The organism is Microcoleus sp. BROC3 (genome assembly GCF_036702515.1).
GTDB lineage: Bacteria > Cyanobacteriota > Cyanobacteriia > Cyanobacteriales > Microcoleaceae > Microcoleus.
Genome location: NZ_JAUBTQ010000042.1, coordinates 1 through 57,671 on the forward strand (window position 1 = coordinate 1; position 57,671 = coordinate 57,671).

At 46.2% G+C, this 57,671-nt stretch carries 47 protein-coding genes (1 of these 47 running past the window's edge); 22 read left to right on the forward strand and 25 right to left on the reverse strand.

All coding sequences use genetic code 11. From position 1 onward, the window contains the following. Positions 1-376: 376 nt before the first annotated feature. The 3 genes from QUB30_RS23570 to QUB30_RS23580 all read right to left on the reverse strand — a co-directional run bounded on the left by QUB30_RS23570 (position 377) and on the right by QUB30_RS23580 (position 1,551). The gene (locus QUB30_RS23570) at positions 377-520 is read right to left on the reverse strand and encodes a hypothetical protein (protein ID WP_333338268.1); all 144 of its coding nucleotides are present in this window, start codon (positions 518-520) and stop codon (positions 377-379) included. A 537-nt stretch (positions 521-1,057) separates the two neighbouring features. Further along, the gene (locus QUB30_RS23575; RefSeq protein ID WP_445300536.1) at positions 1,058-1,270 is read right to left on the reverse strand and encodes a hypothetical protein; all 213 of its coding nucleotides are present in this window, start codon (positions 1,268-1,270) and stop codon (positions 1,058-1,060) included. 50 nt (positions 1,271-1,320) lie between these two features. After that, the gene (locus QUB30_RS23580) at positions 1,321-1,551 is read right to left on the reverse strand and encodes a hypothetical protein (protein WP_333338271.1); all 231 of its coding nucleotides are present in this window, start codon (positions 1,549-1,551) and stop codon (positions 1,321-1,323) included. 354 nt (positions 1,552-1,905) lie between these two features. On the opposite strand from QUB30_RS23580, the gene QUB30_RS23585 reads away from it, so the two are divergent. Continuing rightward, positions 1,906-3,654, forward strand: a complete 1,749-nt coding sequence (locus QUB30_RS23585; RefSeq protein WP_333338274.1) for a hypothetical protein — start codon at positions 1,906-1,908, stop codon at positions 3,652-3,654. 342 nt (positions 3,655-3,996) lie between these two features. On the opposite strand, the gene QUB30_RS23590 is transcribed toward QUB30_RS23585, so the two are convergent. Next, positions 3,997-4,281, reverse strand: a complete 285-nt coding sequence (locus QUB30_RS23590) for a hypothetical protein (protein ID WP_333338278.1) — start codon at positions 4,279-4,281, stop codon at positions 3,997-3,999. A gap of 170 nt (positions 4,282-4,451) precedes the next feature. Beyond that, complete coding sequence (gene cobS / locus QUB30_RS23595; protein ID WP_333338281.1) at positions 4,452-5,249, reverse strand: adenosylcobinamide-GDP ribazoletransferase; 798 nt, start codon at positions 5,247-5,249, stop codon at positions 4,452-4,454. A gap of 259 nt (positions 5,250-5,508) precedes the next feature. On the opposite strand from cobS, the gene QUB30_RS23600 reads away from it, so the two are divergent. The 3 genes from QUB30_RS23600 (at position 5,509) to QUB30_RS23610 (ending at position 7,513) form a co-directional block, all read left to right on the forward strand. Further along, complete coding sequence (locus tag QUB30_RS23600; RefSeq protein ID WP_333338284.1) at positions 5,509-5,958, forward strand: hypothetical protein; 450 nt, start codon at positions 5,509-5,511, stop codon at positions 5,956-5,958. Between the two features lie 226 nt (positions 5,959-6,184). Next, positions 6,185-7,309, forward strand: coding sequence for a tRNA guanosine(34) transglycosylase Tgt (gene tgt, locus QUB30_RS23605; protein ID WP_333338287.1), 1,125 nt, complete (start codon positions 6,185-6,187; stop codon positions 7,307-7,309). 66 nt (positions 7,310-7,375) lie between these two features. Continuing rightward, a complete protein-coding gene (locus QUB30_RS23610; protein WP_096830115.1) occupies positions 7,376-7,513 on the forward strand; it encodes a photosystem II reaction center protein K in 138 nt (45 codons plus the stop codon). An 84-nt stretch (positions 7,514-7,597) separates the two neighbouring features. On the opposite strand, the gene QUB30_RS23615 is transcribed toward QUB30_RS23610, so the two are convergent. From QUB30_RS23615 to QUB30_RS23640, 6 genes are all read right to left on the reverse strand, one after another. Then, complete coding sequence (locus QUB30_RS23615) at positions 7,598-8,152, reverse strand: glutathione S-transferase family protein (RefSeq protein ID WP_333338292.1); 555 nt, start codon at positions 8,150-8,152, stop codon at positions 7,598-7,600. A gap of 140 nt (positions 8,153-8,292) precedes the next feature. Then, positions 8,293-8,877 (reverse strand): manganese efflux pump MntP family protein, encoded by a 585-nt coding sequence (locus tag QUB30_RS23620; protein WP_333338296.1) that lies wholly within the window; start codon positions 8,875-8,877, stop codon positions 8,293-8,295. Between the two features lie 430 nt (positions 8,878-9,307). Further along, complete coding sequence (locus tag QUB30_RS23625) at positions 9,308-11,728, reverse strand: cache domain-containing protein (protein WP_333338299.1); 2,421 nt, start codon at positions 11,726-11,728, stop codon at positions 9,308-9,310. Positions 11,729-12,123: 395 nt separating this feature from the next. Further along, positions 12,124-12,588, reverse strand: a complete 465-nt coding sequence (locus QUB30_RS23630; RefSeq protein WP_333338302.1) for a hypothetical protein — start codon at positions 12,586-12,588, stop codon at positions 12,124-12,126. A gap of 185 nt (positions 12,589-12,773) precedes the next feature. Next, positions 12,774-13,334 (reverse strand): sugar O-acetyltransferase, encoded by a 561-nt coding sequence (locus QUB30_RS23635; RefSeq protein WP_333338306.1) that lies wholly within the window; start codon positions 13,332-13,334, stop codon positions 12,774-12,776. A 157-nt stretch (positions 13,335-13,491) separates the two neighbouring features. After that, on the reverse strand, positions 13,492-14,166 hold the full coding sequence (locus tag QUB30_RS23640; protein WP_333338308.1) for an MBL fold metallo-hydrolase: 675 nt from the start codon (positions 14,164-14,166) through the stop codon (positions 13,492-13,494). A 31-nt stretch (positions 14,167-14,197) separates the two neighbouring features. On the opposite strand from QUB30_RS23640, the gene QUB30_RS23645 reads away from it, so the two are divergent. The 4 genes from QUB30_RS23645 (at position 14,198) to QUB30_RS23660 (ending at position 21,150) form a co-directional block, all read left to right on the forward strand. Beyond that, positions 14,198-15,679: a site-2 protease family protein gene (locus QUB30_RS23645; RefSeq protein ID WP_333338311.1), complete on the forward strand. Its 1,482-nt coding sequence runs from the start codon at positions 14,198-14,200 to the stop codon at positions 15,677-15,679. Positions 15,680-16,078: 399 nt separating this feature from the next. Further along, positions 16,079-17,170 (forward strand): DUF6745 domain-containing protein, encoded by a 1,092-nt coding sequence (locus QUB30_RS23650; protein WP_333338314.1) that lies wholly within the window; start codon positions 16,079-16,081, stop codon positions 17,168-17,170. Positions 17,171-17,477: 307 nt separating this feature from the next. Further along, a complete protein-coding gene (sat, locus tag QUB30_RS23655; RefSeq protein WP_333338317.1) occupies positions 17,478-18,659 on the forward strand; it encodes a sulfate adenylyltransferase in 1,182 nt (393 codons plus the stop codon). Positions 18,660-18,978: 319 nt separating this feature from the next. Further along, positions 18,979-21,150: a caspase family protein gene (locus QUB30_RS23660; RefSeq protein ID WP_333338319.1), complete on the forward strand. Its 2,172-nt coding sequence runs from the start codon at positions 18,979-18,981 to the stop codon at positions 21,148-21,150. Between the two features lie 48 nt (positions 21,151-21,198). On the opposite strand, the gene QUB30_RS23665 is transcribed toward QUB30_RS23660, so the two are convergent. The 3 genes from QUB30_RS23665 to QUB30_RS23675 all read right to left on the reverse strand — a co-directional run bounded on the left by QUB30_RS23665 (position 21,199) and on the right by QUB30_RS23675 (position 23,473). Continuing rightward, the gene (locus QUB30_RS23665) at positions 21,199-21,759 is read right to left on the reverse strand and encodes a Uma2 family endonuclease (RefSeq protein WP_333338322.1); all 561 of its coding nucleotides are present in this window, start codon (positions 21,757-21,759) and stop codon (positions 21,199-21,201) included. 102 nt (positions 21,760-21,861) lie between these two features. After that, positions 21,862-23,211 carry a valine--pyruvate transaminase gene (locus QUB30_RS23670; RefSeq protein ID WP_333338325.1) on the reverse strand — a complete coding sequence of 450 codons (1,350 nt, stop codon included), beginning with the start codon at positions 23,209-23,211 and terminating at the stop codon, positions 21,862-21,864. Between the two features lie 112 nt (positions 23,212-23,323). Then, positions 23,324-23,473, reverse strand: a complete 150-nt coding sequence (locus QUB30_RS23675) for a hypothetical protein (protein WP_333338328.1) — start codon at positions 23,471-23,473, stop codon at positions 23,324-23,326. Positions 23,474-23,798: 325 nt separating this feature from the next. Between QUB30_RS23675 and QUB30_RS23680 the strand changes: the two genes are divergently transcribed. The 3 genes from QUB30_RS23680 (at position 23,799) to QUB30_RS23690 (ending at position 26,699) form a co-directional block, all read left to right on the forward strand. Further along, positions 23,799-24,341, forward strand: a complete 543-nt coding sequence (locus QUB30_RS23680) for a peroxidase-related enzyme (protein WP_333338331.1) — start codon at positions 23,799-23,801, stop codon at positions 24,339-24,341. Positions 24,342-24,362: 21 nt separating this feature from the next. Then, positions 24,363-25,568 carry an adenylate/guanylate cyclase domain-containing protein gene (locus QUB30_RS23685; protein WP_333338334.1) on the forward strand — a complete coding sequence of 402 codons (1,206 nt, stop codon included), beginning with the start codon at positions 24,363-24,365 and terminating at the stop codon, positions 25,566-25,568. 291 nt (positions 25,569-25,859) lie between these two features. Continuing rightward, positions 25,860-26,699, forward strand: coding sequence for a Tab2/Atab2 family RNA-binding protein (locus QUB30_RS23690; protein ID WP_333338339.1), 840 nt, complete (start codon positions 25,860-25,862; stop codon positions 26,697-26,699). A 144-nt stretch (positions 26,700-26,843) separates the two neighbouring features. Here the strand turns inward: QUB30_RS23690 and QUB30_RS23695 are convergent, their stop codons facing one another. Continuing rightward, on the reverse strand, positions 26,844-27,050 hold the full coding sequence (locus QUB30_RS23695; RefSeq protein WP_333334810.1) for a hypothetical protein: 207 nt from the start codon (positions 27,048-27,050) through the stop codon (positions 26,844-26,846). A 209-nt stretch (positions 27,051-27,259) separates the two neighbouring features. Here QUB30_RS23695 and QUB30_RS23700 point away from each other — a divergent pair, with 209 nt between their 5' ends. Further along, the gene (locus QUB30_RS23700; RefSeq protein ID WP_333338342.1) at positions 27,260-28,132 is read left to right on the forward strand and encodes an S-methyl-5'-thioadenosine phosphorylase; all 873 of its coding nucleotides are present in this window, start codon (positions 27,260-27,262) and stop codon (positions 28,130-28,132) included. 140 nt (positions 28,133-28,272) lie between these two features. Here QUB30_RS23700 and QUB30_RS23705 read toward each other — a convergent pair whose 3' ends face one another. After that, entirely contained in the window at positions 28,273-29,478 is a 1,206-nt protein-coding gene (locus tag QUB30_RS23705) for a tetratricopeptide repeat protein (protein WP_333338345.1), read from the reverse strand. 94 nt (positions 29,479-29,572) lie between these two features. Here QUB30_RS23705 and QUB30_RS23710 point away from each other — a divergent pair, with 94 nt between their 5' ends. Then, positions 29,573-30,064: a WbuC family cupin fold metalloprotein gene (locus tag QUB30_RS23710; RefSeq protein WP_333338348.1), complete on the forward strand. Its 492-nt coding sequence runs from the start codon at positions 29,573-29,575 to the stop codon at positions 30,062-30,064. A gap of 67 nt (positions 30,065-30,131) precedes the next feature. Here the strand turns inward: QUB30_RS23710 and QUB30_RS23715 are convergent, their stop codons facing one another. The 4 genes from QUB30_RS23715 to QUB30_RS23730 all read right to left on the reverse strand — a co-directional run bounded on the left by QUB30_RS23715 (position 30,132) and on the right by QUB30_RS23730 (position 37,639). After that, positions 30,132-30,617, reverse strand: coding sequence for a hypothetical protein (locus tag QUB30_RS23715; RefSeq protein ID WP_333338351.1), 486 nt, complete (start codon positions 30,615-30,617; stop codon positions 30,132-30,134). 218 nt (positions 30,618-30,835) lie between these two features. Continuing rightward, positions 30,836-32,692, reverse strand: a complete 1,857-nt coding sequence (locus QUB30_RS23720; RefSeq protein WP_333338352.1) for a PAS domain-containing sensor histidine kinase — start codon at positions 32,690-32,692, stop codon at positions 30,836-30,838. Positions 32,693-32,733: 41 nt separating this feature from the next. Further along, positions 32,734-35,799, reverse strand: coding sequence for an MASE1 domain-containing protein (locus QUB30_RS23725; protein WP_333338353.1), 3,066 nt, complete (start codon positions 35,797-35,799; stop codon positions 32,734-32,736). Positions 35,800-36,007: 208 nt separating this feature from the next. Then, the gene (locus QUB30_RS23730; RefSeq protein WP_333338355.1) at positions 36,008-37,639 is read right to left on the reverse strand and encodes a serine/threonine-protein kinase; all 1,632 of its coding nucleotides are present in this window, start codon (positions 37,637-37,639) and stop codon (positions 36,008-36,010) included. Positions 37,640-38,172: 533 nt separating this feature from the next. On the opposite strand from QUB30_RS23730, the gene pheT reads away from it, so the two are divergent. Beyond that, positions 38,173-40,617, forward strand: coding sequence for a phenylalanine--tRNA ligase subunit beta (gene pheT / locus QUB30_RS23735; RefSeq protein ID WP_333338358.1), 2,445 nt, complete (start codon positions 38,173-38,175; stop codon positions 40,615-40,617). A 156-nt stretch (positions 40,618-40,773) separates the two neighbouring features. On the opposite strand, the gene QUB30_RS23740 is transcribed toward pheT, so the two are convergent. Then, positions 40,774-41,343, reverse strand: a complete 570-nt coding sequence (locus QUB30_RS23740) for a Uma2 family endonuclease (RefSeq protein ID WP_333338362.1) — start codon at positions 41,341-41,343, stop codon at positions 40,774-40,776. Between the two features lie 159 nt (positions 41,344-41,502). Here QUB30_RS23740 and QUB30_RS23745 point away from each other — a divergent pair, with 159 nt between their 5' ends. Genes QUB30_RS23745 through QUB30_RS23755 form a run of 3 tightly spaced genes read left to right on the forward strand, consistent with a single transcriptional unit; the run spans position 41,503 to position 48,471 of the window. Continuing rightward, positions 41,503-41,772, forward strand: coding sequence for a YciI family protein (locus QUB30_RS23745; RefSeq protein ID WP_190741349.1), 270 nt, complete (start codon positions 41,503-41,505; stop codon positions 41,770-41,772). A 13-nt stretch (positions 41,773-41,785) separates the two neighbouring features. Beyond that, positions 41,786-44,815 (forward strand): hypothetical protein, encoded by a 3,030-nt coding sequence (locus QUB30_RS23750; RefSeq protein ID WP_333338365.1) that lies wholly within the window; start codon positions 41,786-41,788, stop codon positions 44,813-44,815. Beyond that, a complete protein-coding gene (locus QUB30_RS23755; RefSeq protein ID WP_333338368.1) occupies positions 44,812-48,471 on the forward strand; it encodes a helicase-related protein in 3,660 nt (1,219 codons plus the stop codon). The genes QUB30_RS23750 and QUB30_RS23755 overlap by 4 nt, the downstream gene beginning before the upstream one ends. A 191-nt stretch (positions 48,472-48,662) precedes the next feature. Here QUB30_RS23755 and QUB30_RS23760 read toward each other — a convergent pair whose 3' ends face one another. Beyond that, on the reverse strand, positions 48,663-49,898 hold the full coding sequence (locus tag QUB30_RS23760) for a metal ABC transporter substrate-binding protein (protein ID WP_445300537.1): 1,236 nt from the start codon (positions 49,896-49,898) through the stop codon (positions 48,663-48,665). Between the two features lie 102 nt (positions 49,899-50,000). On the opposite strand from QUB30_RS23760, the gene QUB30_RS23765 reads away from it, so the two are divergent. From QUB30_RS23765 to QUB30_RS23775, 3 genes are all read left to right on the forward strand, one after another. Further along, the gene (locus tag QUB30_RS23765) at positions 50,001-50,810 is read left to right on the forward strand and encodes a metal ABC transporter ATP-binding protein (RefSeq protein ID WP_333036284.1); all 810 of its coding nucleotides are present in this window, start codon (positions 50,001-50,003) and stop codon (positions 50,808-50,810) included. 410 nt (positions 50,811-51,220) lie between these two features. Continuing rightward, on the forward strand, positions 51,221-52,117 hold the full coding sequence (locus QUB30_RS23770; protein ID WP_333338371.1) for a metal ABC transporter permease: 897 nt from the start codon (positions 51,221-51,223) through the stop codon (positions 52,115-52,117). Between the two features lie 417 nt (positions 52,118-52,534). Continuing rightward, positions 52,535-52,993, forward strand: a complete 459-nt coding sequence (locus tag QUB30_RS23775) for a peroxiredoxin (RefSeq protein ID WP_333338373.1) — start codon at positions 52,535-52,537, stop codon at positions 52,991-52,993. A 301-nt stretch (positions 52,994-53,294) separates the two neighbouring features. Here QUB30_RS23775 and hpf read toward each other — a convergent pair whose 3' ends face one another. Next, positions 53,295-53,948 (reverse strand): ribosome hibernation-promoting factor, HPF/YfiA family, encoded by a 654-nt coding sequence (hpf, locus tag QUB30_RS23780; RefSeq protein ID WP_333338376.1) that lies wholly within the window; start codon positions 53,946-53,948, stop codon positions 53,295-53,297. 151 nt (positions 53,949-54,099) lie between these two features. Between hpf and lipB the strand changes: the two genes are divergently transcribed. Next, positions 54,100-54,780 (forward strand): lipoyl(octanoyl) transferase LipB, encoded by a 681-nt coding sequence (gene lipB, locus QUB30_RS23785; protein ID WP_333338379.1) that lies wholly within the window; start codon positions 54,100-54,102, stop codon positions 54,778-54,780. A gap of 364 nt (positions 54,781-55,144) precedes the next feature. Next, a complete protein-coding gene (locus QUB30_RS23790; RefSeq protein ID WP_333338382.1) occupies positions 55,145-55,489 on the forward strand; it encodes a hypothetical protein in 345 nt (114 codons plus the stop codon). A 150-nt stretch (positions 55,490-55,639) separates the two neighbouring features. Here the strand turns inward: QUB30_RS23790 and QUB30_RS23795 are convergent, their stop codons facing one another. Both QUB30_RS23795 and QUB30_RS23800 read right to left on the reverse strand, forming a co-directional pair. Beyond that, positions 55,640-56,197 (reverse strand): single-stranded DNA-binding protein, encoded by a 558-nt coding sequence (locus QUB30_RS23795; RefSeq protein ID WP_333338385.1) that lies wholly within the window; start codon positions 56,195-56,197, stop codon positions 55,640-55,642. A gap of 192 nt (positions 56,198-56,389) precedes the next feature. After that, positions 56,390-57,671, reverse strand: the 3' portion of a protein-coding gene (locus QUB30_RS23800) for a mannose-1-phosphate guanyltransferase (protein WP_333338387.1). Its footprint extends 1,262 nt past the window's final position; only the last 1,282 of its 2,544 coding nucleotides appear in the window; its start codon lies off the right edge, out of view; its stop codon occupies positions 56,390-56,392.

Sequence of the window (57,671 nt, forward strand, 5' to 3'; positions counted from 1 at the left end):
TCAAATTGTCTCTATCAATCTACAAGTGGGTCCAATAATCTGTATTTTTAAATACAAAATTAGATGCGCTTACCCTGGTACAGTGAGTAAAGAAGGGAAAGCCAAGTATATCGACAGCTAGATGTCTTTTGATGCCAAAGCGTGCATTTGTAGAAACAAAACCCTTTAGACTCCTCACTAGCATTGCAAGTGTTTTTCACTGCTTGTGAGTCAATCATGATTAGGGTTGTCCACTGCGGTTTTTTTTTTACTTGTTCGCGCACCTTACTATGTAACTCCGTCATGATCCGATCAAGTACACCGTCCTCACACCAATTTTGGTAATGCCAGAAGACAGTAGAATATGGTGGTAGATCTCGCTAGCAAGTCGGACCAATTACAACCGTTCTTGAGTTGATAAAATATTCCCGAAAAGGATTTGCCGTTTTGTCCACACTGGAGGTCTGGTTTTCTTCTTCTGGGGCAGTAATGGCTCAATAATTTCCCACTCCTTGTCCGTGACATCGCTGGAATAACCCATTTTCAACCCCAATCTAATTAAATTTACCTCTTTTTGTCAATTTTACTCGCTCCCCCAAAAGATCTCAAATGGGTTCTATAGCAGTTCTCAATAAAGTGAGGTATACCCTATGCCCTATGCCCGCTTATCAAGCGTGCACCTCATGTTACTGAGAAAGGCTATATATCGGTAAGGTGTTCTTCTGCGGTTTACCCTACAGATAGAAGTTCTGCACCCCAGATTTTTATAGCAATCGCGCCCGACAGTGAGGACGTTCTTAATTGCTGAAACATCAGCGGTCGATTGCTTCTTTCTTCTTCCTTCAACATTTGCTAGAGCGTAAAATTGTTGGCACTCATCCAAGTTTTGCTTTTGAATACTCAAGTCCTTACTACAAATTTAACGATATTTTTTTTATCGGGTTTGATCTAAAATAATATAGATATATCGCAATTCGCAATGACTTTATCACTCCCAAAATTAGGTAATTAAATTATTAGAATTTGTTCTGTAGAAAATCAAAGAACTTAATGATTTTTATTTAATTTATAAAAATCATTAAGTTCTTTCTGAAAATGTTGGAAAATTTATCGATTCCCAAGACTCTTGCCTCACACGACCGGCCATCGCAGCTAACTGCAAGCTCATAAAAGCATTCAAATCTTCCAAATCACACTTGGCTGAGGCAAAAATCTGCTGCATTTGATTTTCGGCTTCCAAACTCAGATATCCAGCGACAAGAGCTTGTTGTACAACTTCACGAATCCGCATAATCGAAAGGTTCCTTACTAAATTTTAATGTGGTAAAAGCCAACTAATTACTAACAGGAAGTTTTGGAGGCAGTCTCGCAAAAGACTTCCACTTCTTTTAGCTCGCGAGACTCTTGTTTCACCAAACCGGACATAACTGCTAGTTGCAAAGCCATAAAAGCATTTAAGTCTTCCAAGTCATACTTGGTGGTAGTTAACATCCGGCGCAGTTGATTTTCGGCTTCAATAGTTAGAAAACCGATGAGCAGAGCTTGTTGGGCGAGGTCGCGAATCAGTACCATAACACTTCTGGATTTTATTGGTTGAAGTTTCAGTATCAACCGTTTTAACAGAATCCGCAGTGACGGCTATTGCTCGATGGGTGTGACATTTTTAGGGGTCGGTCGTGACAGCCGGAGTCGCAGAGTGTGATTAAGTATTTGCACGGCTGTGACGGCGATCACGCGGGGGATGGGAGAGGAGAGGCCGGGGAGGGGGAGTGGGGGAGTCGCGGAATGCGATCGCGATAGAGTGGGAAAATCTTTCTTAAACATCTGACTGATGATTAATGATTAATCGCTGATGACTACTGGTTTCTACCTTCAGAAGACGCTCAACGTCTATAATCAGCAAGTTAAATATTTACGGCAAGACATATGGAAGCAGCACATAACGATTTGCTACAACAAATAGCCCGACTATCGGAAACTTATGCTAATTTGGCCGATCGCCTTGGACAAGCAGCCAAACAACTGCAAGACTCGGGCCTTCCTCCCTCTGACAGCTTGCTGCAAGAAGTAGCCACCTACAGCCGCAACTTTGCCACAGTCCAAAAACAAGCTCTCGAACTCAACAAATCCGCGATCGCGCCGGGGGAAATTGCTTCCCTCAAAGACATTCAAAACTTAGTCCAGACTGCCGCAGCTTCCGAAGGTAAAGCAGAAATTCGCGATGCGGCTTTGAAAGTGATCGATCGAGTATTGGCGATCGCCCACCGCGAACAAAGCGACTTCGCACCCTTACAATCAGTTCATGCCAAAGCCCGCGAACTGCAACGCGCGATTTCAGAATCAACCCCGACTCAACTGCATTCCGACGCAGAATCCTTAGTCAGCGGCAAACACCCAGTTGCAGCAGTGCTCGCCCTGGTGGAACAGCAAGACAAATTAGACGACGAACAGTGGGTCTTTCTTGAAGAAACAGTCAGCGCCGCTTTTGGCAAACAAATAGCCGTCGCCATTTCCAGAGGCAAATTAACCATTGCTGAGATGGTAAAAGCAGCACCTGCAAAAGTCGAACCCGCATTTAAACCAGCGCCAGAACCAAAAATCAGCGCCGAACCTTTGCCAGAAGTGATTATCATCCCGTCGGGAAATGTGGCACCGAAACAAGTTGCAGTTGCGCCACAGATCCAGATTTTGGAATCCCCCGCACCTTCCGTCCCCATGCACGAGGTAATTATTGTTCCCAGCGTGGAAGTACCTCAGTCCCTCCAGACAACCGGTTCGGGGAACATTGTCTTTGGGGCACCTCGGGAGATTCAACAAGTGCCAGTAGAGGGCGCTTTGGGAATCAAAGTTTTGGTGCACATTCAGGGAATTGGCGATCGAACTTTCGGTGCTCAAGAATACGCGGGTAGTAAGGGTCGGGGGCTGCGCGTCGAAGGATTTCAAATTAATATCGATCCACCAATTCCCGGCTTAAATGTCGAGTACATGGCTCACGTCGAAGGTGTTGGCGATACTCCTTGGATCGGCGAAGGAGAATTGGCAGGTTTTCGGGGTCAAGCGAAACGAATTGAGGGATTTGCGGTGCGGTTGAGCGGGCAGCAAGCTGATAAGTACGACGTATTTTATAGCGCTCACATTCAGAATATTGGCGACACCGACGTGTCCTCCAACGGCGAATATTGCGGCACTCGCGGCAAAGCTTTGAGAATCGAGGGCATCAAAGTTTGGATCGCGCCGTCTGCGAGTTCCCAAACAGCGACACCTGTGGGTTTAAAAGTGTTGGCGCACATTCAAGGAATTGGCGATCGAACTTTTAGCGATCGAGAATACGCGGGCACTAAAGCTCAAGGCCGCCGCGTGGAAGGATTTCAAATTAAAATAGAGCCTCCCGTTGCCGGTTTAAATTTGCAGTATATGGCTCACGTTGAAGGAGTTGGCGATACTGCTTGGATCTCGGAAGGGGAGTTAGCTGGATTCCGGGGCAAAGCCAAGCGCATTGAGGGATTTGCCGCGCGGCTGACTGGACCGCAAGCTGATAAGTATGACGTATTTTATACGGCTCACATTCAGAATGTGGGCGATACTCCTGTTACTGCTAACGGTCAATATTGCGGCACTCGCGGCAAAGGTTTGAGAGTTGAAGGGATAAGCGTTTGGGTTGAGCCGAAAGCGTAAAAAGTGAGAATGAATGGAAAATTTGCAGTGGCATTTTCCATTCATTTTGTGTTGTTATATCATGTCCGCTTGGTTGGTTTTTGTATAATGTGCGCTCTCCTAGGGGCGGGTTTTATCAACCATCTACGCCAAAAACTAATAATCCCATAAACCCGCCCCCTCTCTCTAAACGGTAAACGTCAATGTACATTTTTTCCCTTCGCTCAAAGTCAAGGTTGATATAGGTTATTAGTTGTGTGGGGGCGGGTTTATGAGATTGTTTGTGTGCGTCAAAAATTATTCGTAAAACCAGCCCCTACAGCATCAAAAACACTTGCACAACTTACGCTAGCAGACACGATATTAATGGTGTAGCACGTGCAACAAGCCTTCTACCACATGACAGATCGCACTTGGAGCAGATTCGGCGGCGCAGTGGCCGGCGTGGAGTGCGTTTCCGACAGCCTGACTCCCTCCCTCCACCGCATCGGCACCAAATTGACCGCGATATGTTTCTTGGACCATTTCAGCTTGAATTTTGCTGGTAGTTTCTTCGGGATTCGTTTCCCAATTGCGGATTGTTTGGACAATCTCGAACCCAGCCCAAATTAACATTCCGAGGACGATCGCAGCAATAAAGTATCCCATAGCTTTCTTTATAGTTTGAGGTTTGCTGTATCTAATCTAGGGTGGCATTTGAAGGCAGACAGGATGAAAACCATTGCCCGATGAGTGCGGATTTCCACCTGCTAGAACCGTCGTTATTTGCTAAATTGAGGACTAAAGTCTTCACTCAAACAATGGCAACATGGCATAACTTACCCTTCCAAAGCCGCCAAAAGACACAGCAATAAAGCCTCCGTCCACTCGACTACGGCACCGTAAGTATCGCCCGTGTGGCCGCCCAAACGGTGGTTAAACCAGGCTCCGGCAAAAATTCCGATCGCACTTCCCCCCAAAGCCATCCCCACCGCCAACAGCCACCGATCGCCCTCCAAGACAACTTGCACCACGCTCAAACTCAGCAGCAACAGCACTCCCGGTATAAAATCAAAAGGAGAATAAATAGATTCTTTGTGAAAAGCTCCCTTACCCTCGGCCCGGAGATAGGGATAGCGGGCGATCGCCACCAGTTGGGCCCATCTGCCCCAACCGGCGACCCCCATCAAAGCCAGCCACCGATAGTTATTCAAGTCCGAGAGAGCGGCAGTTTTCAGCAGCACGATCGCGATCGCAGCCATCGCCCCAAAGGCCCCTGTAACGCTGTCCCGCATGACTTCCAGCCTGCGTACCGGATCGGGTACAGCCAGCCCGTCCGCCGCGTCCATTGCCCCGTCTAGGTGCAGCCCGCCAGTCACGGCGATGCCCAAGACTACCACCAAGGCCGATCGAGTCAAAGCAGGCATCCCCAACAACTGCAACCCAAGATCCGCCAGTCCCAGCATTCCCCCAATTAAAAGCCCGATCGCCGGTGCCAAGCGGGCAATGCCCCGAAACTCCAAAGTCCAAGACACTGGTACCGGCAAACAAGTATAAAAAGCGACTGCGGCTGCGATGGCAGCGCCTTGATTCCGGAAAAAGTCGATCGTAGAGCGAACCAATTTATCATGCACCATAAGATAGAAAATTTTTCATCTGGTATGCAGTTGTCAATCCATTAGCCTGTGCCAGAATTGGAACTGTAACACCCTAGTTTTTTGGATCGGGCATTCCTCCTGTCCGAGTTCTTTTCCCCGGAAAACCTCTGCAGGCAGCGCTCCCAAAGCTCCCTATCTAAAATTACTAAACTCAAGATCCCCGTTTCCCTTCCCAAGAATTCTAGCTAACTCCCTGATTTCCTAGAGGGGAACATACTACAACAGAGGCTTTTACTCCATGAGTCACGACCAATTGAATAACAGGGTAGTTGCTCCTTGCATCATCGATACAGGCATTGTCGTCAACAAGCGCGATATCAAAAGATTGCTGTTTGATTTAGGACGTGTCCGCTACCTTCACATACAAGATGGCAAGATTTACAGCGAAGGGGAAGGTTATGTACTCGAAGTCTTCGCCAACCCCGACCGTTCTACCCTAATTGCCAACCATGCGCTTTATTTGAACGTGTATAGTTTTGATTACCTGGAACTGAAACAATCCCCTGAAGATGGTGCTTATTTTGACCTGATTCAAGATGGACGGCAGTTGCGGTTAATTCCCCTCTCCAATCCTTTGCAAGAGCAAGTCGCGCGGAATTTAAATGCTGCGGCTTTGGATGCGGTTGTGGATCAGGTACTCTCAGGCAACTGGGATCTGCAATTGGATGAGGATGATTCCCCGTTTTAATCGTCAGTCAGTCGATTTTAGATTTTAGATTTTAGATTTTAGATTTACTCGCAGCTTTGAATCTGGGAGGTAGAACTAAGGTCTAAAATTTTTTGCCCTCCACGACGATTGTCGGAAACTTGTCTCCGTTTTTGGGCGGGGTTATGGTTTTTTTTGTCGCGATGTCATCAACAATAGATTAGATAACACGGACGGCCGAGTAGCGGTTAACGATCGTCGGGGACTAATGACTGAAGACAACACGGGATTTTCTTTTAAATGTCAGGCTAATTGCAGCCATACCCAAGCGCGTGCAGGGGTTTTTGCCACTCCCCACGGTGTTGTGGAAACGCCTAAGTTTATGCCAGTGGGGACGCTAGCTAATGTCAAAACTTTGACACCGGCACATCTTGAGGCTGCGGGTTCTCAAATGGTTTTGGCAAATACTTATCACTTGCATTTGCAGCCCGGGGAAGCAATTGTTGCAGGCGCCGGCGGATTGCACAAATTTATGGCTTGGCCGGGCCCGATGCTGACCGATTCGGGCGGCTTCCAGGTGTTTAGCTTGAGCCAAATGCGCAAGATTACTGATGATGGGGTGACTTTTCGCTCTCCCCGCGATGGCCGCAGGATTAATTTGACGCCGGAACGATCGATCGAAATTCAGAATGAGTTGGGCGCTGATGTGATTATGGCCTTTGACGAGTGTCCCCCTTACCCCGCTACGCGGGAGGAGGTGGAGGCGGCAACAAATCGCACTTACCGCTGGCTGCAACGCTGCATTCAAGCTCACTCGCGCCCGGATCAAGCTTTATTTGGGATCGTCCAGGGGGGTGTTTTCCCCGATTTGCGATCGCGCGCGGCGAACCAGTTGGTGGATTTGGATTTGCCCGGTTACGCCATCGGCGGGGTTAGTGTCGGGGAATCGGGGGATTTGATCGCAGAGATTGTGAAAGCGACTGCGCCCCTGTTGCCGGCAAATAAACCGCGTTATTTGATGGGGATTGGGACTTATCGGGAAATGGCGCTGGCGGTGGCTAGTGGAGTAGATATGTTTGACTGCGTGATTCCGACTCGGCTGGCCCGCCACGGGACGGCTTTTGTTGGTGGGGAACGCTGGAATTTGAAAAATGCTCGGTTTCGCGAGGATTTTGCTCCGCTAGATGAGTCTTGTCCTTGTTATACCTGCCAAAAATTCAGTCGGGCTTATTTGGCTCATTTGGCGCGGGCTAACGAAGTGCTGGGGTATACTTTGCTGGCGCTTCACAATGTGACGGAGTTGATTCGCTTTACTGGGAAAATGCGGGAGGCAATTTTGGCAGATCGATTTACTGAAGAGTTTGCCGGCTGGCTCGCACCGAGAGTGGATTAATCATGATTGCCTTGGGTAAAGATATGCGACAATTATGAAAATTCTGTTGGATAGGTAGGTTGATTCATGGAAGCTGCATTACTCTTAGCAAAAATGCCCGAGGCTTATTCGATCTTTGAGCCTTTGGTTAATGTTTTGCCGGTGATTCCGGTGTTTTTCTTGCTGCTGGCTTTTGTTTGGCAGGCGGCTGTCGGATTTAGATAAGTTTGATTTCATTAAAAGCAGGGGCAATTCACCAATTGCCCCTACTTTTAGCTATTAAGTTTTGTTTCGTTCTTCTTTCTGCCTTCAGCTACCGCCGATCGCACTTTTGAAAGCCGGCCTTTCTGAGATCCGCTTGATGTAATCTACAACAGCCGGATAAGGAGTAAGGTCTAGTTTTAGCATCATTGGAATGTAGGCTAAAGCTGACCCTACTGCTGCGTCGGCGACACCGAATTCATCGCCCATTAAAAACGGCTGTTTCTCGAAGATTTCATTTAACGGTGTTAACAAGCGGGGAGTTTCGCGATCGCGACTTGCTTCTGTAAATATTCCCGGCGCCAACGTAGCGTTAGCAAACGTGACCCACTGCACGATTTGAGCTTGCTGCTCCAAACCCTCGGGCATTTTACCATATTTTTGAGCTAAATACAGCAGAATTGCGCCGGATTCCCAAAGTTTAAAATCTCCGTCGGCGATCGCGGGTACTTTGCCGATCGGGTTAATTTCGAGATACTCTGGCTGCAAGTGTTCCCCTGCTTGCATATCCAGCATGACGAATTCGTAGGGAACCGCTATTTCTTCTAGATACCACTTGACAATTGAGGCCCTGCTGCGGGCTCCGCCGTAAAGTTTCAGCACGGAATTTTGTCCTCTAACGCAATATTATTATTGTACCGGGCATTAGGCATGAGGAATTGGGCATTGTAGCCACAGCCTCCGGGTATGTGTTCCCAGGCATAGCCTGGAAAAAGTATAAATTACCAATTACCAATTACCAATTACCCATTACCGATGACTGCCGACGCTTCTGTTAAATGCGAAAATAATATATTGCTGCCGATCGCAATTAAAATTACGCCTCCTAGGAACTCTATTTTATTTCCAAATAAGTTGCCGCACTTGTGGCCGATGAACACGCCAGCAAATACGACAAAGAAAGTAATAAATCCGATCGCACTAACGACAGGGCCGATCGAAGTTTTTAGCACTGCAAATCCGATGCCAACTGCGAGAGCATCGATACTTGTCGCCACCGACAGCGTTATCAAAGTCCCCGTATCTAAGGGATTAAATTTTTTCTCGCATTCTTCGGTTTGCAGCGATTCGTAAATCATTCTACCGCCAATGAAACTCAATAGACCAAAAGCTATCCAATGGTCGATCGGTGTTATCAAAAAACTAAAACTAAGACCGAAAAACCATCCTATTACGGGCATTAAAGCTTGAAAACCTCCGAAAAACAAGGCTATTTTTAAAGCTTTATTGACCTTCATGTGTTTGATTGCTAAACCGCTAGAAACAGCAACAGCAAAAGCATCTGCTGCTAGTCCCAAGGAAAGTAAGATGGTAGTTGCTGCATCCATTTTTGTAAAGTGTTATATTTTATAAGTAAAGTGTTCCTCTTGACTGTTTCACTTTACACTAAATTTTGATTAACTTGCATTATTTTCATATTTCGTTCATTTTTGAATCACATTGGTTTCACAATTGGCAGTGTTGAAAAAATCAGGGCTTAGCTGTATTAGGATCGACAATTATCAGCTACACTCCAGGATACAAAAAGTAGTTTTAAGCGCTACTTATAGCGGTAACGTCCACCAGTATAAGTAGCGCAGCCTGCATATACCGGTTTTGCTTCCATGACTGAACTAACACTTAACGCTTCGATAAATTGAAATAAAAACTGGGCGAAGGAAATCCATCCTACACAAACTTTCGTCTGCCGACGCGCACTAAAATAGAGGTACAAGCATTCATCATTTACCCTTCTCGATCGACTGTTAAAATTTTAAATTAAACGATCGGCAATTCTACTATAAACTCAGCGCCACCCGCCGTTTTGGATTGAACCGGAGATTTAACTGTAAGGCGGCCGCCGTGGAATTCTACAATAATTTTATAGCAAACCGAAAGCCCCAATCCTGTAAAATTTTTTAACGATTTAGTATGGGAAAAGTGGTCAAATATTCTGTGGTGAATTTCCGGCGGAGTTGTGGAGGCGTTGTGGGCGATCGCTACTACAATAAACCTGCCTGTAGAATCCTCGACAATATCGGTTGTAATTGTAATAATTTGAGCGGAGTTTTCAATACTTTTAACAGCATCAATAGCATGGGTGATCAGACTCGCAAATACGTGGCTCAGTTGACCGGGATAACACAAAATTGGCGGCAGGTTGTTGTACTCCTTGACTACTAATATTTTTTCCTCCAGTTGGTGAGCGAGCAACAGCAAAATATTGTCGATGCTTTCATTAACGTTGGCGCGTTCTTTGGTGGCTTCGTCAGGAAGTGAAAATTTTTGCAAAGCCAAGACTATCTGGCGAATGCGATCGGCTCCTCTTTTCAAAAAGTTGAGAATTTGCGGCAACTCTTGGCTGATAAAATCTAGGTCGCCGGCTTCTATTTTTTTGGCGATTCGCGGCACAGGTTCGGGATATTGTTCGCGATAGAGGCGAATTATATGGAGCAAATATTTGATATAATCGTTGAGGTGAATTAGGCGGCCGTAAATAAAGTTAATCGGGTTATTAATTTCCCGGGCAACTTCGGCGGCTAGTTGACCGACACTTGTCATTCTTTCGCTTTGTACTAAATGCTCTTCGGTTCTTCTGAGTTTTGCTAAGACTTCTTCCAAAAGTTTGAGATCCTCTTGAATTTGCCCGTGGAGTTGGGATTGAGAAATGGCGATTGCCAGCGAGTCTGCAATTGCTTCCAAAACTTCCACCTCCTCGGGAGTCGCAAACCGCCGGTTTGCAGAGGCGAACAGATATCCGAGCCGATTAGTGTGAGTTAGTACGGGTACTGCTGCGTAGTGGCTGTTTGTGAGTTCGAGATGGGCGCGTTCCTCAGACGCTGTGGCATCAGGGGCGGCGGTTTTATATAGCAGTATCGTTTCGCTGCGGTGAAGCCGTGCAGCTAAATCTCCCGAGGGCCCTCCTGGAACGCCGAAGATTCCCAAGCGCCCGGGCAAACCTTCCCGGCAATATTCCCAGCAAAATTCTAAAGTATCTTGTCGGGGATCGTACCATCCAAAAATTGCTCGATCGAGCTTCAGCAAAGTACCGAGTTCGTCTACTGTATTTTGGAGGATGCGATCGAGGTGCAAGCAAGCGCGAATGCGACTGGTCAAGCGGTGGAGAAGGGCTTCTGTGCGAGTGCGAATGCAGTTTAGGGCAAACAGCTTCAGTGCCACAATTTCTGCGAAAATAGCTGCGGTGGCAAGTACGGCGACGGCTGCTGCGAGTATATTTAAGGGGAGCAGTTCTTTTTCGAGATTGTCGAGGGGAATTACCAGGGCGATCGACCATTCAGCTTGTTCTAAAGGAAGATAGGCAACATAAACTCTGGCGTCGTTGATTTTAGTCAGCAAAATGCCCGTTTTTTGATAAACCATCTCCCGGGCTACATTCGCCAAATTAGCATCCGCCGACTCTAAAAAACTGGGAGCCGGCTTGTCGATATTTCCCATTAACCGATCGTTGGGATGTACAATCGGGACTCCTTGAGAATTGAGAACAAAAGCGTAAGTTCCTGCCCCATATTCCAGCTTTCCTACTACTTCGGCAATTCGGTCGATGCTAATGACGCCGTTCATTACTCCGATCGGCTTTTCGGCTTTTTTATAAATAGAATTTGCCGAATTTGACCACACCGGAGCCGAAATGGGAACAATACTTTGTCGTTTGAGCGTGCGAGAAATGGTAGGATCTGAAACATAGACTTTCCCAGCCATTGCCTGTTTGAAGTGTTGGCGGTCGCTGACATTAATCAAGGCTCTGCCGACTTTTGTAGTGAAATAAGAACCGTCGGGATCGATTAATGCAAAGTGCTGGAATTCTTGCAGTCGAATTACTTCGGATTTCAAATAAGGCTCTGCCACAGGCCAATTCATCGAACGAACGGGAGGAGTATTGGCGAGGATTTCGATCTCAGCCTTTCTAGTGCCGATCCAGCGATCGATCTTGTTACCGCGCTCCCTAACTTCTAACAAAGCATTTCGCTCTAAATTGGCGAGAGTCAAGCGGCGAACGCTTTGATAGCTGATACAACCAGTGATGCTAGCTGCCAGAATTGTTCCGCCCAAAATTAAGAGCGCAGTTTTGTACCGAAGATGGTATTCGCCCTTAAATCCCGCTGGCAATAGCCGAGTTAATTTCCACCACTTCACTCTCGCAAAGCTTCGCATGGTTTGACCAATTTGTGAGATTGACATCCTTAGCTCACCTGCGATGTAATCCGAGCCTGCCAGTAGTCTGAAACTACGAGCATTCAATAATTGCAGGGATTTTTTAATTTTTTCCCGCCGGCCGGCTCACCTTGTTAAACTGGAGTGAGATTGTACCATATTTTTGACACGTTAAAACAGTTCATCAACAACCTAAGACTTTTCTTAACAGTCGTTAAGAATTTATGTTAATAGGTGATTTGAGCAGTGCGCACCCTACGTTGAGATGTTTGGTGTTTGTCTTAATAACGAAATATTAAAAGTTTTTCCTTCATTAATGAACGAAAAACTTGTTACATCTTTAATTCACATCGCAAAACTCCAAACTATTTTCGGTGCATCTGCAGGCTGAGGCGGTGCTAAATTGTCGCAAGGCGATTTGTTTAGAGAACCTTGTGAGTGTGTTCGTGCTGTTTCACATTGTCTTCAGTGCGAATGACGCGCTCGGAGTTAAGCACTCTTTTGCGTTCTAAGGAATAAGTAAAGTCGTTGCGAACTGTTCCCAAGGGAATGTGAACTTTAGCTTGGGGGCGAATTTTGTAAGTGCGGGCGGCAGCGATCGCCCGAAAGCCGAATTCTTCGCTAAACTGAGCTGATGACGGGAACTCCGGCAGCATTTTGGGTGATTCGCCGTCGAGAACAGCTCCTAAAGTTGTGCCCCAAGCCATTTGATAAGATGTGGGAATTCCCTTGACAATTGCTTCCAAAGCTGCTGATGGAATAGCTTCGATTACTTGCACTTCAAAAACTTCGCCTTCTTCTTTGATGAAGCAGGTGGCTAAACCCACTACTATATAGTCGTCGGTGCAGAGATCGGGAGCGTTGGGATAAACTGTTGCAGTCGTCATAAAATCTTTTGAGTAGGAATTGAAAACTGGGAGCGAAAAATCAAGCGATTTTAGATTTTAGATTTTTTCCACAGATTTTTCCGGGGGAGTTTACCTGGAAAATCTCAAACCGGCTGTTCTGATATCTAAAATTGCTGGGTTAAGCTCTAAAGAGCCGATCGCCCCAGCGTGTCGATCGTACCACATCAAGGTAGATGCCGGATGATTCGGCAAGGATTGCCCGCCGCCACGACGTTTGCGGGAATATCTTTGACAACAACACTGCCTGCGCCGATCGTGCTATTGTCGCCAACAGTCACTCCCGGACAAATAATACAGCCGCCACCAATCCACACATTATTGCCAATATTAATTTCAGCGGCGAGATCTCGGCCAGAAAGTCGGATTTCGGGATCGGTGGGATGAAAAGCAGTGTAAATTTGCACGTTGGGGCCGCACAGCAAATTTTCGCCGATGTTAACTCGATTGCAGTCGAGAATCACGCAGCCAAAATTCATGTACAATCCGTTTCCCGCATAAATATTGCTGCCGAAGTCGCAGTAAAAAGGTGGCTCGATTTCAATTTTGGGGCCGATTGCACCGAACAATTCGGCAAGGATTTCTAACCGTTTCTCTGGTTCGTCTTCGCGGGTAGAATTGTAGATTCTGGCGAGGCGGCGAGCTCGCTGGCGCTCTAAAATCAATTGTTCGTCGGCAGCTAAATACAATTCGCCGGCGAGCATTTTTTGTTTTTCGGTTTTTTCCACAGTTTTTTTTACACGGTAAGAATTGGCAGTTGAAACCGCTAGTACACCAAAGAATTCCCTTTCTAAGAGACGGAAGAATAATGTAGGGTGCGCAATGCGCACCTTACGGCTATAATTATTAGCGCGTCAAACAATTTTTTGATGTTGCAGCATAGATTTAGAGATCGGGTTTTGACTGCAAACAAACAGCTAAATCCAGGTTGGCTAATTGCTCAAAAGCTCGATCTATCGAGCCTTTTCCCCGCAAAAAACCAGTATTTGCACCGGGGCAAATATACTGTAAAGTTTCGGGCGAAAATCGATCGATAATTGACTTCACGCTGTTAATTTGCCGGGGCCAGTGAAAAGTTTTTGCCGTCAACAGCGGTACTGGGGCGGCTTGTCGGTTGGGGAGCAAGTGTCTGCCCGAAAAAAGCACTCCGCCGCTGCCACTATCATAAAGGCAAGAGGAACCGGGAGAGTGGCCCGGAGTCCAAAATCCAAAAGTTCGATCGTTCAAAGCAAATTCTCGCTCAAAAACCGTCACCTTTAAACCCGGCAGCAAATAAGCTTCCTGCTCTTGAATCAGGATATCGCACCCGGTGGCTTCCTGAATCTCCCGCGCCTTAGCGATAGCCCCGCGGTGGGTGAGAAACAGCAGTCGCACGCCGCCGTGTTCCCGCAAAAATGTTTGGTTAATCTCATCCCAAGCGGGACAATCCACCAGGATGTTAGTTTGGTTTTCTACAATGAAATAGGCTGTCGCACCCAGGGTATCCCGGTTAGGCGGGAAGGCAAAGATATTGTCGAGCACGTGCCTGGGTTGTTTGGAGACTGAACTCTGTTGTTTCAAGGAAGTATTGAGAAGGACTGGAATAAATATTATGTTCTTTTTACTATGGTTGTTCGTATTGGGACTGATATCGTACTTCTTGTTGCACAACGGCACCAGCCGCATCACCCGAACTCCGGTATGGCTGCTGTGGCTGGTAATGATGGCACCGGCGCTGATTTGGAGTGGTTGGGTTTTAGTTAACGGTACGAGCAAAACAGTACCGCCGGAGTTGGTAATTATACCTTTTCTGGTTTGCCCTTTTTTGTACTGGTTTTTGGTACAGTTGGGGCGCAAGAAAATTACCAGCGAAACTGCTGAGCAAGTAGCAGACTCTGCGACTGAACCTGCAAACCCAAAACCCTCCCTGCGCCCGATAGATCGAGCAGAAGAAGCGAGTTTGCGCGATTGTTTTCCTTGGTCAATTTACTTTTTGCGAGATTTGGAATTTCGGCCGCAGGCTGTAATTTGTCGCGGACAGTTGCGCACTAACCCGGAGGCAGCTTATCAGGCGATTCGGGAGAATGTGGAGAGGCATTTTGGCGATCGCTTTTTAGTAATATTTCAAAACAGCTTGAGCGGTCAACCTTTTTTTGCCATAGTTCCCAATCCCAGCAGCAAAGTCGGGGAAACTCCCCTGACTGACCTTAAAACTCCATCTCTAACCCGGCCGTTTTTAGCATTAGCTTTGGTGCTGATCACGGTGTTTACGACTACGATTGTCGGGGCGCAAATGGCCGGAGTTACTGAAGAAGCTTTGCAGGCAAACCCGTCAATGTTGCTCCAGGGTTTGCCTTACTCGCTGGCTCTGATTACAATTTTGGGAATTCATGAATCAGGCCACTATTTAGCTGCCAGATTCTACAAAATTCGCACGACTTTGCCTTATTTTATTCCGATTCCTTTTTTCTTGGGAACTTTTGGTGCCTTCATTCAAATGCGGAGTCCAATTCCCAACCGCCGAGCTTTATTTGACATCAGTATTGCCGGCCCGCTTGCGGGTTTGGTTGCGACAGTGCCGCTGTTGATGTGGGGTTTGGATCATTCGACTCTTGTACCGCTGTCTGACAAGTCGGGAATGTTAAATTTTGACTCTTTCACTCCCAAATTTTCGCTGCTGATGACTTTGTTGAGCAAGTTAACTTTGGGCGGCGCTTTCAATGCGGAAACTGCGATTAATTTGCATCCGGTAGCGGTGGCGGGTTATTTGGGTTTGATTGTGACGGCGTTTAATTTGATGCCGGTGGGACAATTCGATGGCGGGCACATCGTGCACGCGATGTTCGGCCAGCGAGCGAGTATGGCGATCGGGCAATTTGCTAGACTTTGTATGCTGCTGCTGGCGTTTTTGGAACAGGGTTTGCTGCTGTGGGCAATTATTTTGTTTCTGACGCCGCTAAACGACGAACCGGCGCTCAATGATGTTAGCGAATTGGACGATCGGCGGGATTTTTTGGGGTTGCTGGCGATCGGGCTTTTGTTAATTATTTTGTTGCCTGCGCCCAGGGTACTGGTTCAGTGGTTAAATGTTTAGAAGCAAGAATGATTTAGTTATCTAGGAGAGAAGTCAGAAGTCAAAAAAGAGATGTTCACAAATTCTGCAAGATTTGCTGTATTAGGACTTGCGCAGGGGGTAATAAACCGGGTTTATTCCTAGATACTTCGCTACCAAACCAAGATTATTCGCAGAAACCAGGTTGCTTTGGTGTAAGTTTTTATACAAGCGAGTTGAGTTTTTTTTCACTCGCTTTCTATCTCGAAACGTCCTGGACGCAAAAACCCGGTTTATGCACGTAATTTGGTCGTATACGCTCGATCGCGACAACGATCGACCGGGTGTTTTTGGGTTAGCGTGCGTCCAGGAACGTAGATTTTTTAACCGGATGCGAAGTCTAAAAAGTTTGACAGCAAATCAAATAATCTAGCTGTACCAATGATCGCAATTACTCCAGAACAAACAGCCCTAATTCCGACTTATCGCGAGAAGTGGCGGCAAATTGGACTTTCGATAAAACCGATCGATCGCCCGCAAGCTACAGCCGCTATCAACACCGCCTACAACATCATCGGCTTTGGTGAACCGGAAATTATTTTCTGTGACAGCCCTTACACCGCTTTGCAAGCAGTTGAACCGCTAAGAATACGCGATTCTGGTCAGGAAACGGGCAGCGAAATCAGAAACAAAATTCATAATGAATTGTACGACATATTAAGAAGTCAACTCGGCAGAGAACTGGAAAATCAAATTTACAGCAAACTCTATAACCCGCTGTACGCTCAACTGATGAATCAACTGCACGTTCATGTTAAAGACGAAGTTTACGTCAAATTAACAAGGAAGTTGGGCGGGAGATTTCAGAGATTCCAGATCGATCTGGCAGATCGTAATAACAGCATAGTTTCCGAACTGTCAGCCTGTCACGGAAGTTGGGTGGATTTTTGTATTGGCGTGTTAAATTTGGAGTACGATCGCCCTTTGTATTCAGCCTTTAAATCCTTGGTGGAAAACTGCGGCTGGATTTACCCGTTTGAGAAAATCTGCTTTGTGTGCGATCGCCCGCGACAACTTCATTTTGACAGCGAATATTTGCTCCACGCAGAAGGCCAACCAGCGGTTGAATTTGCTGACAAGTTCAGCGTATACTCTTATCGCGGCGTGCGACTGCCGGAAACAATCGGTCAAGTTCCGCCGCAGTCTTGGCAAGCTTCATGGCTGTTAACAGAACAGAATGCCGAAGTGCGGCGAGTTTTGATTCAGGCGATCGGCTATCCGAGAATTTGTCAAGAATTGCAAGCAACCGAATTGGATACTTGGCAAGAATATACTTTGTTGAAAATTGAGAATAATATTGACATAGAGCCAATTTATTTGTTAAAGATGACTTGTCCGAGTACGGGACACCTTCACGCTTTGCGAGTGCCGCCAAAAGTACGATCCTCTTCGAGGGCTTCGCTAACGGCTAAAGAAGCGATTAGCTGGGTAAATTGGGGAATAGATCCCGAAGAATTTCAAGTACAGACTTGACCGAAAGCATCCAGGATACAAGCCCCCGAATTCATCGGTGGAGAAATAAAAAACCTGTATCCGATGAAACTTGCCCCCCGAATTTATCCGTGGGGTCAATGCTTCAATTCTTTAATCTAAAATCTAAAATCTAAAATCGATTGACGGGAAAGTTTAGAGTTTTGAGTGCGGGAGTTTACAGTTAAAGAATTACAGCGCCACAAAAGCAGCGTTCTGCACAAGTCCAGAACAATTAAAAAATGTAGAATTGCAGCCACCGCTTGATACTATGTACTCTGGTAGCTAAAACCAAATAACTCAAATCGACATGAGCCAGCATCCAGACCGCATTGCCCCTCACGGCGGCATCCTGGTCAACCGCATTGCCACACTAGACCAAAGACAAGAATTTTTCGACAAAGCAGAAGTCTTACCGCGAGTCCAGCTTTCGGATCGATCGATCTCCGACCTGCAAATGATCGCTATCGGTGCTCTGAGCCCCCTCAAAGGGTTCATGAACGAAGCTGATTATCGATCGGTCGTCAAACAAATGCGCCTCTCCAACGGCCTCCCTTGGTCGGTTCCCATCACCCTCTCGGTAACAGAAGCAATCGCCGACACCCTCACAGAAGGCACTTTAGTGCGCCTCGACTCGCCGGCGGGAGAATTTGTCGGCATCTTGGAACTGGCAGAAAAATACCACTACAGTAAAGAAGAAGAAGCCCTCAACGTCTACCGCACCGATGACCTCAAACATCCGGGCGTCCAAGTAGTAGACAAATCTGGGCCCGTTAACCTCGCAGGCGACGTTTGGCTGCTCGAACGCGAACTAGACGCCCGGTTTCCCCAATACCAAATTGACCCGGCGAAATCGAGAATGCTGTTCAAAGAAAAAGGATGGAAAACCATAGTCGGTTTCCAAACCCGAAACCCCATCCACCGGGCCCACGAATACATCCAAAAATGTGCCTTAGAAACAGTAGACGGCTTGTTCCTGCACCCGCTAGTGGGGACGACAAAAGACGACGACATCCCCGCTGACGTGCGGATGCGCTGCTACGAAATTCTGCTAGAAAAATACTATCCAAAAGATCGCGTAATTTTGGCAATTAATCCGGCGGCGATGCGCTACGCCGGGCCGCGAGAAGCAATTTTTCATGCTTTAATCCGCAAAAACTACGGCTGCACTCACTTTATTGTGGGGCGCGATCACGCTGGAGTTGGCGATTATTACGGCACTTACGATGCCCAACATATTTTTGACGATTTTGAGCCGGGAGAATTGGGAATTGTGCCGATGAAATTCGAGCACGCTTTCTACTGCACGCTGACGGAACAAATGGCTACAACTAAAACCAGTCCCAGCACTCCCGAACAGCGGGTGCATTTGTCTGGAACCAAAGTGCGGGAAATGCTGCGCGCTGGAAAATTGCCGCCGCCCCAGTTTTCCCGGCCGGAAGTCGCCGCAGAATTGGCCAGGGCAATGAATATTTTCAGTTACGAGATTTAAATCTTGAACCTTGTCGGGGCGGCATTCTGAATAGTTGGGAATTTTGAGTTTTGAGTTTACAAGTTAAAACTTTTGTCCTGGACGCCCAAGCGCGTCGAAATCGGGTTTTGGAACAAAAATACGTGATTAAAACCCTCAATTTCGGTTAAAAAACCCGGTTTCTTTGTTCGGAGTGCGTCCAGGAAAAAACTTAAAACTCAAAAGTTAAAACTTAAAACTTCTGTTAATACTAAACACTCACAATCTAATTAATTCCCCTAAAATTATTGAGGGGAATTTAACTTAAAATTCAGAACTTAAAATTCAAAGCTATTTAAAAATGGGACTGAAGCGGCGGGAATTTTTGCAGCAAGCTGGCCGGATGCTGGCCGCCATCGGAATCAGCGAGGCCCTGTGGCTGCGGTTGGGCGATCGCTACCTCGAAGCCTTAGCCCAGCCGACAGCCCGCAAATTGGCTTTGTTGGTGGGCGTTGACAAATATCCAGACTCGCCCATGCGCGGCTGCGTCACGGATGTAGAATTGCAGCGGGAACTGCTGATATATCGGTTTGGGTTTGTGCCGTCTGACATTTTGACTTTGACTGACGCTCAAGCTACGAGGGAAAATATCGAGACGGCTTTTGTGACTCACTTGAGCGAACAAGCAAAACCCGGTGACGTGGTAGTTTTTCACTTTAGCGGCTGCGGTAGTCGAGTCAGTTTGGCTGAGTCTCCCGGAATAATGCAAAACAGTTTGGTGCCGGCGGATGATGTTTTGCCGCTGTTAGCAAACCGGGGGGTGAACGATATTTTAGAGGAAACGCTGCTGCTGTTGGTGCGATCGCTCGCGACAGAAAATGCGATCGCCATCCTCGACACCAGCTACACCTATCCGGGTTTCTCCAAAAACGGCAACTTTCGCATTCGCTCCCGCCCCCGCCCCACCATCGGCGAGCCAAGCCTCGCAGAATTAACGTTCGCCGAAGGTGTCAAATCCCGGCCAAATCTCCGTCCTGCAGCCACGGTACTGGCTGCGGCCGCCAATTCTCAAATCGCCGCCGAACAAGAGTGGAACGGATTTACCGCAGGTTTGTTTACCTACGCCCTCGCCCAAACTTTGTGGTGGGCAACTCCCGCTAGCAGCTTCAGCGTCAGTTTCAGCCGCGCCGCGGGTAATGTCGAGCAAATCACGGAGTTATCGCAGCAACCGCAAATTCTGAATCACGATTTAACAGCGCCGCTGGCGGTGAATTTTTCAAATTTAATGTTCAATTCCCCTGCTGCTGACGGCGCTGTGACGGCGGTGGAAGAGGGGGGCAAAACTGTGCATTTGTGGCTGGGCGGGTTGTCGCCGGGGGTTTTGGAGTGCTGTGCGGGTTCTGTGTTTGCTTTGGATTCCTCGGAGGGCGACCGGCTTTTGCTGCGGGGACGCACGGGCCTCTCTGCTAAAGCCCAAGTTTTAGACGGGTTCTATCGAACAAATCGGCAATTAACAGCCGGCGAACTGGTGAGGGAAGAAATTCGGGTATTGCCGCGAAACATCGGTTTGACAGTAGCTTTGGACTCGGGTTTGGAACGCATCGAGCGCGTGGACGCCACCAGTGCTTTCGCGACTGTGCCGCAAGTTGCGGCCGTAGGTAGCGAGCAACCGGCTGACTGTCGGTTCGGCAGAGTCCCGGAAACGAGTTTAGCCGAAACAGTCTCGGCTCACGAGCCTGGTTTGATACAAAGCCGTTACGGTTTGTTTTCTTTGGCTCAAATCCTGATTCCCGATACTCAGGGCGACGGGGGAGAAGCCGTCAAGGTGGCGGTGCAGCGCTTGACTCCGCAGTTGAAAGCGCTGCAGGCGGGGAAGTTGCTGCGGCTGACAGTCAATGAGGGGTCTTCACGCCTGAAGGTGCGGGCGGTTCTGGCAACTCTCGCACCGCAAGCGCTCGCCGTGGGGCAGCGGGAGCCGGTGCGGGCCGGCGGTGATTATCGGCTGGAACCGCTGAGGGGGGAAAGCGAGAAATCGGTCAGGAGCCGTATACTAAGTGTGGAAAAAGGCAGCCACTTTCAGTACGTTTTGTATAACGACAGCGATCGCCCGGTTTACTTTGCGGTGTTTGGCTCCGATAGCGCGGGACGGCTGTCAGTGCTCGGCCCTGAGGGCAAAGATGCTGTGGGAGTTATGTCGCGGGCGATCGCTCCTGGGGAGAATTTGACCGTGCCGGCGGCTGGGGCGGTCGGGTGGGCGGTATCTGGGTCGATCGGACTTGCGGAAACTTTAATTATATTTAGTGAGAGTCCCTTCGCTCAAACTCTGGCTGCAATAGAAGCCGAAATGCAGCAAACGAGGGATGCCCTGCCAATTCGAGTGTTGTTGAATCCTTTAAATGTGGCGCGGGCGGTGCTCGAAGATTTGCACGCCGCTAGCATTCCGGGGGTGCAGAAAGTGGGGATATCGACGGATGATTTGGCTTTGGATGTGAATGTTTGGGCAACTCTGAGTTTTGTTTATCGGGTGGTGTAATTGAAAAATGGGGAGTTGGGAATGTTTTCTATAACCTATAATCCGAATCTATCCGAGTACGAAATCGATATTCACTTCCACATCAGGAAAGGCGAGCGACGCAACTTGTTGACCCCGCCAAAATTTTTGGATTAAACTGTAACCATTAGGAGTTGGCTGGCGGTAAACTTCTAAACATTGTGCCTCTATATCTACTAGCCAGACTTCTGGAATGAGCGATCGAGCGTAAATCAGAACTTTCACATCTCGATCGTAATCAACCGTGCTATCGGATACTTCTACCAACAGCAAAACTTCTGACGGTACTGGATGTGCTGTTGAATAGTAATCAGCGCGGGGTTTTAGCAATACTACATCAGGTTGAGGTTCGGTGCGCTCGTTCAACTGGATGGGGTTTTGCACATCCAGAAAAGCCCGGTTACTGGGAATTTCGCTGAACAGTCCGATGAATCGTCTCACACAGGAAGCATGACGAGTTCCAATTGCTGCCATTTGTACAATTTCTCCTTCTATCAGTTCTACCCGCTCGCCCTCGGAAAGAATACCAGCTTTGCCCATTAAATGATATTCTTCTACGCTCAACAACCTTTTGAGTAATTGCACTGCCATAACCCACCGCGCTACTAATTGTTATTTCAATTGTAGTCGATATGCCAAAGAAGAAGTTATGGTCATGAGTAGTTGGTAACGTCAACAGTCAACCGTCAACAGTCAACCGTCAACAGACTGATAAAGCTTTTCCACCATTTGAGCCAAGCGTTTCATTGCAGTTTCAATCTCATCATTTGTTGCCGTCAAACTGATGCGTAAACACTCATGTTTGTGCTGCCAATCTTCCCGCAAACCGGGGAAGAAAGAACTTCCTGGCACGACAATAACGCCGACTTTCTTCAATTCTTGATACAGTTCCCAATCAGTCATTGGCAAATCTTTCAGCCACAACCATGCGAAAATTGCTCCTTCGCCCCGGTGCAAAAACCACGGCAAATCCTTCGGCATTGCTTGTTCTAGAGTGGTTTCTACGATCGCAAATTTGCTTTGATAGTACGGGCGAATTACGTTCAGGGAAATGTCGGCAAGAGCGCCGGAAGCAATGGCCCGAGTTGCGATCGCCTGTCCGTATCTCGGCGAATGAATGCACATATTGGTCTGAAAACATTCTAATATTTGAATGATTTTTTCATCGCCGATCGCAATTCCGATTCTTTCACCCGGTAATCCGGCTTTCGACAAACTCATACAGTGCACGATATTGCCGCCAAAAATCGGCGTCATTTCGGTAAAATTCAAAGACGGGAAGGGAGGGCCGTAGGCGGAATCCACGAACACCGGCACGTCGAAAGCGGCCGCTAAATCGGCAATTTTCTTAACTTCGTCGTCGGTGAGAACGTTGCCGGTGGGGTTGCAGGGACGGGAAAAAATGACGCAACCGGTGCTTTGGTCGATCGACAGTTGGCTGAAATCCGGGCGGTATTTGAACCTGTGAGCACCCGCATCAATATCGAGGGTGGGTTTGCAGGCGACTACCGCTTCGGGAATCAAGCTAACGCCGCCGTAACCTGTGTAGTCTGGGCTCAGCGGTAAAACAATATTTTTAAGGCTACCCCCCCTAGCCCCCCCTTGGTAAGGGGGGGATTGATTGGCCGTTGCCCCCCCTTGGTAAGGGGGGGATGGGGGGGGTGCGGTGTAGCCGCCGAAAGCGTTGGCTGCGTAGAAGTAGATCGATTGACTACCGGGAGTAATTAGGATATTGCGATCCGTCAAATTCAGTCCGTAACGCTGGTTGAAATCCGCCAATACCGCATTGATAAACGGCTGATAGCCTTGACTGGAACCGTAGCGACAAACCACCTCGCCGTATTCCGGGCTCGCCAAAAGTTCCGCAGTGCAGTCGCGCCACAACTGCTCGACTTCCGGCAAAATCACCGGATTTCCGGCGCTCAAATTGATAAACTCCTGCCCGCTGCCGGCTCTGAGAGTTTCAATAATATCTTTCATAATTGCCCGAACTCCCGTGAGGTGGGACATCTGAGCGCCAAATTGAGTCAGGGCAGGGTTCATAGCAAATGCAGCGACAATGATATAAGTTTACAGTTTACCCATGATAACTCCAGTCGCAGGCGTTAGCCTAGCTTGTCTGGGGCATGGGTTGTCGATCGAGCATCTGACTAATTCAATAAACTAGATCGCACAGCATTTCGTTTTTTCCCTGTGCGCGCGTCGGAGTATAAGATTGTCGGCATTTCTGGATTTCGATCGATCGATCGATCGAACAGTGTTTTTTGCCTGAAAATTCGCGAACAGGCAGTATTATCAAATTCAAGAGTTTTGGTGGGATTTCGCGTCGCACCACATGAATTGCCAAAACTTGACAGCAGCTATTGGGGAATCTAAGATTAGCAGCAGGGCACGATCGCAACAGAATTTTATTGGCTCCGGTTACTGCTATAATTAGAGATTTAATCCAGCCTCAAGCATCAGATTTGTTGCTAGCTCATTATCAGGATTCGCGGTTTGCTGACAGCGGTGCATTTCATCATCAATCCGACTCTAGCCAAGATAGCTCGTAACGTCACCCTTTGAGTGGCGTTACATCAACAATCTATAAATCCCAATCAAAATTAACTGCCGTAAAATTTAACAAAACAATGACACACTTTCCACTTACAGAATACGAGCAACTTACCGCTCCTAAAGCCAAAGCAGTGTACGACGAAATCTTGACTGAATTGGGGTTTGGCATCGTCCCCAACCTGTTCAAATCAATGGCAATCAACCCTGACTTATTAGAAGCAAATTGGAAAAAATTCCGGGGAACAATCCTGCAAGGAGACTTACCCCGCACGCTTAAAGAAATGGTCGGCGTCGCTATTTCCCAATCAAATAATAGCGAGTACGCTCTCCAAGTTCACCTGCACGGATTGTCAGCGTTGGGGATGAGCGAAGAAATCCTGCGAACCTTAGTTTCTGACTTTGCCAACTGCCCTTTGCCAAAACGCGATAAAGCCGTAATTACCTTTGGCTTGCTGGCTGCTACAAAACCCCTGGAAATGACAGAATCTGATTACCAAAACCTGCGGGATTTAGGGCTAGATGATTCTGAAATTTTTGAAATTATTGCGACAGCAGACTTGTTTAGCTTTGTCAATCGCTATACCGATTCCATTGCCCTCGAAATTGATGCTTTGTAATCTACATTTTCTACCCATATTATGGGCGAGCGGCTAGAAGATCTAGATCGAGAAGAACTTCTGTTGACAGCCCGCCGTTTGTTAGCAGAAGCTCAAGCGCTTTCCATCCGCATTTCCGCCGTTAACGAAGTTGCCACAGCCATTAACCGCACCCTAGATCTCAACGAGATTTTGCGGGTAGTAGGCAAGCAAGCCAAATGGCTGCTCGACTTTGAACACTGTAGCGTTTGCCTGCACAGCACTCACGCTTGCACAACCTTATTTGGTCCGCATATCCCTGTAGATATTGCAGCCCTCCCAGAGGGCGGCCCTATTAACAAGGCTTTCAAAACACGTCAACCTCAATTAATTCAAGAAGCAAATGCTACTGCTATTTTATCCCCCTACGCTTCGCAAATTATCATTCCCTTGGAAAGCGAAGGTAAGGTTTTAGGGACAATTAATTTTGCCACAACCAAGCCGCGAGCTTACACACAAGAAGACTTGCGGATTGGCTATCTTTTGGCTTTGCAACTATCCTCAGCCATCCGCAATGCTGAGCGCTTTAAAGAGATAAATAGCCTTTATTCCGATCTCGATACCCAAAAGCACAAATCTGACCAGCTACTGTTGAACGTGCTCCCGGTTGAAATTGCCGAGGAACTCAAAAATAACGGCAAAGTGGAACCACTTTATTATGATTGCGTATCTGTTTTATTTACTGACTTTCAAGACTTTACTCACTTATCTGAAAACATGACGCCGCGAGAGTTAGTTGACGAACTAGACTACTGTTTTTCTTATTTCGATCGCGTGATGGATAAATACTCTATGGAAAAACTGAAGACTATTGGCGACAGCTATATGTGTGCGGCGGGAATTCCTACGCCTCGCCCAACACACGCCTTTGACGCTGTACTTGCTGCCCTAGAAATTCGACAGTTCATGGATTTGCGAAAAATGCAGAAAGCTCAACAAAATATTACTTATTGGGATATCCGCATTGGCATTCATTCAGGTCCAATACTTGCTGGGGTAATTGGCAATAAAAAGTTTGCCTATGATGTCTGGGGAGATACAGTTAATACTGCATCTCGGATGGAATCTTCCGGCGTAGCTGGAAATATCAATATCTCTCACGACACGTTTGAATTAGTTAGAGATTTTTTTGAATGCGAATACCGAGGAAAAATTTATGCTAAAAATAAGGGATACTTGGATATGTATTTGGTTCGCAATCTTAAATGAATTTGAGAAGAGGAATGGGGAAGGGCTAATCGAGCCAATTTTAGATTTTAGATTTTAGATTTTAGATTTTAGAATTGGGAATTGGGAATTGGGAATGACTGATACCTATCATGTTTGGGGTCGCTGCTATAGTTTTGCTTTTGTTGACAGGTATTAGATATTGAAATTAAACTAAACTACGAACTGAGAATATATCGCTCGAAGTTTTCGATCGCGAGATAGGTATTGTATCGCAGTGTCCCCTGGCTATAGTAAAATGATCTAGTTGTAGATTTTAATTTTTTATTATTGATGCGTATTTGGCAAGCCGATTTTTACCGCCGCCCTCTCCAAGATGAGGCGGGTAAACCACTCTGGGAACTCTTAATTTGCGACTCGGAACGCAGTTTTCAATTTAACGCTGTTTGCAGCCAGGGGGCCGCTAATTCCACTTGGCTAGCCTCGCAGTTGCAGCAGCAAGTTCAAACTCAGAATTTGCCGGACTTGATTCAAGTATTTAGACCTCAGTCTCTGAGCTTAATCGAAGCTGCGGGCAAAGTTTTGGGCGTCAAGGTGGAAGCGACTCGGCGCACTGCGGCTCTGAAATTGCTGCTGCAACAACGCGCCAAAGAATATTTGAGTATGCCTAATTATACAGGGGAAGCTTACAGTCCGATCGCCCTAGACTCGCCGCCGCCCGTACCCTTACCCGAAAGCCTCTGGGGCGATAGCTGGCGTTTTGCTTCCCTACCCGCCGGCGACATTGAAGATGCTTTCCAAGGGCGTCCCCTGCCAATTTTGGAAATGCCAGAATTGCTGTTACCGCTGAATTTGGGCTTGGCATCAACAGTACCCGTACCCGGAGTTGTGATTGACGGCGGACGCCAGTCTATGCGGTTGGCTAGATGGCTTCAAGATGCCAAACCTTTTGCTTTGAATTATATCGCTGGAGAACCCGACGGATTGATATTGGAAGCTGGGTTAGTAGATAGGTGGATTGTGGCTACTTTTGAAGATACTGATGTGAAAGCGGCGGCCCAAATTTACCAACAGCGCAAGCAATTAAGTCAAGGATTGCATTTTTTATTAGTGCAGCCGGATGATAGTGGGATGACTTATACAGGCTTTTGGCTGTTGAATTTTGAGCGATAAGATGTAAATAATATTATTTGTGATGTCGATCGATCGCGCGCCGAAAAATAGTAAAACACCGCCCGAACTCAGTTCCCGCCGATACAGACTCAAGCATAAATTTTAAAACAGCTTCTTGAGTTAGCAAAAGATAGTGCTGCCAAGTTATTCTACAACTAAAATCAATCCGTTTCGGATGCCCTGACACACTCGGTTAATGTGAGAGTGGTCTTTTTCGTTAAGACCTTTCTCCGCTAGCATTGCTGACTTCAGCAGCCGTCTGTCAAGGGGGGTAATTTGGCGGAAAGCAAAGATGCGCTGGACGATCGCCTCGATCGAGATTTTGGGGAGGTTAGCAGAACTGACTGTCATGGTTTTAACACGCTAAAAGTAAGTAACAGAACTGTGTACCTTTATTTTTAAAGATTTCGTGAAGTTAGATTGTGATTAAAATCACATATATTTTGTGACAAAATAGTGTAGGTAGGGTGACTGTTGTCACCAAATCTTCAACAATCTTTACCCCAACTTAACGATGGCCCGATAGAATCACTCTTGTAAAACTCAAGCAGAAAGTAAAAATGGCACAAGCAAAAATCGGAATTATCGGCGGCAGCGGTTTGTATAAAATGGAGGCCCTCAAAGATATTGAAGAGGTAAAAATTGATACACCTTTTGGAGCGCCATCGGATGCCGCAATTGTGGGAACATTGGACGGTACGCCAGTAGCATTTCTGGCTAGACACGGCCGCAACCACACTTTTTTGCCCTCAGAAGTGCCGTATCGCGCAAATATTTATGCAATGAAGAGTTTGGGAGTTGAGTATTTAATCTCAGCGTCGGCGGTTGGTTCTCTGAAAGCTGAGGCGAAACCTTTGGATATGGTAGTGCCCGATCAGTTTATCGATCGTACAAAAAATAGAGTTTCTACCTTTTTCGGAGAAGGAATTGTTGCTCACATCACATTTGGCGATCCGGTTTGCGGCGAATTGGCTAAAGTATTGGCAAGTGCGATCGAATCCTTGAACCTCCCCGACGTTACCCTGCACCGGGGAGGCACTTACGTCTGCATGGAAGGCCCCGCATTTTCCACAAAAGCAGAATCCCACCTTTACCGCAGTTGGGGGGCGACAGTCATCGGGATGACAAATTTGCCCGAAGCAAAATTAGCCAGAGAAGCAGAAATTGCCTACGCAACTTTAGCATTAGTCACAGACTACGACTGCTGGCATGAGGATCACGACAGCGTAACTGTAGAAATGGTAGTTGCCAACTTGCACCGCAATGCAGCAAATGCCCAGAAAGCAATTCAAGAAACAGTCCGTAGACTAACAGAAAATCCCCCCGTTTCCGAGTCGCATTCAGCTTTGAAATATGCAATTCTGACTCGGCTGGATCAAGTGCCGGCCGCAACTAAGGAGAAAATGGGTTTGCTATTGAAGAAGTATTTGTAAAACGAACCGCGAAGACGCAAAGAGCGCGAAGGAAAAACTGCATCTCTTCTTTCTCTTCCTTCGCGTCCTTAGCGTCTTCGCGGTTCATTTAATCTTACCACCTATTAGTTATCCTATCGTTTGCGGTTGTTTCAGAATGATTAATTTATCAACTGCTTGAACGCATCGTATTCGCGAATCTTCTCCAAATCAGCTTCACTTTTTGCCAACTCTTTGCACACATTCGGATTGAGATTGAGGGCGCGCTTTAAATTTTCAATTGCTAATTCAATTTTACCTTGTAGCGCATAACATCGGGCTTTGTTGTACCAAATTCTGTAAAAATCCGGCCGGATTTTAGCCGCATTGTCGTAGGAAGCGATCGCAGCTTCGTATTTTTGCAATTTTGAGAGTGCAACGCCTCGATTGTTCCAAGCGTCAGTATAATCATTTTTAATTTGTAGGGCTTGATTGTAAGAAATTACTGCTTGTTCGTACTCCTGCATTTTGGAAAAAGCAACGCCTCGGTTGTTCCAAGCGTCGGCATAATCGGGTTTGGCTTGAATTGCTTGTTCGTAACAGCCGATCGCCTCCTGATACTTCTGCAACTCCAACAATACCACGCCTCGATTGTTCCAAGCGTCGGGATAATTGGGGCGAATTGTAGTAGCTTGTTCGTAAGAGGCGATCGCCTCTGGATACCGCTGCATTCTCGTTAGCACTACTCCCCGGTTGTTCCAAGTATCGGCTAAATCCGGCTGAATTTGCAGGGCAAGATTGTAAGCAGCGATCGCATCTTCATAACGGTTTTCAAAGAAACAAGCATCTCCCTGTTTGGCATAGTCGGCGGCTGTCAATAACTGTTGGTAATTGCCGTAGTTAACCGGAGCAAATTCTTGAATTTGAGCATCGGGAAATAACAAGTCTGTTTCTGCATCCGAGTGACTTTGGTGTTGGATTTCGCCTAAGATAGTTTCTGCATCCGAAATTAATAGTTTTAATTGAGAGATTGTATCGTAATGGAGACTTTCTATTTCTTGGCGAGCAATTGTTGTCTGCTTGGACAATTTGCTAAACAGAAACCAAACCCCGACTCCGGCTGCTGTCGGAAACAAAGTTAGGGCAATTATCAGCCCGTTCAGCAGTACCGCCGTGCGCCCAAAAGCAATGTCAACTTCTTCTTGAACTCGATCGCGAATTTCGTCTTTCTGTTGCTGTTGTTGTAATTGCTGCTGAACCAAAAGTGCCGCCACCCTCGGTTCAGATGCAGAAACGTTACTGCCGCAGACTAGAATAGTCGAAAGGGCGATCGGGCTAATACTTGTTTTAAAGATACTTGACAAACGCATTGCCTTAGTGATACGCACCTGATTTGCGATTTCCATGTGTCAAGAGATGCTGATAACGATGATCCCAGACTAGCCCATTTGTTTAAAAACTATTAAATACAGGATATCTGTTGTGCAGTCCCCTCCGATCAAATTGCTGACGCAAGAATTGCTAGACGAAGTTGCCGCTTCCTCCCGCCGCAGTCCCCGCCAGCGACAAAACTACAATTTCCACGATTTGTCAGAAAAGGTGCAGCGGTTTGTCAACGTGCTGCAACGTGGCACTTACGTCCGCCCTCACCGACACCTGCGCCCGCCTGCCGTTAACGGTTTTGAGTTTTTCGTAGTGATTCAAGGAGAAGTCGGTATGATTATTTTGAACGAAAACGGTCAAATCCTGCGCTCCTTGCGAGTCAGCGCAGCCGGGCCCACCCGCGCTGTCGAAGTTCCAGAGGGCACTATCCACACGTTAGTAGCTTTGGCACCGGATACTGTGATTTTGGAGTTCAAGGAAGGGCCTTACGACGTGGCGGCGGATAAAGACTTTTTGGCCGGTTTTCCTGCTGAGGAAACTGCGGCGGCACGGGAATTAGTCCTGATTTGGGAAGCGGAATTTAACACTTGACTGATGACTGTTGACTGTTGAGTGTTAAAAATCTAAAATCTAAAATCTAAAATCGATCGACTGATTGCTAATGACTGATAAATCTAATTGTCGTCATCCGATTGTATAAATCCGGGGCGGTGCGAATGATTTTTCTTAGAAGTTCATCCGTCACCCAAAAGACGAGGGGAAAGGAAAATTTTTTGCTGAATTCGCTGCATAGTAGGTTGGTAGAAACGAGCAATCGATCGATCGTCTCCACTGATTCCAAACCGAGGAGCATTAAAGCTGGAGGCTGTTCGCCATCTAGTTCTGCTGCGATTGTCGTGTAGAGAGTTGTCGCCGATTTGGGCAAAAACAGTTGCCGCGGTTTCACGGCACAATTTGCTTGCAGCCGATCGACTATTTGCTGCCGCAAAGCCAGCGAGTTGCAGTTGACTAAAACAAAAGAAAAGTAACCTTGGGAAAGACGGAGCGCCCGAATTAAAGTTGAGAACGACCGCTCGTTATATTTAGCTGAGTCGTACTTAGCTGCATCGTCTTTAGCTGTATTTTCTGAGCTTTTGTGGACCATAAATTGCAGGTCTTCGATCTAGTTTTATAGATTTTCTAGATTAAATGCTATTTCTAAAGAAAATGTGAAGATGGTTTTTTTATTAAAAACATTTCGGTAACTATAGCACGGTTTTAAATTAATATCAATAGTTCAATTTGCTAATTTGGCGGGAGCCACTCTTGCGCCAACTGCGATCGTAAAACCAAAGTATCAAATGTAGTTAAACAGACAAAAAATCACCGGGAATTGTCAGCCAATGGCAAAGTAAACCAAAAACTTGCCCCAGCACCGGCACTGCTAATTACCCCAATTTCCCCGCCGTGAGCGCCAATAATTTGCCGACAAAGATAGAGACCCAAACCCAAACCAACCGAGTGTCGGGATCGATCGCCCCTAACGTAAAGGTCAAAAAGACGTTCGCACTGTTCCGGCAATATTCCCACCCCGTCATCTTCAACTGTACAGCGAATCATACTACTTGGGGAATGGGAGATTGGGGATTGGCGATTGGTAATTGGTAATTGGGAACTTGTAGTAAGCTGGTGCTGAGCGTAGCCTAAGTGCGTAGCCGAAGTATTGATAATTGGTAATTTATCGATATCCTGTTTCGCTTCCCTGTAATTTATAATTAATTTCTCCGCCTGGATTACTTGAGCAGAAACCGTTAAATTCAGTCCGGGGAGATTGTGTTTCAAAGCATTAGTAATTAAATTAGAAAACACGCGCCACAACTGAGTAGTGTCAGCATTCACCGCTGGCAAATCATCCGGAACCAAATTTTTAAAAGTAGCTTTACCCTCATTCATTAAAGGCTCCAAATCGGTCGCCGCCGCTTCAACTACCGCCCTCAAATCTACCCGCTCGCAGTGCAGAACCAAACCGCGCAATTCCCCGGCGTGAACTTCCAACAGCGAATTTATCAACCGCAATTGCTGCTCGCTACCTTGAATCATCCGCTCCAAAATAGAACGGGGAATTGCGATCGAATCCCCTGTTTTCGTCTGCCAATTTTTCAGCACCATTAACATTCCCGCCACCGGGTTTCGCAAGTCGTGAGAAAGAGCGTGGATAAACAGCCGCAGCGATTCTTGTGCCTGTTTGCGCTGCGTGATATCCTCAATTAAACCCTCATAATAAAGCACGGCGCCGCTGCTGTCCCGTACCGCCCGCGCCTTCTCAGAAATCCAGACAATACTGCCGTCTGAGCGGTAAATTTTAGATTCAAAATCCGATACTGTGCCAGTTTCCTCGATCGCTCGCAAAAACTCATTTCTGCGAGCCGGATCGACATACAACTGTCGCTCGATATCAGTAAACTTTGCCGTCACTTCTTCCGGGGAATCGCAGCCGTAAATCCGCGCCAAAGCTGGATTTGCAGTAATATAACGGCCATCGGGAGTGCTTTGAAAAATCCCCTCGCCCGCATTCTCAAAAATGCTGCGGTACTTCGCCTCCGCCGCCTCCAACTGCTGGTAAGCAGATTCCAACTCGCGCCTGGTACTAAACTCTTTCCGTTGCAGACATTCGTACCAATAAACCGACAAATCGCAAATCAAACAAATCCAAAACAAATATAAGTACAACCCGGTCAACTTAAAAGGAGTATACTTAGCAAAACTTAGATTTAAAACCAAATTTATCCCGACGTGGCAACACAAAACGCCGAGTTGAGAAATCAGGTGGAGGCGCCAGCGGACGGGGATCAGCGTAGCTTGGATCAGAAACGCTAAAATCCAGGTAAAAATTGGTAATTCCCCGGCTTGTGCGACAGCTAGCCCAAGCTGTACAACCACCGTCAGCGACCACGAAAAAGCCAAAAATAGCAAACCGGGATAGCGCTGTCCGAAGGAGGTTTTTTGCAACACAAAACAGGTCAATAAACCCAATTCTACAGCAGCGCTCGTGTACAAATAAACACTTTTAAACTCCTGGCGAGCGAAGAATCTTTCGCCTAGAAAATAGACCGTTATTGTGAAGGCAAAAAAGATTGCAATTCCGACTGCAGGGCGCAGCCGCTCTCGGAGGAAGCGATCGCGCCACACCTCGTAAACCGTTAATGCCTGAACTGATTTTGCATTGCCCACATAGTTCATACCATTTTAGATTTTAGATTTTAGATTTTAGATTTTAGATTTTAGATTGACAAAGATCGATCGTCCGAGTTGACAGCAGGTAGCCAAAACCAGAAAGTTGAACCACCGCCGGGAGTGCTTTCGACGCCGATCGAGCCGCCGTGAGCTTTGATAATTTGCTTGGAGAGGTACAATCCCAAACCCAGCCCTGTTAATTGTCGGCTATTAGGGTCTTGAACGTAAAGTTCAAACAGAGATTCCCGCTGTTTGGCGCTGATTCCCACTCCATTATCTGTTACAGTACAGCGAACCATTTTTACGGTGACTCCTGGCAATTTGCTGCCGATATTGCCAATTTGACCCTGATAGCGGGGCATCTTGCAACTGCCGTCGATGTGAAATTTGGCCAGGGTTTCCTGATTTTTCTGGCTTGTTTCGCACATCCCAGGACGATCGCCCGCAGCAGATATCCGGTTAGCGATACAGCGGGCAAGCGGATTATTGGGCGATGTTAAAGGCTGTAAATTTTCTTCATAACTTAGCACTGTTTCAACTTCAATTACCTCGGCTTTAAAAGTTATATTGACTCCCGGAGGATTGTGTTTAATAGCATTAGTCAACAGATTTTCTAGCACCCGCTGCAAGTGTTGGCGATCGGCATTGACTTGTGGCAAATCCGCCGGAATATCCTGAGTCAAAGTTGCTTGATTTTTGGCCAGCATCGGTTCTAAATCCGCAACAATGGCTGAAGCTAAAGAGGGCAAATGCAGCGGTACAGTATTGATAACAATACCTTTCACCTCGCTAGCGTGAGCGTCGAGCAGGGCATTAACCATAGTCAACTGGTGTTCGCTGGCCTGAACGATGCGCTGCAAAATCGATCGAGAAACCGGAACATCTTGTAGAGAATCAGAGGGCGATTTGTTGAGCAAATTTTTCAGCAGTATTAACATTCCCATAACAGGAGTGCGGAGATTGTGAGAAACTGCGTGCAAAAATAGGTCTTTCAGGCGGTTGCTTTCTTGCAACTCGTGCATTTTTTGCTGTAGTTGGCGGGTGCGTTCCTCGACTTGAGATTCCAAGTTGGCATTGAGAGCTTTTACCTGCTGCAAAAGTTGGGCTTGCTGGAGAGCGATCGCCACTTGGGTAGCGAGTTTTTCCAACAAATCAATTTCAAATTCCTGCCACTGGCGGGGCCCCGAGCACTGGTTGACGGCCAAGATCCCGAACAATTCATCCCCCAGGACGATCGGCACATTTAAAGTCGCGCGAATTTGATAGTCGCTGTAGAATTGGGCAATTGGAACGCTCAGTTGAACGCTAGCAGTATCGGAGATAGATCGGACGCGGTTGTTAGCATAAAAAGTTTTCTGGCTTTCGAGGTGATTCTCGTCAGCGAGTACCCACCCCAAAAGAGAACGGCATTGAGCATCCACAGACTCGGCCACAACCTTACCGTACATCGGGCTAGGAAGATGTACCCCGTCCGCGTCCACAATACCGATGAAAGCGCGGTCTGCCTTGAAAAATTGCCGGACTTCGGCAACAGTAGTGTTGAGAATTTCTTCTAGGTCGAGGGAGTTGCGAATTCGCAGGGCGATTTCTGAGAGCAAGCGATCGCGATCGGAGGACGCCCGCAAAGCGGTTTCCGCGCGGTGGCGTTCGGTAACGTCTTGGACTGTGGCCGCGATCGCCCCTGACTCAATTGCCGACTGTTCGCAGACAGTGCGTTCTGAGCCATCTGCCAGCACAATTCGGTAGTTAATGCAATAGGCTTGGCGCTCCAACATAGCTTGGCGCTGCGATCGCGCCACCAATTCTCGGTCTTCTGGATGTACGGCCTGCAAAAAAACTTCTGGTGTCGGTTTGACAGTTCCAGGAGCAAAACCCAAGAGGCGGTAAAGTTCGTTTGACCACCGCAATTCGATATTGGATATATGATGTTCTGCGGATTCTTGGCAGTTGTCAGTTGCTGTGAGGGCGGCGCAATTTAAATCCCAATTTCCCAACTGAGCGATGCGCTGAGCGTTGGCTAAACTAGCTTCGCGATCGCGCAGCATGGCGGCCGTGCGGCGCACCTCCACCAGCGCTTGCTGGCGTTCTGCTACGGCGGCGGCCAACATCAGAGCCACAAGGGCGATCGTACCGGTAAAAGCTTGTAAAAATAAAACCGCCTGTTTGAGATTATCGCTTTTAGCCAAAAACGGGCCACCTCCCTGCACCGCTCCCCAAATCGCGATGTAAGAGACGATCGAATAAGCAAAAATCGCTCCCGCCGGTTGAAACCGCAGGGCAGCCCAAACTATCAGAGGAAAAGGCAGATACTCCAGCGGATACAGAGCGATCGCCGCTTGTGTTTTTGAGCAAAAAAACAGCCAGCTCACGCTCAGCAAGAGAGTCAGCCAGAGCGCTATTTCTGAATAGTGAATAATTAAAAAGAGAAGATTGTAGCGGTTTTCAGGTTCAGAAATTCTGTTTCTAGAATTAGTAACTAATAATTGATAATTTGTAATTGGTAATTGATTATTTTGCTTGTTAAAAAGTGCGATAAAAATTGAAAATATCCGGTGTTTTAGTGGCAATTTAAAACTGTTAACGGCGTGGTTCAAAGTCAGTAGCACGGGCGTCACAATCAAAATTCCCATGCCGTCTCCGAGCCACGTAGTCCACCAGTTGCGAGAGAAATTGCTCCACTGAGCCCAACCAAAAATGCACGTTCCCAAGTTGCCGAGGATAGAGCCTAGGAAAGTAGACCCGATGACCGCGCCCGCTACTAAAGCCAGAACATCTCGCAATCGATCGAGTTTAGTAGAAAATCGGCTCCAAGTCAGCAAAGCCTCTCCAGCCAGGGCTTGCAGGGTGACGCTAAAGGCCGATGCGGCAATGACAGCCGACGGTATACCGCCGGTAGAGTTTAACAGCACTGAACCGAGGACAATTCCCGGCCACATCCGTCGCCCTTGCAGTAGCAGTGCCGCTAGAGCAATACCGGCGGGCGGCCACACGGGGGAGGGTTCGGCTTTCACCAGTCCCAGCATCGACGCTGCGAGTTTTCCGGTAACAAAGTAGGCCAGCGCCAGGATGCCGGTGTACAGAAGCGTTCGAGTGCGGCGGTTGAGCAGTTTCATGTTTAGGTGCGATCGAATCCTCCATTCCTAGTTTTTAATTTAGGCGGCTTTGGGGCGATCGGGCTTCCTCCTGACGACTCACCTGACTGGGGGAGTGGGGAGTTGACTGTTGACTGTTGACTGTTGACTGCTGACTGTTGACTGTTAACTTATGACAACTGCCTACTGACTAATGACTAATGACTGATGACTGATGACTCATGACTTATTAAAATCCAAAACTCCGCTTGCCATCCGGCTTAACAGTAAGCCAATTCGTCTTTGCCATTGCCAGTTGTTCCTCAGAAACTGTAGCGTTAGTAAGATTCGCCCCGCACAAATTTGCTCCCCGCAAATTCGCCTTAGTCAAATAAGCCCCCGTCAAGTCAGCGCCTCGGAAATCCGCCCCTTCAAAATTGGCAGTGCTGCAATAAGCCTCAGTCAAGTTAGCATCTCGCAAATTCGCCTGAATTAACCTCGCGTGACCCAAATTCGCCCCCGACAAATCCGCTGCTTGCAAATTTGCCTTCACCAACCTAGCCTGATAAAAATTCGCCCCCGCTAACTGCGCTTTTTGCAGTTGCAAACCCGACAGTTCGCAATCAGCAAAATCGCGCTTGCCTTTAAAATATGCCGCTCGCAAGCTGTTTGTGTCCCACTTAACAAAAGCTTTCGTTACCTTTGACCCTGCTAAATTGCCGCTGGAAGGTGCAACCGTTCCGAAAGTTCTCCCGGACTCAGCCAGAGTCCGGGAAACTCTGGGCTGGATACCCGTGTTCCGGGATTGGGTGAATGAAGTTTTACCGATGCGGCTTTGCATCGATCGCAAATCTTGATTGATGTTGGTCTGGGGCGAAGGCCACGAAGTAGCCTCACCATTAAATATCGTCGGTTCTTCAACTGTGCGGCTAGAACCATTGAATTGAGTTGCCAAGCCATCCATAAGACTTGGGTCTTCAAATTCACCAGAGAGAGCTCTGATCACATCTCCCGCCGATTGAAAGCGGTGCCCAACCATCGGCTTGAGCATTTTATGGAGAATCCGCGCAAAATCTGGACTCACCTGAACGTGGGGCTGCCAAACAATTTCGCCGGTTACTGCATCAAAATCTAAATCCTTGGGCGACTTTCCTGTGAGCAAGTACAAGCAAGTCATGCCCAAGGCGTAGATGTCGCTGGCAAATATCGGCCGCAGCGCCATTTGTTCCGGGGGGGCAAAACTAAATGTGCCGACTGAAAATTTCGTGTTGGCGCTTTGGTCGGCGGGGTCTAATAATATTGTTTGGCTGACTTGATCTTTTACCGCTCCGAAATCAATCAGAACTAAGTGGCTGTCTTGAACTCGGCGAATAATATTTGCGGGTTTGATGTCTCTGTGAATTACTCCTTGGCTGTGGATATATTGCACTACTGGCAGAATTTCTAATAGAAAATTTTTAACATCCGATTCGTTGAAACGGCCTGAGTGCTTGACTTCTTGTTTCAAAGTCGAGCCTTTAACATACTCTTGAACTAAGTAAAATTGCTGTTCGGTTTCAAAATAGTCTAGCAGCCTCGGTACTTGCGGGTGGTCGCCCAGTTGGCCGAGGGTTTTCGCCTCTCGCTTGAATAATTCCCGCGCCATCTCTAAAACTCGCGGCGACGAACTACTGGGTCGCAGTTGCTTGACCACGCAACTCGGTTGACCGGGCAAAGAGATGTCTTTTGCCAGAAATGTAGCTCCAAAACCTCCTTGTCCTAAGGGTTCAATGACTTGGTAGCGAGCGCGCAGCAATAACCGCGCACCGCAAGTCTGACACTGAAGAATAGAGTCAGCAGGGTTTTGAGGATGGGGACAGCCCGGATTTACGCAGTAGCTCATATTGATTGAGTTTGCCTATATTGTTCTGATCTTGTCAGCGTCGCTCGACTGCACAAATAGCTTGTTCCTGCTTCTGGTAGACATACTAATCTATCAGTTTTCGGCAAACCGTGCCTTCGATTGCGAATTGGAATTGCACCTAAGTCTTTTAAGCCGATATCTTTTCCCTATTTTGATTATCTCGCTGGTTTGAGTGTTTTCGGTTGATTATCCTTGAAGATAGTTTAAAGACTTGCTAAAGTTGTGCTTTTTTGTGTAAAGTCTTTCTAAACTTAAGTGCTTTTGGCGTTTTTAGATGTCTCTAGCATACCTCATTCTCTGAATGAGAATGCTACTCATCCCCCAATAAACATCTACCTTTGGGCAGATCCGTCGTTTTTGCTGATGTGTACCTTAACAGTATTGACAAAATTAAATTAGTATGCTATGAAAAGCTTTCCCGAATAAATTCTGGGACTCAAAAGTCGGTGCCGACAGGCTACGACTTTTGACTAATTACTACCGAGCACTGACAACTAACTACTGACTAAATTATGCGTATATCTCTAAAGTGGATCCGGGAATTGGTGGATGTGGCAATATCGCCGGAAGAATTAGCCGAAACCCTGACAATGGCAGGCTTTGAAGTTGAAGAAATCGAAGACCGCCGCCCTTGGGCAAGCGGCGTAGTTTTGGGCAAAATCATCGCCTGCGAACAGCATCCGAATGCAGACAAATTGAGAGTTTGTCAAGTGGATGTCGGCTCTTCAGAAGCTTTGAATATTGTTTGCGGCGCACCCAACGCTAGGGCAGACATTTACGTGCCTGTCGCTGTTGTCGGAACTTATTTATCGACTATTGATTTAAAGATTAAACCCGCTAAATTGCGAGGCGTTCCTTCCGAAGGAATGATTTGCTCCCTGGCGGAATTGGGACTATCTAAAGAGTCAGCCGGGATTCACATTTTCGAGTTAGAAAATCCCGAATTGGGCAGCGATATTCGCCCACTTTTGGGTTTAGACGATGTGATTTTAGACTTGACAGCAACTGCAAACCGTGCTGACGCTTTGAGCATGGTGGGTGTAGCGCGGGAAGTGGCGGCGCTGACTGGGGCGAGTTTGAGAATTCCCCAAGCAAATGGTGTTGTGATTGAGGGCAAAGAAAGTCCTGGTTTGGCAGTAGAAATATCGGAACCGCAAGGATGCCCGATTTACATCGGCACGGCAATTGAAGGTGTGAAAATTGCTGCTTCTCCAGCTTGGTTGCAGCAGCGGTTGCAGGCGGCGGGAGTGCGGCCGATTAATAATGTAGTTGACGTAACTAATTACATTTTATTGGAATGGGGACAACCGCTGCACGCTTTCGATCGCGATCGCCTGCAATCTTTCACTGGTACTCAAGATATCAGCATCGGCGTCCGCTTTGCTTCATCAGGGGAATCCTTCAAAACTTTGGACGGACAAAACCGCAATTTGCAAGCTCAAAATCTGTTAATTACTGCTAGCGACAAACCTGTAGCTTTGGCTGGGGTAATGGGCGGCGAAGACACGGAAGTTCACGAAGGAACGCAAAATTTAGTTTTGGAAGCAGCGATTTTTGACCAGGCAACGATTCGCCGTTCTGCGCGCGCTCAAGGCCTGCGCAGCGAAGCCTCGATCCGCTACGAACGGGGGGTGAATCAGGCGGCCTTGACGACGGCCTGCAACCGCGCTGTCGCCCTAATTTTGGAGTTGGCTGGCGGCACTGCGACGGTGCAGAAAACCGCGAGTTCGGGCGATGATTTGAGTTTTAGCCGATCGCTCGAATTGCGTTTAGACCGAGTAAATCTGGTTTTGGGACAGTTGAAAAGAGGACAAACGGGCGGTTCTAAATATCTGGAACCGGAAGAGGTGAAAAATATTCTGACAGCCTTGGGATGCGAAGTTGTTCCAACGGAAAAAGAACGGGTGTTTGCAATAACTGTTCCTCCTTACCGGTACCGCGATTTAGAAAGGGAAATTGACTTAATTGAAGAAGTTGCCAGACTCCACGGCTACGACAATTTCTGCGATACTTTGCCCAGCAAAACGGCGGCCGGTTATTTGTCGCCAGAATACGCGGCAATGCGGAATGTGCGATCGGCTTTTCGGGCGGCAGGTTTGACGGAATTGATGCACTATTCTTTGGTGAAAACTGAGGGAGAAAATCAGGTTGTGCTGGCGAATCCGCTGTTTGTGGAGTATTCGGCTTTGCGGACAGAAATGCTGTCGGGTTTGATTGATGCTTTCCAGTACAATTTGGAACAGGGAAATGGCGCGCTAAACGGTTTTGAAGTCGGCCGCATTTTCTGGAAAGATGGGGATGCAATGAAGGAAGCCGATGCAGTTGCGGGGATTATTGGCGGCGATCCGACTGTGTGGAAATGGCAGCAGGGAGGGCGCGATCGACCTTTGAGTTGGTTTGAGGCAAAAGGTATTTTGGAAAGCGCATTTCAAGAGTTGGGTTTGTCGGTGGAATATCAAAGCGATTCCTCTAATACACGCTTGCATCCGGGCCGCACGGCTGCGTTATCGTTAAACGGGAAACATTTAGGGGTTTTTGGACAGTTGCACCCGCAATTGCAGCAACAAAAGGATTTGCCTGAGCAGGTTTACGTGTTTCAATTAGATTTAGCGGTGCTGTTGGGTGAATTAGGGCGACCGAACCACTTAACTCGCAAATTCGCTGGTTATTCGAGTTTCCCCGCTTCTGACAGAGATATTGCGTTTTTCGCGCCTGTAGAGGTTGCGGTTGTTGAGATGCAAAGTGCGATGAAAAAGGCGGCGGGTAGTTTGCTGGATTCGGTGGAACTGTTCGACGAATATCGGGGCGACAACGTACCGGCGGGACAGCGGAGTTTGGCTTTTCGGTTAGTTTACCGCGCGGGCGATCGAACTTTGAGCGAAACTGATGTCGAACCAGCCCAACAAAAAGTCCGCGATGTCCTAGTTGAGAAATTCGGTGTCAGCCTAAGAAGCTAATTGTAGGGGCGGTGCTAAAAGTGCCGGCCCTCTCTCGACTTCTTACACGCAAAGACTGAGAAACCGGGTTTCTTCCAAGATGTACCGCCATCAACCAACTATTAACAGAGAAACCCGGTTTCTGCGGCCAAGCGAGTCCTAAATTTGTTGAACAAGTTAATAACTTAACGGCCGCAACATCTCCCGCACAAAAAAAGAACAATCAGGAAACCGCAGAAGAGAAATACTATCACCATCCGAAAGAATCACCCGACTTTGATAACCATCCTGACTCGGTTCTCGAAAAACGTGGAGTTGCCGATTATTCACATCCAAAACCCAATAATCAGTAATTCCCGACTCAGCATAAATTTTCGCTTTAATCCCGCAATCCGTTCTCAGCGTAGTATCCGCAACTTCAATAATCAGATAAATTTCTGAAGGAATTGGATGGTGGTCTTCATAGTAAAGTGGATCTGGTATAACTACAGAAATATCCGGTTCAGGTTGCGAGTAATTATTCATCCGAACCGGGTCTTGCAGCCGCACCAAAACCCGCTCTCCCAAACGGTTTTCCAGTAGCTTCTCTGTCCGTTTCACCGCCGCACCGTGTGCTGTTCCTTTCGCTGCCATCTTTACTATCTGTCCTGCTAGTAATTCCACCCGTTCATCTTTGTCAAAAATACCAATTTCCGTCATCCGGTCATATTCATGAACAGTCAGCAGCCGAATGTTTAATAAAGTCATAGTTGTCTCCTCCTATCTAACAATCCCAACTCTTCCCCTCTCCCTCTGCGCTCTCTGTGCGCTCTGCGGTTCACTAATTTTATGTTAAAAAAATTATTCAAATCCTGCTACTCTTATTGTACAATTCTTTTTAAACAAATTCATCCAAGGCTCAAAACCGTGACCAAATATGTGATGTGGGGAAGTTACTGCGAAGACGTTCTCGAAAAACGCGCTCCGTTCCGAGACGCTCATTTAGCCGGATTGGCTAAGCAGAAGGAATCGGGTGTGTTAAGTACGATCGGGCCAACGAAAGATTTAACAAAAGTTTTTGCAATTTACGAAGCGGAAGATGAGGCGGCCGTGCGACAATTGGTGGAAGCCGATCCTTATTGGGTAAATGGGGTTTGGACTGAGTACGATGTGAAAGAGTGGATTCAAGCTTTTTGAAGGGGTGAACAGGGTGAACATCTTAAGATTGGATGACAGCGATTTAGTTCCAGTGGACTATGGCGATTTGCTGGCCAAGATTTTAGAGGTTTTGCAGGTAAAAAATCCGTTTAGCGTGTCGGGCGATCGGCGTCGTTTGTTAATAGATATTGACGCGGTAGCTGCTCAAATATCCAGTATGAACGTGCGACATCCTTTGGGTGGTTTTGAACGTTTAGCACATTCTGCTACAGTCAATTTCACTCCCGAACTTGAAACTCAATTTAGCAGTCAAATAAAACTAATTAGACAATATTTGCGACAACATATAGCATCACTCGTGGGAGGGAATGATGCTATTGCTGATTTCGTCGCTAGCTTAATTGAGCCTTTAGAATCACGGTATTTTCAGGGAAATGGTACCGACTTAGGTTTTAAATACGATTTTGCCAAATCCTCTCCTACCTTAGCAAAAAAGAAGCTAACATTGCAGCGCCCAAATACTGTTGGGACATCGGCAATTTTGAAGCTGCATAAATTGACGATTGCTGTGCGAGATTCAGACATCTTTCAGCAACAACTGAAGGAGGGTTTAGAGAATTACATTAATGAAAATGCTGATACTGAAAGTGATAAACAAGAACTGCATCATCGTCTTGATGAGATGGTTAAAGATAAAAATTCTGATTTCCACAAATTGCTCAAACTTGTAGACAAAGAAACTCTAGGGAAGCTCAAAAAAGAAGCTAAAATTACCTACTTGGAGTACCTGCTAGAACACATCCGCACTAGCAGCACAGATAGTGTTGGTATCATCTACTTAGAAGACTTGATCCGGCGGATTAGGTTGCTCGAATCATACATTGGCGATGGCACTAAAGAAGATGGCTATTATAATGTCAATTATGCCGGTGTCTCAGTTAATTATCAAGATATGTTTTCCAGAGCAGAAGTTTTAGATGCGCTTCCCATCATTCCGATTGTAGCAGGTTATTTAGGAGAAACCACAGACACCCCTCTGAGCGAACGTAAATATATTTTCGGTTTAAAACTAAAATTTGGCAACGAAGTTCAAGCCCGTGGCGGTGAACCTGTATTTGATTATAACCTGAATTTGCTAAATCCTGACAGTGATGAACACAAAGCAGAATTAGCGGATAGTTACACTAGCGAAACATTCATTCGCAAAGTATTGAAAATAGCATTATTGTACTATTTTGTATTTGCTTCTCACAGCAATCCTTTAGCACCGGATTATAACCCTGATTCTGAACTAACTTACGATCCGAAACAAAGGTTTGAATCAGTTATTCCTGTACTGCGAGGTTCTGATGAAGAAAAGAAAAAGGGGATATTTCGAGGTATCAAAAGAGGGATGAATGAATATAATGTTGAAGTTAAAATAAACCGTCTCAAACAACTATTAAAAAACTTTCTAGACAGGCAAACAATTTTGCCAACTCGCACAGAACCGCGGCATATAAGCGTCAAAAGAGGCATCCTCGAAGACCTGGATCATGATTCAACCCAAGGTAGATTTTTCAATGATGTTCTGCAACGAAATCCCAAAGAATCACTTCAGTATATTGCCGTCGAACAATCTAGTATCAACGAAACAGCTATTTGTCAACTACCAGTCACTATCACCATCGAAGATGTCCGCTATTTTCCTACCGATCAATTCCAAAATTTTAGTCTAGAATATAATATTAATGGCATCGATGCTTTGCCTGTAATGTGGGTTCCACAAACTATGATGAGTGTATATAGCAGCAGTTTTTGCGAACAGTATAAATTGCTGTTGTTTCGTTATAACAATAAACGTTTAGACAGCAAGGATGGTTTGAAATCGGATGCAGCGTTTGTTTACAAATTTGCTGTTTCGCTACTGTCTTATGTTTGCCTAGAAATATTGTTAAATAAAGCAAAAAAGAATTTGTTTATTCCGATGGTGAGACTTCACGAAGGCGACCACAATAACCCTTCGCCGTCGGAAAAGTTTATGGCTAACATTTCCAAAATATTGTCTCATCTTTTTAGTGAAAAATACCGCTCGACTTCTCAAGGGTTTCGCATCAAGGGAAAACCAAATGGCTACAGTATCCGCAACGGTTTGAGTTCCCTGTATTCAATATTGCCTAAAAAGTTTAAATTTCGGAATGTTCCACTATCTCTTGAGTTGGACAATTTAGCAATTATTGTCGTCTCAAGCTGCGAAAGCGATGCAAGAAAAGGTAATAGCGATCGCTTTCAGAGAAAAACTTGTTTGTTAGGCGAAGTTGCGGGAATTAAACGCCTATCAGAGGATACAATTCAAGTCGGAATGCTGAAAACTTTGTCAGAAAACTACAGCGTTCAACACCTTTACAGTCAGCCATCAATTCTTGAAGATACTGTCAGCCAGCTTTACAAGCATGGCTATCGCAATTTTCTGTATATTGCACAAGCACCTTATACAAGCACGCTGCATATTACCCAGACTGATGAAGATGAGCAATTGTTTTTTATGTCGAAAAAGCTCATCCAAACTTTGAAAGGAGATCGGCAAGATATCAAGATTTATCCGGTATTTTTTGATAAATATTACGTCCGAAGCCCTAAAGAACACAAGGGAGAATCTTTCTACATTCAGGATACAACGGAACTGGAAAGTTTATCAAAAGATCCCAGTCACCAAGCTGTGATGTTTTTTAATCTGTTTAATGGTATCAAAGTAGAGCAAGGGGAAAAGAACTTTTACAATGGTGTGATTTCTTACTCGACACTGTTGAAGATATATGAAGGCATTCTGGATGACCAAGATATTCGCCAAGGTTTGATGTACGATGGTGAAATTAAAGATACTTTACTGCACTATTTAACCATCTTCCACTTTTCTAGGTATGAAGCCCGTCAAAACATTAGTTTGAAACTCGATCCCTACGCTCATATTATCGGCGATGATTCAGTTGGTACTTTATCTGTATTTAGTCATGGAGGCGGGAGTGCGGATTTTAACTCCCTGGCTTTTTTGAATAAGGTAAGAGAAGTATTAAATGTCACTAAGGGAAGTACACAATTATGATAAGTGAAGATTTTGGGCGGCTGTTTGAGGTAGGCTTCAATATCGGGATTCTGGCATATATTCAGCGGGAAAATTTAAGTCACAATTTTGGTGATTCCTACCGTCTCGATTTGCAGAAGCTCAAATTGCCAAAGATGACGGCGGAAATCGTCAGGGAAGCCAATCTGCTGGCTAGTTTAGATGCTGAAATAGTTGAAAAATGGAGTTTGTTCTTTGTCCAAAAAGGCTTTTTGGGTGGGTTGAATTTTTTTCGGGAGTACGTCAACTCTACTGGCTGGAATTTGCAGCAGTTGAAAATTGTGTATTGTCAGTTCAGTTTTAGTGATGCTAATAGTATCAGAACCTATAACAAGGGTGATAAAGAAGCGTTTAAAGAGCTATTGTCTCAGTTGACAACTGCCAAACTTAGTTTATCAGATGATGAGATTAACTCGTACATCCGCCGCTACTCGAAAAAGGGTGAGTTTTTGCAGGCTGATACGCTGATGTTGTTACAGTCTGGAAATGATTTTAGAATTCTCTGTGTTGATTTGTCTGTGTTTTCTCCGACGCTAGCTCCAAAACCGGAGGATATCAATGAAATAGAGGTGATACGCAAATATTTGATGAGAGAAATTAGCTATTTGCGATCGAAAAGTGTGTTTTCTAATCTGCGGGTGGATACCAGCACTTTAGGTGTGGATTTTTCGGAGGATTTAAAACGCTATTTTACAGCTTTTAAGTATAAGGATAAGGAAAGCGCTAAGTTGATTCAGGCGGGTAGCTACGCTCACAGTTTCTATGGATTTTTGCAACAAACTGGTATAATTTCAAGTGATGCTGAGGTTTTGTTTAATGTGGTTGGTTATGGCGATCGCAATATTAGCGCTATTTCCCTACGCAAGGACAAAATTAAGTTGTTAGCAACTTGTGCCCAAATTTACCAGAATGAAGCGAAAGGTAAAGAGATTAGCGATGCTCGCACCGAAGTTTTAAATGTTATTCAACTCAACGCAGCTCGCAGTTTTAAAGAAGGCAGAAAGTTTGTTGATTCTCTGTTAGGAATTGGAAAAAATGTCACTGAACCTGTACCTCATACAGAACGGATAGACGATTTTGTTAATTCAATAGATATTATATCAGATAAACTGGCAGATGATTTGCAAATCGATCGCGGATTAGACCTGCGAAATGCTCACGCTCAATTGATTGTGAAAGCGCTTCAATCTGATGAAACTTATATCTTTTTGACGGGAAATCCAGGAATTGGGAAAACAACTGCGATCGCCAATTTCCTCAAAAGCCATATCGACGACGGTTTCTTATTCCTGTACGTCAGTCCCCGCAAGCAAGTAAACTTGGATATTATCGAAAAATTCCAAGATAAAAATACGGGTTTGCTGTGCAACGATCGATTATTTTGTATCAACACTAACGCCGATATCATCAAAAGCAATTCAGGACACTGTACCGTCAAGTACGCATCGAATAAATATCGCGAAGATTTGACAAAAAAAACTGTTCGGTTCCTCAAGGATGATTCAGAAATTCGGAGGACGGAATATCATCAATCAGAACTTGAAAAAAAGGGAGAAACAGTAATTAAACCCATTAATCCCAAAGGAAATGGAGTGCTTAAGAGCATTTGCGAAGGTATATACGCGCTGATTAATGATCAGGTATCTAGTAATATCGTAGCTACCGTTTCTATTCAATCGGTGAAGATGAAAGAGAACAGACAAAATACCCTAGAGCATTTAGATAAAATTTTTCAAGATACTTACAATAAACGGGACAAACGGGTCATTCCCGCTAAGATGCAAGAAATATCCAGTCGCATCAAACATATTTTCATTATGATCGATGAAATTACGGGAGATGATGGTGGCGTTGAGTTTTTAGACGGAATTGCCAAGATTATCAAAAAACATGAGTTGCACAAGGGGGAACACGGCTTTAATACTAAAATTATTGTCGCAGATGCTTCGATTGTTGACCCTGATGTCATCCAACAACACCTTGATAACACGTCACCGGAACCGGACAAAATCTATTTTAAAAAGTTAGCGAGAGATTCGGAAGAAATTCAACCTTTACAAGTTATTCCTTTTAAATTCAACAATCTACCTGCAAAGGTGATTAATGCGAATTCCTACCCGGCGCGCCGTTTATATCTCACTTATAAGGTATTTATAGAAACTGTTAAATACAGTGAGAATGCGCCTTTAAAACAGAATAGTAATTTAGTAAAGCGGGTACAATCAGAAATAATTGAGGATATCAATCAGCGATTAACCATCCCAGGTGTAGAACAAATTATAGTATATATTCAAAACAAGCAAAGATTGGGAGAATTAATTGAAAAAATTAAAGATAGTCGCGAAAAGTTTGAGCAGTTTACCGATTATCTGGAAATTCACGCGAATATTTCGGAAGAGGAGAAAGAAAAAATACAGAAATACAAAAATACAGCTAAAGTAATCTTTATGACTGCATCGGGAAGCCGTGGACTTTCTTTCCCGAAAACCAAACATATTTTAGTGGACATTCCCCGCTTCCAGATTGAGAAAAATCTGATGGAAGTGATACAGGTGATTTATCGGGGACGCGGAGAATATGAGAACGGTAAAACCCTTGATGGTGAAGATAAGGAATTGGTTTTTTACCTATCTGAGACCGCAGTTTATTACGCTGATGATGCGGAACTTTCCCTGCAAGAAAGTAAGTTAAGTTTGTTGAATTTACTGCTAATTTTGAAGACGGCGGTGATGACGCGAATTTCGGGATACGGTTATTTAGGTAGGGATAAGTTTTTGATGATTCCGATTGGTGGTAAATCGGTTTCCGCAGTCGGGGATACATTTAGCAGCAAAATGGCTACTCTAATTAAGACATTAAAGAGCGAGAGCCAGCGAGGAAATATGTTGTTTAAGGAGGTTTATACGAGCCTGGAACAGCTTTTGGGTCGCGGGGAGTTTGTTTTGACAAATTCTGATAAGTCTCGTCAAAAGGGCGATTCTTACCTGGAAATGCGGGAGGATTTTAATAGTAAGTTTTTGGAGAAGTGTAATCCGCTGGATGGTTTACTGAGTTATGATAATTTAGAGATCGGTCATGTTTGCGGTAGTTTGTTGATCGTACCTCTAGCCGATCGCACTTTGGTAGAAACATACCAGATACGGCTTCATCGGGAAATTAAGGAATGTCTAGAGAAGAAGTTGCTGCACAAAATGCGTCTAATTAGGGATAGCGATTCGTCCCCGGAGAATGTAATATCGGCAATTAGAGGAGGTGCGATCGAGCTTTTGCAGTTTCTCAACAGCGATGTGGAGAAAACTCAGTATTTTGAAGAGCAGAGTCAGCAGTTCGATCGCTATTATGCCATACCGCTATTTGCCTTCGTTAGCGGGGAGGAAATGCAGGAGTATTTTGCTGACACCAGGTTGGAGGAACCGGAGGATCGGATGTTTCGGGATATTCTGTCGGCTTACGTGCGATCGATCTACCCTGTAGATAGTGTAATGCCGATCGGGCACAAGTATCACGAATTCCCGTTTATCGTGTTTAGAAGCTACAGTTTAGAACAAAGCCGAGAAAAAATTTTTACAGATAAATATCTTTTAAGTTCCAACGAATTGAACGTGCTCAATTTAATTTTGTCGAAGCAGGTAAACTAGACCTCTTGCATTCCCAAGCTTTCAATTCCTTCAAGAATCTGCGTTTATCTGTGTTTATCTGCCTTGCATCTGCGGTTTCTGTATCAATCAAAGACTTATGCAATGCAAGCCTACTGAAACTTGTAGGCTGCGTCAGCTAGCTGTCACCCTATCCGCAGAGAAAATAAAACTCCTCCGACGCACCCTACTTGCTACTTGCTAACTTCAAAAGGCGTGGATTTTCCCCCCAAAGCTTCGACGATGGTGCGAGTATTAGCCGACATCATTTTCACATAAGAATCGCCCTCGCTTCCGGGTGCCCCAATCGAATCCGAATAAAGTTGCTGCGCCGCCAATTTCACCCCCGCTTCCTCCGCCACAGTTCTAATCAGTTGCGGGTTAATTGTAGTCTCGGCAAAAATAGCAGGTACTCCCGCAGCTTTCACCGCTTCTACTAACTTTTGCACCGTTTGAGCGCTCGGCTGTTCCTCCGTACTAATCCCGATCAAACTGTCAGCAATTCCCAATCCGTAAATCCGGCTGTAATATTGAAAAGCATCGTGAGTTGTTACTAATTTGCGCTGGTTTTCGGGAATAGTTTTAATCTCTTGTTCGATCCAAATATCCAAACGTTTTAACTCTTCAGTAAGTTTCACAGCATTCTGCGTAAACTTCTCCCGATCTTCCGGCGACAGTTCGATTAGCGCATCCCGAATTGCTTCCACCATTTGAACTACATTTTCCACATTTCCCCAAACGTGCGGATCGGGTACGGTATTGCCTTCTTTATTCAATAGCAAAGGCTTGACAACTTCCCCCACTGCTAATTTCCGCGCCTTAATTCCGGCGGCATTCATCATCCTAATTAATCCCGGTTCCAAATTGTAACCGTTATACAAAATTAAGTTAGCTTGTTCTAAAGCTTGAGAATCTTTGGGCACCGGTTCGTAAACGTGAGGATCGGTTCCCGGCTGCAAAATTCCTGTTAGCTGAATTTCGCCTCCCGCTACTCGATCGGTCAAATCCTCAATAATTGTGCTGGTAGCAACTACCTTGGGTTTAGCATCTGCCTCTGGAGAGAGGCGATCGCCCTGAGTTGAAGCACAACTAAATAAACCCACAGTCAAAATGCCGCAAGCAATAGTTCTAATCCACAATACTTTGGACTTGTTCAATCCAGGGCGGGAGGTTTCAATCCCCGACTCACTGCTAAACTCTCCTTTATAGGATTGCTTCACAATTGCCGTCGCTTTTAATTCACATCTGACACCCTTCTCAATCACCCTTGTCTGGGCGGGCAGGATGCCCACCCCACAAGAAAACTCACTCTTTGTGGAACAGGCATCTTGCCTGTTATTGAGAAGGGTGCAAGATATCAGTTTTAACCGATTTGAGATTTTCGCCGCCAAACCTATGGTTTGAGGGGTTTCGAGCTGGCACTGTCGCATTATCTACCTCTCCTGCGTTCCAGATTATTCCTATTTACCGATGATTTCATATTCTTTTCATTTTTACAGTAAACTTAATAAAAAGGAGATAGACTCACCCCCATGAATACCGCCGCATTGCCCAACGAGAATCCTTGGTCTAAAATGGTTTGCGACCTCAAAGACAGCGCTACCGACACTGAAATTATCGCTGTTAAGCACTTAGCAGTAAACTACCGCACGGTAGAGGCACTCCGAGATATCAATCTTTCCGTCAAACCGGGAAGGCTGACGGGTATTATTGGCCCCAATGGTGCCGGCAAAAGCACGCTGATCAAAGCAATGTTGGGCTTAATTCCGGCAGCTCGCGGCACTGTTACCTGGGGCCAAGAAGCGATCGCCGATCGACTCGAAACAGTAGCCTACGTGCCCCAGCGATCGCAAATTGACTGGAACTATCCCGCCACCGTTTGGGATGTCGTGATGATGGGAAGAGTCAGAAAAGCCGGATGGTTTCGCCGCTTTTCGGCAGCTAGTCGCCGCACCGCTGCCGATGCCTTAGAAAGAGTAGGCATGAGTGCTTACAAAGACAGACCGATCGGACAACTTTCTGGCGGACAGCAACAGCGAGTATTTCTAGCTAGAGCCTTAGCCCAAGAAGCCGCTATTTTCTGCTTTGACGAGCCGTTTGTCGGCGTTGACCAAAAAACTCAAAATATCATTTTCGACATCTTCCACCAGCTAGCAAATGCCGGGAAAATCGTCTTAGTAGTCAACCACGACTTAGGCGAATCAATTACCAATTTTGATGATTTAATTTTGCTTAATACAGAATTGATTGCCGCTGGTTCCCGCCAAGAAGTGCTAACCCAAGAAAACCTTTACCGCGCCTACGGCGGACAAGTAATGTTTTTTGCCGGACAAGCCGCTTAATTAGCCAGCAGTCAATCGATTTTAGATTTTAGATTTTAGATTTTAGAGGCGACCCCACGGATAAATGCGGGGGCTTGAGGATTTTCGATTTGAGATTTGGGATTGATTCCACGGATAAATCACGTGGCGGGTACCATCAAGAAATTCTTGGTCATTAATTTAGGAGTTAGACTCTTGAACCCGGTTTTTTTGATAATCTTGAATTGGGCAACGAAAATCTCGGATCAAACTCACATCTTGCACCATTCTCAAGAACAGGCTTTTCGGCCTGTTCCACAAGAAAATTCACTCTTTGTGGAACAGGCCGAAAAGCCTGTTCATAAAAAGCTTATTGAGAATGGTGCAACATCTCAGATAAAACCGGGTTGCTTTGGTTGTTAGTCATTAGTTAACTGTGATTTGATAATTTTATGATACAAACCTTAATTGAGCCGTTACAGTACGGATTCATGCAGCGATCGCTCGTAATTGCCATTCTCGTCGGCATCGTCTGCGCGATCGTCGGCAGCTACCTAATGGTACAGCGGCTGGCCTTGCTCGGAGACGCCATCAGCCACTCGGTTTTGCCGGGATTGGCGATCGCATTTATCCTCGGAGCAAATATTTTTATCGGCGCGTTCATTGCCGGAGTTTTGAGTACAGTCATCATAGCTTGGATCAAAGCTCGATCGACAATCAAAGAAGACGCGGCAATGGGCATCGTATTTTCCGCATTCTTCGCCCTCGGCATCACCCTAATTACGATCGTCCAAAAAGACAACAAAATCGACCTCAACCACTTTCTGTTCGGCAACATCCTCGGCGTTACTGCCGAAGATGCGATCGACACAGCCGTCATAGTCGCCGTAGTCTTATTAGTTGTAGTAGTCTTTTACAAAGAACTGCTATTTTACACATTCGATCCATTAGGAGCGCAAGCCACAGGTTTGCCAGTAAACCTGCTCAACTTCGGATTGATGGTACTCATCGCCCTCACCATAGTTGCCAGCCTCAAAGCCGTTGGCGTAGTGCTAGTCTTGTCCCTATTAATTACACCCGCAAGTACCGCCTATCTCCTAGTCACTCGCCTGCACCAAGTAATGATTTTAGGCGCAATAATCGGAGTTATTTCCAGCATTAGCGGAATGTATCTCAGCTACTTTTATAACTTACCATCCGGCCCCGCAATAGTTTTAGTTGCATCGGGATTATTCGTCCTATCATTGCTGTTCAGTCCGACTCAAGGAATCCTCACCCAGCCCCGCACCAACTCCGGCCAAATTCCTCCAATCTGGCGGGAATTAAAAAATTTAACTAAAGGCCGATAACAACTAACTTTGTAGTAACTCACATCTTGCACCATTCTCAAGAACAGGCAAGATGCCTGTTCCACAAAGAGGGAATTTTCTCGCTTCACAGGCATCTTGCCTGTTCCTAAAAGGTTTATTGAGAATGGTGCAACATCTCAGTAGTAAGGCTTCAGCGCCGCCCATCCCATTGTTAATCAGAATCTTCGTTAATCCCCGTGGATGTGCGGTTCAAAAAAGTCTCTCGAATTAATCCGCTTAACTGCGAATCGTCGGAAGCATCTCGATTTGGTAACAACGGTTTTTTCTAGGAGTGCGAGAAAACAAAAATGAGAGGCTGTCGCAGGGGGCGATCGCACCTGCGAACAATTGCTCAAAAAAACTGTACAATAACAAAAGTTAAAATTTCACGCAAACAGAGCTACTCAGTTAAAAAACATGACAGTCAAAGTAGGAGACACCGCACCCGATTTTACCTTACCATCTCAAACTGGCACATCAGTCAGCCTCAAAGATTTTAAAGGGAAAAAAAATGTCATCGTCTACTTTTACCCCAAAGACGACACACCCGGATGCACGACTCAAGCTTGCGCTTTTCGAGATAGCTACGAAGTCTTTAAAGACGCAGGTGCAGAAGTCATAGGAATTAGCGAAGATTCGCAACAATCGCACCAGCAATTTGCCGCCAAATATCAGCTACCATTTACACTGCTAAGCGATACGGGCAACAAAGTTCGCCAATTATATGGAGTTCCAGCTACACTGTGGATTATGCCCGGTAGAGTAACTTATGTCATTGACAAAGAAGGCGTTGTCAAGCATATTTTTGACTCCATGTTAGACTTCAAAGCACACGTTGCAGAAGCACTCAAAACTTTAGAAACCATCAAAATTTAGAGATTTTCAAAGAATGGTAAACGAGTCTCAAACGACAAGTAACATCAAATCCGGTTAAATAGTTCTAATTAAGCTTGTAGTGACGACGAAAGTCCTCCAAACTCGGGAAGGGTCGATGGCCAACATTTTTATAATAAATAATTGACCTGAGACCCTATAATTAGCTCAACTCGGATGCACTGAAATTTTAATAACTAAAAATAATCAGGAAAAATTAGTGCATCCGAGTTGATTTATTTCCCACAAAAATCGCTAATTGCTAACGACTTGCCGCCATTAACAATTAGCTGTCAGCCATTATCTAGCTTTTCCCAACACTCGATTTTTCAGGTGCAGCGCTTTCGGCAGTTTTGCCATTTTTGCTATTACCGTTACCGTTGCTGTGGCGCGGTTGGATAACTCCATAACCGCCGTGACTCTTGCGTTCGTAGAGCACGTTAATTTCGTCTGTTTCCGCATTACGGAACATATAGAAATCGTGATCGATAATCTGCAATTGTTCCAAAGCTTGTTGCACAGTCATTGGAGGCATAGCAAAATACTTAGTCCGCACAACCTCAGCAGGAAGTTCGGGAGTTCGATCGCCAATCAGATCCGCTACTACAGGATGTTCTTCAACTGCCGTAACCGTTTTAACACTACTGTGGGTCTTGTTGTCGTGGCGTTTTTCCTTAAATTTCCGCAGTTGACGAGCTATCTTATCGGCAACCAAATCGATGCTGGCATAAAGGCTTTCCGTGCTTTCCTCAGCCCGAATCACGCTGCCGTTAGCATAAATTGTCACCTCAGCAGTCTGCTTAGGATTGATCCTGGGGTTACGAGCCACCGATAGATGTATGTCCACTTCAGTAGTCAAAGTTTGAAAATGGCTAACTGCCTTTTCAACCTTTTGATTGACGTACTCGCGAATCGCATCGGTGATTTCTATATTCTTACCCTGGATAACAAGCTTCATAGAGCTCCCTCCCTTCTGTAACGTGGGTATAGTTTATACAATAGCACTCTGTATTCTAGAAAACACTTATCTTCCAAATCTTTTATTATATGTTGACAATTCTTGATTTTAATGACGCAAATATTCAGTAAAAACACTCTTGATTTTTTTCATGATTTCCCCTCTAATCCCTCAACCGCTAAATGCACAACCCTGCTTGCTCCTAGATTGGGGACAAGTTCCCTACTCTCAAGCTTGGGAAATCCAGCAAAAACTCGTGCAAGAACGCCGCGACCAACCAGATTTGCCAGATGTCCTGATTTTGTTGGAACATCCGCCGGTTTACACTTTGGGACTGGGAGCAAAGCTGGAATTTCTCAAATTTGACCCAAGTCAAACTGGGCCGGAACTGCACCGAGTTGAGCGGGGCGGCGAGGTGACTTACCACTGTCCGGGCCAATTGGTGGGCTATCCGATTTTAAATTTGCGCCGTCACCAGCAAGATTTGCACTGGTATTTGCGGCAGTTGGAGGAAGTGCTGCTGGGGGTGCTGGAAGTTTGCGGGTTGAAGGGTTCGCGGGTTCCCGGTATGACTGGGGTTTGGGTAGATGGGTGCAAGGTAGGTGCGATCGGCATTAAAGTCAGCCGCTGGATTACGATGCACGGTTTTGCTTTAAATGTTTGTCCCGATCTCGCCGGTTTTGGGCAAATTGTACCTTGCGGGATTCCCGATCGACCTGTTGGGAGTTTAGAGCAGTTTATCCCCGGAATTGAGGTCGATCGAGTGCGATCTATCGTTGTCGCTGAGTTTGCTCGCGTTTTTGCAGTGGAAATTGTGCGATCGAATGTGTAGGGTGCGTCGCTGTCAACCTTACTCCTAATGATCGTAGTGAGATCGCTCTTAAATTATCAAAAACATCCGGCTTAGTTCTCCACCCAATCACTTAAAAACTCCAGACTAAGGATGCTAAATATCGAATCGAATTAACGCGGCGGTGTTTGCGAGACTTGGGGGTATTATAGAGATAATTTTAACTGTCTGTACTTACTGACTCAAGAATTGAGAGAATTGGTGGTATGATGCGCGATCGCGGGCTTCTCTAACCTTAGAGAGAAGCAAGACCGATGCAGAAATACGTCCTAAGAGTTTTGCGATCTCCCCTCGCGTCAGGTAAGATTCTTGTTAATTATTGCGCTTCGCTCAGGAGAAAAAATTTATGCCAGATATGTCCGGTCAAGACCCCTCGGAAATTAAAATGGCGACGGTTGATGAAGAAGAAAAAGGCGCAACGTTTAGCGGTACAGTCATCCTTGCTATCGATGCCGAGGGTGGGGAAGTCGTTTTCTTTAGAGACTTTTTGATTGAAGATTATAAAGGCGAACTTACCGCTTATCTGGCCACAGATGGCAATATAACGAAAAGCATTGATTTAGGCCCGCTTAAGCATAAGAGCGATAGCTTTAAGCTGCCAATTCCGCTGGGGACGGATACATCACCCTACAATACAGTCGTGCTGCGCGACGAAAAAAGCAAGAAAAAAGTTGTGACGATCGAGCTGTAAAATTTGCAATTTAGCTCGTAGTTCAGCCAAATTCGTTAGCGCAGCCCTCGAAGAGGATCGCCCTTTTTTTCCTGAAGTGCGATCGCTCTTAAATTAAGGTGCGTCACTTTCGATCGAACAGTCCAGTTGTAAAGTGATGCACCCTAATTTTTAAAACGGAATCGGATCGTAATCGGGATTTTCCGGTTCGTTAGACGAACCCGACTGGCGATCGGACTCAGAATTTGAAGACTGATGCGAGTTCCAATCCGAACTAGACGTGCGGTTAGGGCCGCTTGGAGCGCTGTTAGAACTGCGGTTACGCGAGCCTAAAGGTACTACATTGCTCGGCACATTAGCCGGGGCGGTGTCCCGAATTTGAGCCGATTCGGGGGCGGTTCTAGCAGCAGGAGCCGCACTCATGGCATCGGCACCGACACTGTAAATCCTTTGAGCTGTCAGTTCAGCGCGCTTTTCTTTAATACCATCTCTTTCGATCGTATTCATGCTCAGCCGCCCCTCAATAATCACGCGATCGCCCTCGTGATATTTTTCGTGAATTTCTTGAGCAAAATTTCCCCATCCTATCACTTTCAAATGTTCGGGCGGATCTTCGGGTTTTGGGCCGGGAAACTGCACCAACATCTCAGCGATTTGAAGTTGATTGTCTGGAGTATAACGGAGTTGCGGTTGTTGAATTATTTCCGCCATCAAAATGCAGCTATTCATCTGTTATCTGTGCGTAATTGGGAACTGGATGGTGGAGGAAGACGGAAAAGGGAAGAAGGAAAAAATAGCTATCCGTGTACCGATAATTTGCGTGTCTTGGTTTTGGCAATTGCCAATTGCAAATTGGTAATTGGTAATTGGTAATTACTGATTTTTCGGGGCTATTCGCTATTAGTTGTCACAGATTACCGATTACCCGTTACCAAATTTATCTTGGCGAACCGCCGCTTCGGCTTGAGTGACAAAATCGTGAACGAGGGCGCGGTACTCCTTCAAAGTTTCAGATACCCAATCTCGATCCTCGCTGTTGGCGAAGATATGAACGGTCGGTTCACTAGCATCGGGCAAAACTAATACCCAATTGTCGTCGCTGTAGTTAAAAATCTTCACTCCATCTACTAATTCTAAACGATCGGGCGAATGAGTTTCTACTAAATGTCGCATCAGCGAACCCTTGATAGTCCAAGGACAGCGAACGCTGTAACTGCGGTGGGTGACGCGGGGAAGTTCGGCCTTGATCTGTCCGAGCGATCGCTCCTGAATCGTCATCATTTCTATCACTTTAGCAATGCAGAACATTCCGTCAAATCCGGGATGCAATTGCGGGAAAATAAAACCCATAAGGCCGCTGCCGCCCAAAACCACATTCGGGTTCCTGTTAGCTGCTTCCATCAAAGCAGTTGGGTTCGCCTTCGTGCGGATTACCTTGCTTTGATAGCGGCGCGCGATCGCCTCCACCGCAGAAGACGCATTCACCGGCACTACTACTGTACCTTTGGGATGAGAAGTCAGCATCAAATTTACCATCAACGCCGTCAGCATTTCCCCGCGAATCGCTATCCCAGACTCATCTACCAAAATGAGCTGTTCGCCGTTAGCCGATACCTGCACTCCAAAATTAGCGCTGAGTGCTTTCACCACCCGGCCGAGTTGGTCGAGCAAATATTCCCGTTCCCCGTTGCTTAGAGAAGTCTGCTTGAGACTGGCATTGAGCACCACCGCATCGCAGCCGAACTTGGCGAGCATTTGCGGCAGAATTGCTCCAGAAACCGCGTAAACATAATCGATTACTACCTTAGAATTGCTGTAGCGTATTGCCTCAACATTCATCTGCCGCTCAAAAATACGGTTGTAAACCTCGAGAGCTTGGTTAAAGTACGTCATCTCTCCAATTTCGGGAATTAGAGCCCGCCGCAAATCTTCCTTAAAATAAGCGCCCTCGATTTTTTTCTCAACAGCTTTAGTAATATTGATGCCTTTGATATCGAAGAATTCAATTAAAATGTGGTCGGAGCGATCGGGCGAAATGCGAACGTGAATGCCGCCAGCAATCGACAGCGTAGACGAAACCGTGCGCGCGATCGGAATTGCCGTCGATTCCAAATTGAGCACATTAATTCCCACCGACATCAAACCCGCAATCAAAGACCTCGAAACCATCCGCGAAATGCTCCGCTGGTCGCGAGAAACCGAT

Bases quoted from the DNA above. Each gene is read 5' to 3' on its own strand.
- QUB30_RS23570 (WP_333338268.1), bottom strand. From the start codon at position 520: ATGGGTTATTCCAGCGATGTCACGGACAAGGAGTGGGAAATTATTGAG.
- QUB30_RS23720 (WP_333338352.1), bottom strand. From the start codon at position 32,692: ATGAACTATGTGGGCAATGCAAAATCAGTTCAGGCATTAACGGTTTAC.
- sat (WP_333338317.1), top strand. From the start codon at position 17,478: ATGAGCCAGCATCCAGACCGCATTGCCCCTCACGGCGGCATCCTGGTC.
- QUB30_RS23650 (WP_333338314.1), top strand. From the start codon at position 16,079: ATGATCGCAATTACTCCAGAACAAACAGCCCTAATTCCGACTTATCGC.
- QUB30_RS23665 (WP_333338322.1), bottom strand. From the start codon at position 21,759: ATGGCAGTGCAATTACTCAAAAGGTTGTTGAGCGTAGAAGAATATCAT.
- QUB30_RS23755 (WP_333338368.1), top strand. From the start codon at position 44,812: ATGATAAGTGAAGATTTTGGGCGGCTGTTTGAGGTAGGCTTCAATATC.
- QUB30_RS23585 (WP_333338274.1), top strand. From the start codon at position 1,906: ATGGAAGCAGCACATAACGATTTGCTACAACAAATAGCCCGACTATCG.
- QUB30_RS23590 (WP_333338278.1), bottom strand. From the start codon at position 4,281: ATGGGATACTTTATTGCTGCGATCGTCCTCGGAATGTTAATTTGGGCT.
- QUB30_RS23770 (WP_333338371.1), top strand. From the start codon at position 51,221: ATGATACAAACCTTAATTGAGCCGTTACAGTACGGATTCATGCAGCGA.
- hpf (WP_333338376.1), bottom strand. From the start codon at position 53,948: ATGAAGCTTGTTATCCAGGGTAAGAATATAGAAATCACCGATGCGATT.
- QUB30_RS23790 (WP_333338382.1), top strand. From the start codon at position 55,145: ATGCCAGATATGTCCGGTCAAGACCCCTCGGAAATTAAAATGGCGACG.
- QUB30_RS23775 (WP_333338373.1), top strand. From the start codon at position 52,535: ATGACAGTCAAAGTAGGAGACACCGCACCCGATTTTACCTTACCATCT.
- QUB30_RS23695 (WP_333334810.1), bottom strand. From the start codon at position 27,050: ATGACAGTCAGTTCTGCTAACCTCCCCAAAATCTCGATCGAGGCGATC.
- QUB30_RS23680 (WP_333338331.1), top strand. From the start codon at position 23,799: ATGACACACTTTCCACTTACAGAATACGAGCAACTTACCGCTCCTAAA.
- QUB30_RS23730 (WP_333338355.1), bottom strand. From the start codon at position 37,639: ATGAGCTACTGCGTAAATCCGGGCTGTCCCCATCCTCAAAACCCTGCT.
- QUB30_RS23740 (WP_333338362.1), bottom strand. From the start codon at position 41,343: ATGACTTTATTAAACATTCGGCTGCTGACTGTTCATGAATATGACCGG.
- QUB30_RS23685 (WP_333338334.1), top strand. From the start codon at position 24,363: ATGGGCGAGCGGCTAGAAGATCTAGATCGAGAAGAACTTCTGTTGACA.
- QUB30_RS23765 (WP_333036284.1), top strand. From the start codon at position 50,001: ATGAATACCGCCGCATTGCCCAACGAGAATCCTTGGTCTAAAATGGTT.
- QUB30_RS23660 (WP_333338319.1), top strand. From the start codon at position 18,979: ATGGGACTGAAGCGGCGGGAATTTTTGCAGCAAGCTGGCCGGATGCTG.
- QUB30_RS23690 (WP_333338339.1), top strand. From the start codon at position 25,860: ATGCGTATTTGGCAAGCCGATTTTTACCGCCGCCCTCTCCAAGATGAG.
- QUB30_RS23620 (WP_333338296.1), bottom strand. From the start codon at position 8,877: ATGGATGCAGCAACTACCATCTTACTTTCCTTGGGACTAGCAGCAGAT.
- QUB30_RS23600 (WP_333338284.1), top strand. From the start codon at position 5,509: ATGAGTCACGACCAATTGAATAACAGGGTAGTTGCTCCTTGCATCATC.
- QUB30_RS23625 (WP_333338299.1), bottom strand. From the start codon at position 11,728: ATGTCAATCTCACAAATTGGTCAAACCATGCGAAGCTTTGCGAGAGTG.
- QUB30_RS23580 (WP_333338271.1), bottom strand. From the start codon at position 1,551: ATGGTACTGATTCGCGACCTCGCCCAACAAGCTCTGCTCATCGGTTTT.
- cobS (WP_333338281.1), bottom strand. From the start codon at position 5,249: ATGGTGCATGATAAATTGGTTCGCTCTACGATCGACTTTTTCCGGAAT.
- QUB30_RS23670 (WP_333338325.1), bottom strand. From the start codon at position 23,211: ATGAACCCTGCCCTGACTCAATTTGGCGCTCAGATGTCCCACCTCACG.
- QUB30_RS23725 (WP_333338353.1), bottom strand. From the start codon at position 35,799: ATGAAACTGCTCAACCGCCGCACTCGAACGCTTCTGTACACCGGCATC.
- QUB30_RS23645 (WP_333338311.1), top strand. From the start codon at position 14,198: ATGTTCTTTTTACTATGGTTGTTCGTATTGGGACTGATATCGTACTTC.
- tgt (WP_333338287.1), top strand. From the start codon at position 6,185: ATGACTGAAGACAACACGGGATTTTCTTTTAAATGTCAGGCTAATTGC.
- QUB30_RS23715 (WP_333338351.1), bottom strand. From the start codon at position 30,617: ATGGTCCACAAAAGCTCAGAAAATACAGCTAAAGACGATGCAGCTAAG.
- QUB30_RS23610 (WP_096830115.1), top strand. From the start codon at position 7,376: ATGGAAGCTGCATTACTCTTAGCAAAAATGCCCGAGGCTTATTCGATC.
- pheT (WP_333338358.1), top strand. From the start codon at position 38,173: ATGCGTATATCTCTAAAGTGGATCCGGGAATTGGTGGATGTGGCAATA.
- QUB30_RS23760 (WP_445300537.1), bottom strand. From the start codon at position 49,898: ATGCGACAGTGCCAGCTCGAAACCCCTCAAACCATAGGTTTGGCGGCG.
- lipB (WP_333338379.1), top strand. From the start codon at position 54,100: ATGATTTCCCCTCTAATCCCTCAACCGCTAAATGCACAACCCTGCTTG.
- QUB30_RS23700 (WP_333338342.1), top strand. From the start codon at position 27,260: ATGGCACAAGCAAAAATCGGAATTATCGGCGGCAGCGGTTTGTATAAA.
- QUB30_RS23575 (WP_445300536.1), bottom strand. From the start codon at position 1,270: ATGCGGATTCGTGAAGTTGTACAACAAGCTCTTGTCGCTGGATATCTG.
- QUB30_RS23630 (WP_333338302.1), bottom strand. From the start codon at position 12,588: ATGACGACTGCAACAGTTTATCCCAACGCTCCCGATCTCTGCACCGAC.
- QUB30_RS23795 (WP_333338385.1), bottom strand. From the start codon at position 56,197: ATGAATAGCTGCATTTTGATGGCGGAAATAATTCAACAACCGCAACTC.